This is a genomic window from Streptomyces sp. NPDC044719, assembly GCF_056433405.1.
The window spans coordinates 676,180-731,602 of record NZ_JBWKHE010000002.1; the positions used below are offsets into that span (position 1 = coordinate 676,180).

The 55,423-nt window shown below is 71.5% G+C and carries 46 protein-coding genes, 1 pseudogene and 1 riboswitch (1 of these 48 cut by a window edge); of the genes and pseudogenes, 21 read left to right on the forward strand and 26 right to left on the reverse strand.

Translation table 11 applies throughout. The features are described from left to right. Both AC07DF_RS09835 and AC07DF_RS09840 read right to left on the reverse strand, forming a co-directional pair. Positions 1-1,319, reverse strand: the 5' portion of a protein-coding gene (locus AC07DF_RS09835; protein WP_478968796.1) for an FAD-dependent oxidoreductase. The gene continues 43 nt to the left of window position 1, outside the view; the window shows 1,319 of its 1,362 coding nt (coding positions 1-1,319); it begins with the start codon at positions 1,317-1,319; the stop codon falls past the left edge of the window. A gap of 18 nt (positions 1,320-1,337) precedes the next feature. Beyond that, positions 1,338-2,492, reverse strand: a complete 1,155-nt coding sequence (locus tag AC07DF_RS09840; protein ID WP_478968799.1) for an NADP-dependent oxidoreductase — start codon at positions 2,490-2,492, stop codon at positions 1,338-1,340. Positions 2,493-2,664: 172 nt separating this feature from the next. On the opposite strand from AC07DF_RS09840, the gene AC07DF_RS09845 reads away from it, so the two are divergent. After that, positions 2,665-2,787, forward strand: coding sequence for a hypothetical protein (locus AC07DF_RS09845; RefSeq protein WP_478968801.1), 123 nt, complete (start codon positions 2,665-2,667; stop codon positions 2,785-2,787). Positions 2,788-2,796: 9 nt separating this feature from the next. After that, positions 2,797-5,931 carry an ATP-binding protein gene (locus tag AC07DF_RS09850; RefSeq protein WP_478968803.1) on the forward strand — a complete coding sequence of 1,045 codons (3,135 nt, stop codon included), beginning with the start codon at positions 2,797-2,799 and terminating at the stop codon, positions 5,929-5,931. Here the strand turns inward: AC07DF_RS09850 and AC07DF_RS09855 are convergent. Beyond that, positions 5,912-6,703 (reverse strand): ABC transporter permease, encoded by a 792-nt coding sequence (locus AC07DF_RS09855; RefSeq protein ID WP_478968805.1) that lies wholly within the window; start codon positions 6,701-6,703, stop codon positions 5,912-5,914. The two genes, AC07DF_RS09850 and AC07DF_RS09855, sit on opposite strands and share 20 nt — an antisense overlap. Continuing rightward, positions 6,700-7,680 (reverse strand): ATP-binding cassette domain-containing protein, encoded by a 981-nt coding sequence (locus AC07DF_RS09860; RefSeq protein WP_478968807.1) that lies wholly within the window; start codon positions 7,678-7,680, stop codon positions 6,700-6,702. Before AC07DF_RS09860 ends, AC07DF_RS09855 begins: the two co-directional genes overlap by 4 nt. A gap of 174 nt (positions 7,681-7,854) precedes the next feature. Between AC07DF_RS09860 and AC07DF_RS09865 the strand changes: the two genes are divergently transcribed. Continuing rightward, entirely contained in the window at positions 7,855-8,601 is a 747-nt protein-coding gene (locus tag AC07DF_RS09865) for a TSUP family transporter (RefSeq protein ID WP_478969482.1), read from the forward strand. 255 nt (positions 8,602-8,856) lie between these two features. Further along, positions 8,857-10,746 carry an ATP-binding cassette domain-containing protein gene (locus AC07DF_RS09870; protein ID WP_478968809.1) on the forward strand — a complete coding sequence of 630 codons (1,890 nt, stop codon included), beginning with the start codon at positions 8,857-8,859 and terminating at the stop codon, positions 10,744-10,746. Positions 10,747-10,782: 36 nt separating this feature from the next. Here AC07DF_RS09870 and AC07DF_RS09875 read toward each other — a convergent pair whose 3' ends face one another. Together AC07DF_RS09875 and AC07DF_RS09880 are read right to left on the reverse strand one after the other, a co-directional pair. Then, the gene (locus AC07DF_RS09875; protein ID WP_478968811.1) at positions 10,783-12,000 is read right to left on the reverse strand and encodes an MFS transporter; all 1,218 of its coding nucleotides are present in this window, start codon (positions 11,998-12,000) and stop codon (positions 10,783-10,785) included. Positions 12,001-12,037: 37 nt separating this feature from the next. Beyond that, a complete protein-coding gene (locus tag AC07DF_RS09880; protein WP_478968814.1) occupies positions 12,038-13,000 on the reverse strand; it encodes an LLM class flavin-dependent oxidoreductase in 963 nt (320 codons plus the stop codon). Between the two features lie 236 nt (positions 13,001-13,236). On the opposite strand from AC07DF_RS09880, the gene AC07DF_RS09885 reads away from it, so the two are divergent. The 5 genes from AC07DF_RS09885 to AC07DF_RS09905 are packed head-to-tail and all read left to right on the forward strand — an operon-like array spanning position 13,237 to position 17,874. Beyond that, complete coding sequence (locus tag AC07DF_RS09885) at positions 13,237-13,605, forward strand: PhlB family protein (protein ID WP_478968817.1); 369 nt, start codon at positions 13,237-13,239, stop codon at positions 13,603-13,605. A gap of 57 nt (positions 13,606-13,662) precedes the next feature. Further along, on the forward strand, positions 13,663-14,841 hold the full coding sequence (locus AC07DF_RS09890) for a CaiB/BaiF CoA transferase family protein (RefSeq protein ID WP_478968819.1): 1,179 nt from the start codon (positions 13,663-13,665) through the stop codon (positions 14,839-14,841). Positions 14,842-14,897: 56 nt separating this feature from the next. Continuing rightward, positions 14,898-16,076, forward strand: coding sequence for an acyl-CoA dehydrogenase family protein (locus AC07DF_RS09895; RefSeq protein ID WP_478969484.1), 1,179 nt, complete (start codon positions 14,898-14,900; stop codon positions 16,074-16,076). A 26-nt stretch (positions 16,077-16,102) separates the two neighbouring features. Beyond that, the gene (locus AC07DF_RS09900) at positions 16,103-16,882 is read left to right on the forward strand and encodes an electron transfer flavoprotein subunit beta/FixA family protein (RefSeq protein WP_478968821.1); all 780 of its coding nucleotides are present in this window, start codon (positions 16,103-16,105) and stop codon (positions 16,880-16,882) included. Positions 16,883-16,908: 26 nt separating this feature from the next. Beyond that, the gene (locus AC07DF_RS09905) at positions 16,909-17,874 is read left to right on the forward strand and encodes an electron transfer flavoprotein subunit alpha/FixB family protein (RefSeq protein WP_478968824.1); all 966 of its coding nucleotides are present in this window, start codon (positions 16,909-16,911) and stop codon (positions 17,872-17,874) included. Positions 17,875-17,997: 123 nt separating this feature from the next. Here AC07DF_RS09905 and AC07DF_RS09910 read toward each other — a convergent pair whose 3' ends face one another. The 7 genes from AC07DF_RS09910 to AC07DF_RS09940 all read right to left on the reverse strand — a co-directional run bounded on the left by AC07DF_RS09910 (position 17,998) and on the right by AC07DF_RS09940 (position 25,733). Continuing rightward, entirely contained in the window at positions 17,998-18,864 is an 867-nt protein-coding gene (locus tag AC07DF_RS09910) for a 3-hydroxybutyryl-CoA dehydrogenase (RefSeq protein WP_478968828.1), read from the reverse strand. 159 nt (positions 18,865-19,023) lie between these two features. Further along, positions 19,024-19,929 (reverse strand): LysR substrate-binding domain-containing protein, encoded by a 906-nt coding sequence (locus AC07DF_RS09915; protein WP_478968832.1) that lies wholly within the window; start codon positions 19,927-19,929, stop codon positions 19,024-19,026. Positions 19,930-20,017: 88 nt separating this feature from the next. Further along, positions 20,018-21,127 carry an alcohol dehydrogenase catalytic domain-containing protein gene (locus tag AC07DF_RS09920; RefSeq protein WP_478968835.1) on the reverse strand — a complete coding sequence of 370 codons (1,110 nt, stop codon included), beginning with the start codon at positions 21,125-21,127 and terminating at the stop codon, positions 20,018-20,020. Positions 21,128-21,165: 38 nt separating this feature from the next. Further along, the gene (locus AC07DF_RS09925) at positions 21,166-21,720 is read right to left on the reverse strand and encodes a carboxymuconolactone decarboxylase family protein (RefSeq protein ID WP_478968839.1); all 555 of its coding nucleotides are present in this window, start codon (positions 21,718-21,720) and stop codon (positions 21,166-21,168) included. Between the two features lie 25 nt (positions 21,721-21,745). Further along, positions 21,746-22,750 (reverse strand): VOC family protein, encoded by a 1,005-nt coding sequence (locus AC07DF_RS09930; protein ID WP_478968841.1) that lies wholly within the window; start codon positions 22,748-22,750, stop codon positions 21,746-21,748. Positions 22,751-22,810: 60 nt separating this feature from the next. Next, the gene (gene eno, locus AC07DF_RS09935; protein WP_478968843.1) at positions 22,811-24,121 is read right to left on the reverse strand and encodes a phosphopyruvate hydratase; all 1,311 of its coding nucleotides are present in this window, start codon (positions 24,119-24,121) and stop codon (positions 22,811-22,813) included. A gap of 577 nt (positions 24,122-24,698) precedes the next feature. Continuing rightward, a complete protein-coding gene (locus AC07DF_RS09940) occupies positions 24,699-25,733 on the reverse strand; it encodes a LacI family DNA-binding transcriptional regulator (RefSeq protein ID WP_478968845.1) in 1,035 nt (344 codons plus the stop codon). Positions 25,734-25,872: 139 nt separating this feature from the next. Here AC07DF_RS09940 and AC07DF_RS09945 point away from each other — a divergent pair, with 139 nt between their 5' ends. Beyond that, on the forward strand, positions 25,873-26,652 hold the full coding sequence (locus AC07DF_RS09945) for a fumarylacetoacetate hydrolase family protein (protein WP_478968847.1): 780 nt from the start codon (positions 25,873-25,875) through the stop codon (positions 26,650-26,652). Positions 26,653-26,748: 96 nt separating this feature from the next. Here AC07DF_RS09945 and AC07DF_RS09950 read toward each other — a convergent pair whose 3' ends face one another. Continuing rightward, positions 26,749-28,017: an MFS transporter gene (locus AC07DF_RS09950; protein ID WP_478968849.1), complete on the reverse strand. Its 1,269-nt coding sequence runs from the start codon at positions 28,015-28,017 to the stop codon at positions 26,749-26,751. A 589-nt stretch (positions 28,018-28,606) separates the two neighbouring features. Between AC07DF_RS09950 and AC07DF_RS09955 the strand changes: the two genes are divergently transcribed. From AC07DF_RS09955 to AC07DF_RS09965, 3 genes are all read left to right on the forward strand, one after another. Further along, positions 28,607-29,611, forward strand: coding sequence for a C-terminal binding protein (locus AC07DF_RS09955; protein ID WP_478968852.1), 1,005 nt, complete (start codon positions 28,607-28,609; stop codon positions 29,609-29,611). Continuing rightward, positions 29,608-30,669, forward strand: coding sequence for a phosphotransferase family protein (locus AC07DF_RS09960; RefSeq protein ID WP_478968856.1), 1,062 nt, complete (start codon positions 29,608-29,610; stop codon positions 30,667-30,669). The genes AC07DF_RS09955 and AC07DF_RS09960 overlap by 4 nt, the downstream gene beginning before the upstream one ends. A 62-nt stretch (positions 30,670-30,731) precedes the next feature. Then, positions 30,732-31,262, forward strand: a complete 531-nt coding sequence (locus AC07DF_RS09965; protein ID WP_478968858.1) for a cupin domain-containing protein — start codon at positions 30,732-30,734, stop codon at positions 31,260-31,262. Between the two features lie 38 nt (positions 31,263-31,300). Here the strand turns inward: AC07DF_RS09965 and AC07DF_RS09970 are convergent, their stop codons facing one another. From AC07DF_RS09970 to ltnD, 7 genes are read right to left on the reverse strand one after another with little or no spacing between them, the layout of a single operon-like run. Continuing rightward, positions 31,301-32,047 carry a FadR/GntR family transcriptional regulator gene (locus AC07DF_RS09970; protein ID WP_478968860.1) on the reverse strand — a complete coding sequence of 249 codons (747 nt, stop codon included), beginning with the start codon at positions 32,045-32,047 and terminating at the stop codon, positions 31,301-31,303. A gap of 57 nt (positions 32,048-32,104) precedes the next feature. Continuing rightward, positions 32,105-33,118, reverse strand: coding sequence for a D-erythronate dehydrogenase (denD, locus tag AC07DF_RS09975; protein ID WP_478968862.1), 1,014 nt, complete (start codon positions 33,116-33,118; stop codon positions 32,105-32,107). After that, the gene (gene otnI / locus AC07DF_RS09980; protein ID WP_478968864.1) at positions 33,115-33,918 is read right to left on the reverse strand and encodes a 2-oxo-tetronate isomerase; all 804 of its coding nucleotides are present in this window, start codon (positions 33,916-33,918) and stop codon (positions 33,115-33,117) included. The genes denD and otnI overlap by 4 nt, the downstream gene beginning before the upstream one ends. 32 nt (positions 33,919-33,950) lie before the next feature. Continuing rightward, positions 33,951-35,252: an MFS transporter gene (locus AC07DF_RS09985; RefSeq protein WP_478968868.1), complete on the reverse strand. Its 1,302-nt coding sequence runs from the start codon at positions 35,250-35,252 to the stop codon at positions 33,951-33,953. 56 nt (positions 35,253-35,308) lie between these two features. Further along, on the reverse strand, positions 35,309-35,992 hold the full coding sequence (locus tag AC07DF_RS09990) for a class II aldolase/adducin family protein (RefSeq protein WP_478968872.1): 684 nt from the start codon (positions 35,990-35,992) through the stop codon (positions 35,309-35,311). Continuing rightward, positions 35,989-37,269 (reverse strand): 3-oxo-tetronate kinase, encoded by a 1,281-nt coding sequence (gene otnK, locus AC07DF_RS09995; RefSeq protein ID WP_478968876.1) that lies wholly within the window; start codon positions 37,267-37,269, stop codon positions 35,989-35,991. Before otnK ends, AC07DF_RS09990 begins: the two co-directional genes overlap by 4 nt. A 1-nt stretch (position 37,270) precedes the next feature. Further along, a complete protein-coding gene (gene ltnD / locus AC07DF_RS10000; RefSeq protein ID WP_478968880.1) occupies positions 37,271-38,188 on the reverse strand; it encodes an L-threonate dehydrogenase in 918 nt (305 codons plus the stop codon). Between the two features lie 115 nt (positions 38,189-38,303). On the opposite strand from ltnD, the pseudogene AC07DF_RS10005 reads away from it, so the two are divergent. The 4 genes and pseudogenes from AC07DF_RS10005 to cobM all read left to right on the forward strand — a co-directional run. Next, positions 38,304-38,447, forward strand: a pseudogene (locus tag AC07DF_RS10005) (acyl-CoA dehydrogenase); the annotation flags it as partial. Next, a complete protein-coding gene (locus tag AC07DF_RS10010) occupies positions 38,444-39,487 on the forward strand; it encodes an enoyl-CoA hydratase/isomerase family protein (protein ID WP_478968884.1) in 1,044 nt (347 codons plus the stop codon). The pseudogene AC07DF_RS10005 and the gene AC07DF_RS10010, both read left to right, overlap by 4 nt. 150 nt (positions 39,488-39,637) lie before the next feature. Next, the gene (gene cbiE / locus AC07DF_RS10015) at positions 39,638-40,909 is read left to right on the forward strand and encodes a precorrin-6y C5,15-methyltransferase (decarboxylating) subunit CbiE (RefSeq protein ID WP_478968886.1); all 1,272 of its coding nucleotides are present in this window, start codon (positions 39,638-39,640) and stop codon (positions 40,907-40,909) included. Next, positions 40,906-41,655 carry a precorrin-4 C(11)-methyltransferase gene (gene cobM / locus AC07DF_RS10020; protein WP_478968889.1) on the forward strand — a complete coding sequence of 250 codons (750 nt, stop codon included), beginning with the start codon at positions 40,906-40,908 and terminating at the stop codon, positions 41,653-41,655. Before cbiE ends, cobM begins: the two co-directional genes overlap by 4 nt. A 97-nt stretch (positions 41,656-41,752) precedes the next feature. Here the strand turns inward: cobM and AC07DF_RS10025 are convergent, their stop codons facing one another. Further along, the gene (locus AC07DF_RS10025; protein WP_478968892.1) at positions 41,753-42,871 is read right to left on the reverse strand and encodes a cobalt-precorrin-5B (C(1))-methyltransferase; all 1,119 of its coding nucleotides are present in this window, start codon (positions 42,869-42,871) and stop codon (positions 41,753-41,755) included. 18 nt (positions 42,872-42,889) lie between these two features. On the opposite strand from AC07DF_RS10025, the gene AC07DF_RS10030 reads away from it, so the two are divergent. Then, positions 42,890-43,645 (forward strand): cobalt-precorrin-6A reductase, encoded by a 756-nt coding sequence (locus AC07DF_RS10030; RefSeq protein WP_478968896.1) that lies wholly within the window; start codon positions 42,890-42,892, stop codon positions 43,643-43,645. A 110-nt stretch (positions 43,646-43,755) separates the two neighbouring features. Continuing rightward, on the forward strand, positions 43,756-44,901 hold the full coding sequence (gene nicT, locus AC07DF_RS10035) for a Nickel transporter NicT (protein WP_478968900.1): 1,146 nt from the start codon (positions 43,756-43,758) through the stop codon (positions 44,899-44,901). A gap of 22 nt (positions 44,902-44,923) precedes the next feature. Here the strand turns inward: nicT and AC07DF_RS10040 are convergent, their stop codons facing one another. From AC07DF_RS10040 to cobG, 3 genes are read right to left on the reverse strand one after another with little or no spacing between them, the layout of a single operon-like run. Next, a complete protein-coding gene (locus AC07DF_RS10040; RefSeq protein WP_478968904.1) occupies positions 44,924-46,414 on the reverse strand; it encodes a precorrin-2 C(20)-methyltransferase in 1,491 nt (496 codons plus the stop codon). Beyond that, the gene (locus tag AC07DF_RS10045; RefSeq protein WP_478968906.1) at positions 46,411-47,082 is read right to left on the reverse strand and encodes a precorrin-8X methylmutase; all 672 of its coding nucleotides are present in this window, start codon (positions 47,080-47,082) and stop codon (positions 46,411-46,413) included. Before AC07DF_RS10045 ends, AC07DF_RS10040 begins: the two co-directional genes overlap by 4 nt. A 13-nt stretch (positions 47,083-47,095) precedes the next feature. Next, positions 47,096-48,382 (reverse strand): precorrin-3B synthase, encoded by a 1,287-nt coding sequence (cobG, locus tag AC07DF_RS10050; protein ID WP_478969486.1) that lies wholly within the window; start codon positions 48,380-48,382, stop codon positions 47,096-47,098. A gap of 44 nt (positions 48,383-48,426) precedes the next feature. Further along, a riboswitch (cobalamin riboswitch) is annotated at positions 48,427-48,578 on the forward strand. Positions 48,579-48,648: 70 nt separating this feature from the next. Here cobG and cobN point away from each other — a divergent pair. Further along, positions 48,649-52,278: a cobaltochelatase subunit CobN gene (cobN, locus tag AC07DF_RS10055; RefSeq protein ID WP_478968908.1), complete on the forward strand. Its 3,630-nt coding sequence runs from the start codon at positions 48,649-48,651 to the stop codon at positions 52,276-52,278. Positions 52,279-52,330: 52 nt separating this feature from the next. On the opposite strand, the gene AC07DF_RS10060 is transcribed toward cobN, so the two are convergent. Then, positions 52,331-54,301: a potassium transporter Kup gene (locus AC07DF_RS10060; RefSeq protein WP_478968909.1), complete on the reverse strand. Its 1,971-nt coding sequence runs from the start codon at positions 54,299-54,301 to the stop codon at positions 52,331-52,333. A gap of 342 nt (positions 54,302-54,643) precedes the next feature. Between AC07DF_RS10060 and AC07DF_RS10065 the strand changes: the two genes are divergently transcribed. Further along, positions 54,644-55,423 (forward strand): HAMP domain-containing protein (locus tag AC07DF_RS10065; protein ID WP_478968912.1); only part of this gene is annotated, 780 nt, incomplete at its 3' end.

Sequence of the window (55,423 nt, forward strand, 5' to 3'; positions counted from 1 at the left end):
GCGGTGTGCGCCGCGGTGAGTCCGAACACGAGGGCCGACGCGATGCCACCCGCGTAGGCCCGGTACCACAGGCCCCCGGTGTCCGAACCGGCCGCGAGGAGCCCGTCCAGGGGCTCGCCGTCCTCTCCCAGCACCCGCGCCCGGTCGTCGATGCGCACCCCGTGGAAGGGGAAGGTGAGGGCGGGCACCGCCTCTACGACGTAGTACGGCGGTTCGTCGAGCGGCGCCCGGTCGAGCCGGCGGCCCGGCACCGGCTCCTCGCCGGCCGCCGTCCGGGCGTTGAACCGCTCGACGGCCGCGCGGACGGACGGCCCGTCGTACCCCCACTCCTCGGGAAGGCAGGCGAGCTCGTCGAGGTTCTCGGCGAAACCGGCCCGGCCGCCCCTGCGGGCGGCCAGCGCGAACTTGTCCACGGCGACGGCCCCCTTCACGTACGAGCCCACCACCCAGTCGCGGAACACGCGGGCGTCGGCGATGAGGAGCCCGCGGTTCTCGGGCTGCTCCATCAGCGCCATCGCCGTCAGGTGGTCCCCGAGCGTTTCATCGGTGAACCGCTCGTTGTCCACGTTGAACAGCAGCGCGTGTTCGCTGTAGTACAGCGACAGATCCACGAAATCGGAGGGGTCCCTGAACGGGACGCCGCTCGGGATCAGATGTCCGTAGAAGCCGGCCCCGGGCAGCCCGGTCGACGCCCCGGCGGCGGTCGCCAGGCGGTAGCCGGCTCCCCTGCTGTGAGGGTTGGAGCGCAGTTCCAGCCGGCCGGCGCGAGGGTGCACGAGCTTCTTCCGGAGCTCCGCGTCGCCCTGGAAGCCGCCCGTGGCCAGGAGGGTCGAGGTGGCGCGCACCTGCCGGCGCGTGCCCTCGCCCGTGACGAGTACCGCTCCGGTCACGGCGCCGTCCTCCAGGACGAGCTGCTCGGTATCGGTATCGAGCAGCAGCTCACCGCCCGCCTCGGCGATGATGCGGCGGCAGGTGTCGGCATAGTGATTCGTGTCGAACTGGTGCCCCTGCCCGAAACCGAGGATGGGCTGGGGGTCCTTGGCCTCGACCCCGGTGCTCCGGATCCACGCGATGCCCTCCTGGAACCGGTCCACGAGCGCCCGTTTGAGCGAGGCGTCCCCGCCCGGGTTGTGCCGGTCCATCGCCTCGTGGCTCGGGGCGGTCCAGGCGTACCCCGCGTAGCGCGCGGATCCGCCGACGTCGCCGCTGATCTCGACGACGGTGACGGACAGTCCCTCGCGGACGGCTCTCGCGCCCGCGGTCAGTCCGGCCATGCCCGCCCCGATGACGAGCAGGTCGACGTTTCGGTGGTCCGGCATGCGCACCCAGTCCTCGTGTCAGTTCGTGCTGTCGGTACTCCCGGCGCCCTCGGGGCCGCCTCGGCCGGCGGCGCGCTCGGGCACCCCGTCGATCCGTACGAGCGTCTTTCCGGTGTTGTCGCCGCGCAGCAGTCCCGCGAGCGCCGCCGGCGCCCGCGTCAGCCCGTCGACGATCGTCTCGCGCCATCGCAGGCGGCCCTCGCCGATCCACGCGCCCATCCGCCGCTTCATCTCGGGCAGCATGTGGGTGTGTTCGCTGCCGCGGAAGCCGCGGATCGTCAGGCTCTTCGTCACGGCCAGCATGAGGTTGTCGGGGCCGTGCGGCGGCTCGTCCGCCGCGTACTGCGAGATCATGCCGCAGACGGCGACGCGGCCCGACCTGCGCAGCGCTCCGAGGGCGGCCTGGAGGTGGTCGCCGCCGACGTTGTCGAAGTACACGTCCACGCCGTCCGGAGCCGCCGCGCGCAGCAGGTCGGGGAGGCTGCCGCTGCGGTGGTCGAACGCGGCGTCCAGGCCCAGCTCCTCCAGGAGATAGCGCACCTTCTCCCCGGAACCGGCGCTGCCGATGACGCGATGGCCGCGGATCTTCGCCAGCTGTGCGACGAGGCTGCCGACGGCTCCGGCCGCGGCGGAGACCCAGACGACGTCGCCGTCGCGCAGCTGCGCCACGTGGAAGAGGCCGGCGTAGGCGGTGAGGCCGGTGGCGCCGAGCACACCGAGGTGTGCCTGGGGCGGTGCGACGCGTACGTCGAGCTTGGTGAGGGTGCCGACTCCGCCGAGCGCCCGCTTCCCCGCCTCGATGACCGCGTAGTCGCGCCAGCCGGAGGCGTGCGACACCGTGTCACCGGGAGCGAACCCGGCGGCCCGCGACTCGACGACCTCCCCGACGGTCATGATCCCGTCCATGGCCTGTTCGAGGGGGAAGGCCGGAAAGTATCCGGGTGGGGCCGTCTTCCTGAGTCGCAGCCGGAGGGCGGCGTCGACGGACGTCCATGTGTTCCGGACCAGCACCTCGCCCGGTCCCGGCCGCCGCACCGCGGCTTCGGCAATGCGGAAGTCGGTCGCCTGGATCTCGCCGCGGGGGTAGGCGATCGGCCGGACTTCACGGCCGATCGTCACCGCGCCGGGGCGGGGCGCCTGATCCGCCTCATTCCGGGCGGGTGTCTGGTCCATGAACTGAACTTGTATCACGACGATGTTAACTCGTCTACCGCTTGCGGTGAGGGGTGCATGTCGCATGTTCGCCGGTGAACTTGAAGTGAGTTCACTTATTCGGCTGCCAGGCAAGTCAACCGCAGCGGCCGCATCCTGATCACCGGAACACGGCGTCGGCGTCACCACGCTCATGCCCGGCGCCACCGACGTCGCCCGCCAGGGCTTCCCGGCGATGATGGCCGGCCGGGCCCAGGTCGTCGGAGGCGACCCCGCGACCCGGCGCAGGGAGTTCCCTTGGCCGGACCACGGCTAATCTGCCCGGGTGACCACCGACCTGACCCTGCTGCCGCGTGTCGCCTACCGCGGACAGGAGGTCACCGCGCCCCGGCTCCGCAACCTCCTCGCGCTGCTCGCGGGCGACTTGCGCACCGGCTGCAGCACCGACCGGCTCGTGGCGGGGCTGTGGCCGGACGAGCTGCCGGAGCGGCCGGGAAAGGCGCTGCAAGTCCTCGTCTCCAGGGCGCGGGGGCAGCTGGGCGCCGACGTCATCGCCAGCACGCCGACGGGATACCGGCTCACCCTCGCCGAGGACCAGGTCGACAGCGCCGCCCTGCTGCGGCACGCCGCCGCCGGCGCGGACCGGGCCAGGGCCGGAGACCACGCCGGATCGCTGGCGGCCGCCGAGGCCGGACTCGCGCTCTGGGAGGGCACCCCTGGCGAGGCCGAGGACACCGACGACCCCCTGGCAGCGCTGCGCGTCGAACGCGCACCCGTGCGTGGTGCGCTCGTCCGCGCGCGGGCCCTCGCGCTCGCCCGCCTCGGACGCCACGCGGAGGCGGCCGGACCGCTGGCCGCGGCCGCCGCGGAGCATCCCCGCGACGAGGAAGTGCTCGCCGAACTGCTGCGCGCCGAGGCCGCGACGGCCGGCCCCTCCGCCGCGCTGACGCGGTACGAGGCCTACCGCCGCGAGCTGCGCGACGAGCTCGGCACCGATCCCGGCGCCGGGCTCAAGACCGTACAGCGGGAGCTGCTGCGCGGCGAGGCCCCGGCGGTCAGACACGGCGTGCCGCACGAGCCGAACCCGCTCCTCGGCCGGGACGAGGACATCGCGGCGGTGGAACGGCTGCTGCGCGCCTCCCGCGCCGTCACCGTCGCCGGACCCGGCGGCCTCGGCAAGACCCGGCTCGCGCACGCCGTCAGCCGCCGGGCCGAGCAGCGCGTGGTGTATTTCGTGCCGCTCGCCGGCGTCACCGCGGACGCGGACGTGACCGCGGAGGTGGCCTCCGCGCTCGGCGCGGGTGAGGGGCGGCCCGGTGCCGCCATGAGCGGCCACGACCCCGTGTCCGGCATCCTCGGCGTGCTCGGCCCCGGGCCCGCTCTGCTGGTGCTGGACAACTGCGAGCAGATCGTCCGGGGCGCCGCCGACCTGGTCCGGGCACTGGTCTCCGCGTCGAAGGACCTGCGGGTGCTCGCCACGAGCCGAGCGCCCCTCGGCCTCACGTCGGAGGCGGTGTACGCGCTGCCGGAGCTGGAACTGGCCACCTCCATCGAGCTGTTCACCCAGCGGGCCCGGGCCGCCCGGCCCGGCGTGCGGCTGCCGACGGACGAGGTGGCCGGACTGTGCCGCCACCTCGACGGGCTGCCGCTCGCCGTGGAACTGGCGGCGGCGCGGGTACGGGTGCTGTCGGTGCCGGAGATCGCCCGCCGCCTCGGCGACCGGTTCGCGCTCCTGCGCGGCGGGGCGCGGGACGCGCCGGAACGTCACCGCACCCTGCACGCGGTCGTGGACTGGAGCTGGAACCTCCTCGACGAGGAGGCCAGGGCGGCGCTGCGCCTGCTGTCCGTCTTCCCGGGCGGCTTCACCGGTGAGACGGCGGAGCATGTGCTGGGCGACGACGCGCTGTCCCTGCTGGAGCAGCTGGCCGACCAGTCGCTGCTCACCGTCGCCGACGCCCCGGCCGGTGTGCGGTTCCGGATGCTGGAGACCGTACGGGAGTTCAGCGCGGCCCGGCGCACGGAGGCGGGCGAGGACGAGGAGGCCGTCGACCGGTTCCTCGCCTGGGCGCGGGACTTCGGCGTCGCGCACCACGACTGGTTCTTCGGCTCGGGGCCACTGTCCGCCTGGGAGCGGGTCAGGGCCGAGCAGGACAACCTCGTGCCGGCCCTGCGGCACGCCCTGGCCCGTACGGACGGCCCCGCCATCGCCGCCCTCACCGCGGTCCTCACCGCCCTGTGGTCCATCGGCTCCAAGTTCACCCGCCTCACCACCCTCGCCGCGGAGACCGGCCCGCCCCTGTCGCACTACCACCCCGAGCCCGAGTACGTCGAAGTCGCCCGCGCCGCCGCGGTGTTGTCCACGGCGACCCTCTTCATGGGCTACGGCCCGCACGTCGTACGCCAGCTCGTCACCCTCCGGCGGCTGCCCCCGGCCCCGCCGGACACCCTGGTGCGCGCCATCGCGATCGTGCTGGGCGCGGTTCCCGAGATGCTGCCGCCCGACTACGAGGTGCTGCGCGAACTCTGCGACAGCGAGCAGCCGCTGCTCGCCGGCATCGCCGAGTGCGTCGCCACCTACGTCTGGGAGTACGAGCACGACATCGACCGCGCGTACGCCTCGGCCCGGCGGATCATCGCCGCACTCGCGCCGGTCGACAATCCCTTCCTGCAGGTCATGGGTCACGCCCGGCTGGGCGAGCTGTGCCTGAGGACGGAGCAGGGCGAGGCCGCGTACGAGCATCTCAAGGCGGCGCTGGAGGCGCTGCCGCGGCTCGGTGACGAGCACGACTCCATCGGCATACGCAGTGGCCTCGTCCTCGCCTGCCTGCACCGCGGCGACCCCGACGAGGCCGAGTACTGGCTGCGGCAGGCGGAGGGCCACAACGCCCCGCTGCAGGACGACGTCCACAGCCCCGGCCTCGGCGGGCGCGCCGAGATCGCGCTCGCCCGCGGGCTGACGGAGGTCGGACTCGGCCTGTGGCGCAGCGCCGTGGAGGGGATGGCCGAGGCCGCTCCGGTGGACGGCGGTGATCCCTTCTACGACCGGTGGGTGCTGCAGATCCAGTCGGCGGCGGTGACGGCGCACGCGCATGTCGGCCGTCTCGAGCTGGTCGCGGACGTGGTCGACCGGCTGCGGCAGGAGCTGCGGACCATGCTCGACGGTCCGGCCGGCTCGCCCATGGAGTTCCGGTACGGGACGGCGCTGCACGCCCTCGGCATGGCGGGGCTCGCCTCCGGCGACTCCTCGGCCGTACGGATGATCGCGCTGGCCGAACGGCTGCGGGTGCTGCGCGACTATCAGCCGACGATGTCGGCGGCCCGGGCCCGGCGGGCGGCCGAGAAAGCCGACAGGGCGGCCTACGCCGACGCGGTGTCGGAGTACGCCGCCCTGGAGCGGAGCGAGTTGCGGGATGCGGCCCGCGCCGTCATGGCGGTCGCCGCTACTTCGGGTCGCGGTTGAACTGTGCCGTGGACCAGCGGTAGCCGAGCGCGCTCAGGCCGACGCACCAGGCGACGGCGATCCAGCCGTTGCCGCCGATCTCGGTCCCCAGGAGCAGACCGCGCAGGGTCTCGATGGCGGGGGTGAAGGGCTGGTACTCGGCGATCGGCTGGAACCAGCCCGGCATGGTGTCGGCGGGGATGAAGGCGCTGGAGATGAGCGGGAGAAGGATCAGCGGCATGGCCATGTTGCTGGCCGCCTCGGGATTCGGGCTGGCCATCCCCATGCCGACGGCGATCCAGGTGAGGGCGAGGGAGAACAGGGCGAGCAGGCCGAACGCCGCGAGCCATTCCAGCGGGGTTGCGTCGGTGGAGCGGAAGCCCATCGCGACGGCGACGGCACTGACCAGGACCAGGCTGGCGAGCACCTGCAGCACGCTGCCGACGACGTGCCCGATGAGCAGAGAGCCCCGGTAGATCGCCATTGTCCGGAAGCGGGCGATGAGGCCTTCGGTCATGTCCATGGAGACGGCGATCGCGGCCCCGATCACCGTGCTGCCGATGGTCATCATCAGCAGGCCCGGGACGATGTAGGCGATGTAGTCGGAGCGGTCGGCGCCGCTGCCGCCGATGCCCGCGCTCATCACGTCGCCGAAGATGTAGACGAAGAGCAGCAGCAGCATGATCGGCGTGAGCAGCAGGTTCAGCGTCATCGACGGATAGCGGCGGGCGTGCAGCAGGTTGCGGCGCAGCATCGTGGACGAGTCGCGGACGGCGAGGGAGAGGGCGCTCATCGGACGTTCTCCTTGGGCTGGCTGGGCTGGCTGGGGACGTTGGTGGGGCCGGTCAGGGCGAAGAACACGTCGTCGAGGTCGGGGGTGTGCACGGTCAGCTCGTCCGCCTCGACGCCGGCCGTGTCGAGCCAGTCGAGGATGGAGCGCAGCTCGCGCTGGCTGCCGTCGCTCGGGATCTGCAGCGCCAGTGCCTCGTCGTCGCCGGTGACCTCGCGCAGCGCGGAGGCGGCCGAGCGGTAGGCGTCCGGGTCGGTGAAGCGCAGCCGCACATGCCCGCCGGGGATGAGCCGCTTGAGTTCCTCGGCGCTGCCCTCGGCGGCGATCCCGCCGTCGTTCAGCACCGCGATGCGGTCGGCGAGTTCGTCGGCCTCCTCCAGGTACTGGGTGGTGAGGAAGACGGTCGCCCCGTCGGAGACCAGTTCGCGGATGATGCCCCACATGGTGTGACGGGAGCGGGGGTCGAGGCCGGTGGTGGGCTCGTCGAGGAAGATGATCCGCGGGTTCCCGACCAGGGTCATGGCGATGTCGAGGCGGCGCTTCATGCCGCCTGAGTAGGTGGAGGCGGGCTTCTTCGCCGCCTCGGTGAGGTCGAACCGTTCCAGCAGTTCGGCGGCCACCCGCCGCCCCTCCTGCCTGGGCAGGTGGTGCAGGTCCGCCATGAGGAGCATGTTCTCCTCGCCGGTGATCAGCCCGTCGACGGCGGAGAACTGGCCGGTGACACCGATCGCCGCACGCACGGCCTGCGGGTCGGCGGCCAGGTCGTGGCCGCCCACCCGTAGTTCGCCGGCGTCGGCGGTGATGAGGGTGGAGAGGATCTTGACGGCGGTGGTCTTGCCGGCGCCGTTCGGACCGAGCAGGGAGAAGACCGTGCCGGCCGGCACCGCCAGGTCGATGCCGTCGAGGACCGTCTTGTCCCCGTAGGCCTTGCGCAGCCCCTTGGCCGCGATGGCGAGAGAGTGCGATGTCGTTGTGGTCATGCGGCAGAGCTTGCGGCAGGGCGCATTCAGCGTGGTTTCACGATGGTTTCAGCGCCCTGGAACCGGGCGGTGACGGGCCACGATCTACGCTGGCGCCGGAAAGCCGGGCGGGACAAGGGAGCGCGGGGGCATCGGGTGGAGTGGGAACTGGGGGCGGCCGGCCTCGCGGTCGGCATGCTCATAGCCGTGGTGACCGCGCCGGTCGGGGTCTCCGGGGCGGTGTTCCTGCTCCCGGTGCAGCTCAGCGTCTTCGCCGTGCCCAACCCGGCTGTCACGCCCACGAACCTGCTCTACAACGTGGTGGCGGGGCCCGGCGCCCTGCTGCGCTACCGGCGCGACGGCGCCCTGGCGGGACCGCTCGTCCGCCGCCTGGTGCTGGGCACTCTGCCCGGTGTCGTGCTGGGGGCGGTCATCCGCGTGTTCGCCCTTCCGGGGCCGGGCGTCTTCCGCCTCCTGGTCGCCGCGCTGATGCTGCCGCTCGGCGGCTGGCTCATCGCCCGGACCCTGCGCCCCGCACCCCCGGAGATCCGGCGCCCCGAGCCCGCGCCCCGGACGGTGACCCGCCTGGCGCTCGCGGTCGGCGTGGTGGGCGGTGTCTACGGCATCGGCGGCGGCTCGATCCTCGGCCCCGTCCTGGTCGGACGCGGCGTCCCCGTCACCAGGGTCGCCCCGGCCGCACTCGCCTCCACCTTCGCCACCTCCGTGGTCGGCGCCGCCACCTACGCCCTGCTGTCCCTGGCCCACAGCGGCAGCATCGCCCCCGACTGGTTCCTCGGCCTGTCCTGCGGCCTCGGGGGTCTCATCGGCGGCTACCTCGGAGCCCGCCTCCAGCCCCACCTGCCCGAGCCCCTCCTCCGTCTCGTGCTCGGGACCCTGGCGACGGCGCTCGGCGCCCTGTACGCGGTCAGCGCGCTTCGCTGATCCGCGCGAGGGAGCCCGGAGACACGCGGCGGGAATCTTCGAACCTCACCCGTCACTCGCGTTTCGGACCTCGGTGTTTCGGACAACTCCTGCCGTCCGACGGCGGCTTCAACGCGGCGTTCCCGCCTTCGATCCCTTGCTGTGTCCGGGGCCGCACGCGTCCGGAATCGCTCGCGTTCGATTCCCGTGCCGGGTCGTTAGGCCGTGCACCGCCGAGCCACCCAGGCGCGGCATCGTCCCTGAGGAGGGATGCAGGTGACTGTGACTGACACCTCGACCGACAACGCGAAGACGCCGCCCCCTCCACCGCCGGCCACCATCAGCTTCGAGGGCAAGTTCGGCAAGAACCCGCTGGCGGACGCCGGGTTCGGCGCGATGTGCCGCCGGCTGCCCTCCGTGCTCGCACACACCGCCCGGATGGCCTGGGCCGTCGACAGGCCCGGCGTCGTTCTGCTCCTCGTCTGCCAGTTGCTCACCGGCACCGCGGCCGCCGTCGTCCTGGCCTTCACCGCACTGGCGATGACCCACGTCCTCGGGACCGGCACGGTGTCCGAACGCCTGCACGCGGCGCTGCCCGCCCTGATCGTCGTGACGGCGGCCGCCGCCATCGGTCGCGTCAGCAGTGCCCTGTCCTCGTACGCCGACGGGAGGATCACCCCGCTTCTGATGACCGAGGCGGACATCGCGCTCGTGACCGCCGTGTGCCGCGTGGAGTCGAGCGCCTACGGCGAGGACGGGTTCGCCGACCGGCAGGAGGCCGCCGAGATCGGCGTCACCCGCACCCGGCTGATGGTCCAGGACGCCCAGCGTTTCCTGTCCGCCCTGATCCGGATGATCGCCGCGAGCGGCGTGGTCACGACGCTGCACCCGCTGCTGCTCCCCCTCCTCCTGCTGGCAGTCCTCCCTGCCGGCGCCGGAGCCGTGCTGTCCGCGCGCGTCGACTACGAGACCCACTACCTCAACCTCGGTGACCGCAACGTGCGCTCCATGATGCGCTGGTGGGCCACCTACTCCCGCTTCGGCGACGAGGTCCGCGCCAACGGCATGACCGGCTACCTCACCTACTGGTACCGCGCCCTGTCCGACCGGATCGACCGGCGCACCCTGACCGCCGCGCCGCGCATGCTGCACATCTCCCTGGGGGCCGGAGCCCTGGGCGGGACCTTCCTGCTGTGCACCTGGTCCGCCCTCGCCTGGCTGGCCGCCACCGGCCGTATCGCGCTGCCCGTCGCGGCCACCGCGGTGATCGCCGTCCAGACCACACTGGCCGCCCTGTCCCAGTTCGTCATCCACGGTGCCGCCCTGTTCCACACCTCGCTCTACCTCGCCGACATGCGCTCCTTCCTCGACATGGCACAGGAACGCGCCCCCAGGCGCGGGAAATCGACCATCCCGGAACGCGTGGACCAGATCCGTCTCGACGAGGTCGTGTTCCGGTACCCGGGCAAGGAGGAACCCGCCGTCGCGGGAGTGTCGCTCACGCTGCGCCGCGGCGAGATCCTGGCCGTCGTCGGCGAGAACGGCTCGGGCAAGTCGACCCTGACGAAACTCATCACCGGCATCCTGCTCGCCGACAAGGGCCGTGTCCTGTGGGACGACATCGACCTCGCCGGGGCCGATCCCGAAGCCGTGTGGAACCGCACCGCGCTCGTCCCCCAGAACTTCGCCTGCTGGCCCCTGCGCGCCCGCGAGAACATCACCCTGGGCCAGCCACGGACGAACGACGACGGACCGGTGTGGGATGTCGTCGACGCCGTCGGCATGCGCGAGGCGATCGAGAAACTGCCCCGGCGACTCGACACCCTTCTCGCCAAAGAACTGTGGGGCGGCGCCGAGTTGTCCGGCGGGCAGTGGCAGCGCCTCGCGTGCGGCCGCGTGCTCTACCGGCGGACCCCGCTGCTGATCCTGGACGAACCGACCTCGCAGATGGACGCCCGCGGCGAGCACGCCATCTTCCTGGAGATCAAGCGCATCGCCGCCGAGCGCATGACGATCGTGGTCACCCACCAACTCGAGAACACCAGGCTCGCCGACCGCATCCTCGTCATGGACCAGGGCCGGGTCATCGAACAGGGCACGTACGAGGAGTTGGCGAACGCCCAAGGACTCTTCGCTGAGCTCGTCGCCCTGTCGCAGGACCGGTGAGGCACTCCGCCCTCACTCCCTCACGGCCTCACTCCCTCACGGCCGGGGGGCCGGCTCGGTGGCCGGTGAGGCCGCGGCGGGTCGCCTGCCGACGGCGGGAGCGAGGACGATCGCCACGGCGGTGAAGGCGAGGACGACGATCATGGCGACGCGCAGCCCGTAGTGCTCGCCGAGGAAACCGAGACACGGGGGCCCGACGAGGAACGCGACGTAGCCGATCATCGCCACAAGGCTGACGCGCGCGGCCGAGTCGGGCCCCGAGTCACCGGCCGCCGAGAGGGTGACCGGGAAACCGAGCGAAGCTCCCAGGCCCCAGAGGAGAACGGCGGCCCCCGCGAGGAGGGCCGAGTCGGCGAAGACCACGACGGCGATACCCAGAGTCGCGCAGACGGCGCTGGCCCGGACGACGGGAGCGCGGCCGAGCCGGTCGATGAGGAGCCCGCCGCCGAAACGGCCGATGGTCATGGCGGCGGCGAAGCCCGTGTAGACGGCTGACCCCAGGGCCGGGTCCATGCCGTGGCCGTCGACCATGAGCAGGGGCAGCCAGTCGTTGGCGGACCCCTCGGCCAGCGCCATGGCCAGGATGACACCGCCGATCAGCAGCAGCCGCGGGTCCTTCCAGACCCGCGCCTCGGCCCGCGCCGCGTCGGCGTCAGGCCGTGAGCCGCCGTCGGCCCGGGTCCGGCCGACCGCGTGGGGAATGGCACGGAAGGCATGGGCGAACATGACCGCCGTGACGGCCGCCATGCCGGTCAGGTGCCACTGCACCGGCCAGGAGACAGCGGTGCACAGAATGCCGAACCCGGCCCCCACGACGGTGCCCAGGCTGAAGAACCCGTGGAGCGTGGGCAGGACCGTCCGCCCCGTGATCCGCTCGACGTCGGCGCCGTCGATGTTGATGGCCACCTCCCCACCACCCATTCCGGCCCCGAAGAGGAACAGCCCGGCGGTGGTCGCGGGGGCGGAGGACAGCATCGTCCCGCCGCCGATGACCGCCATGCTCAGAATGACCAGCAGCGTCGCGACGCCCATGACGGGCCGGGTGCCGAACCTGGCCACGAGCGTTCCTGAGCTGAGAATGCCGATCATCGAGCCGACCGAAAGACCGAACAGCACGATGCCCATCTGCGCCGTCGAAACGTCGAGTTGGTCCCGGATGTCCGGCGTCCGGGTCACCCACGAGGAGATCGACAGGCCGGGTATGAGGAAGAAGACGAACAGCGCCGCTCGGCGGCGGCGGGTGGCCGGGTCCATCAAGAAGCTTGCTCTTTCACGCGTGCCGGAGGACTGCTCACAGGATCGCCGCGAGCGCATCCAGTGACGCCAGGTAGTCGTCGCCCACCGGGGTGAGGACGGCACTGCTGACGCCCGCGGCGAACAGATCCGTCACCCTGGACCTGGCCTGCCCCGGCGTGCCGGCCACGGCGAGCTGCGCCACCCAGTCGTCCGGCAGGGCGCGGGCGAAGTCCTGGGGGCTGTCGCAGCGGGAGCGCAAGGCGACGAGTTCGTCGTAGAAGGGCAGCGGAGTGATGTGGGGCCGCCAGTCCGGTTCTCCCACCACTTCGAGGGCGGGGCGGACCGCTGTCAGGGCGACGGCGGGGTCCTCGTCGACCGCCGCGATGTTGTAGGCGACCACACGGTGCGGGCGGGTCGGGGCGATGTGCTTGAGGGCCTCGCGAACATAGGCGGGGGTGACCGGCTCCGCGAGGAGGGTGCCGTCGGCCACGTCGCCGGAGACGGCCAGGGACTTGGGGCCGCGCACGCCGGCCAGGACGGCGGGGGCGGTGACCGGTGTCGCGGTCTCGTGCAGGTGCGTGCCGTCGATGCGGACGTACTGCCCGTCGTGGTGCACGGGCCGGCCGCTCAGTACCGATTTCAGGACGGTGATGTATTCGCTCAGGAGCGTGAGGGGGCTCTTGGGCCATGCCCCGACGCTGCGCATCCACGCGGGCATGCCGTGGCCGACGGCGATGTCCACGCGATCGGGATGCAGTTGCACGAGACTCGCTATCTCCATCGCGGCGAAGGCGACATTGCGGGCGGCGGCCGGCAGCAGCCCGACGCCGACGCGGATCCGCGTCGTGGCGGCGAGGACGGTGGCCGCCTGCACCAGCCCGCCCCGGTATCCGAGATCCTCCACCACCCACAGCTCGTCGAAGCCGTGCTCCTCCGCCCGCCTGGCGAAGGTGATGATGTCCCGCGCGGGAATGTCACGGGGCAGGAGAGCGCCGATCGCGCCGTCCCGATTCGTCATGGTGATCTCATCCTCCGCGGGTTCACATCGTCATCGTCCAGCGGCCGGCCAGGGACATGCCGGGAGTCCGATCGTAGTCATTGGTGGATACACCGGGTGCGCGGACGGATCGCTTTCCACGCACAAAGATGCGCCAGGTCGTCGTTGACCGGCGCTCGGGGCCAGGGCCAGGGTGAAAGGGACATCGGATTCCGGTCACCTTTTTCCGGTCACCGAATTGCGTGCGGGAGGCCGCGATGCTCCAGACGGAAACCCGGGACGACACCGGGCTCGGGAAAAGCCTCTTCTTCCAGCGCTGCCTCTGGTGCGGCACTCCCGCCTACCGGCGCTCGTACTGCCGTGCGTGCGGCGCCGTGGCCTTCGGCCGGGAACGCAGTGCGGGTGCCGGAGTCGTGGTCCGCCGTAACGGCCAGGTCCAGCAGAACACCTGGTTCGTCGCGATGGACGAGGGCTTCAACCTGCTCTGCCAGGTCACCGGAACGGCACCGGTCGTCGTGGCGGTGGGCGCCCGGGTGACGGTCGCACGGGCCGTCGCTGCCCACGACCAGGGCCTGCCGGTGGTCGAACTCGTCCACCCGGAAACGCCTGTGCGCCTTGGCTGGTGACAGGTACACCGCTCCCGCGGAGCCACCGGCGAGCGGGACGATCTGAGAGGAGGGTGCGTGAGCACCCAGGACAACACGCCGGACGGACGGGGCGCACTGGGCGGGGTGCGCGTCGCCGACTTCTCCCGGGTTCTCGCGGGGCCGTACGCCACCATGCTCCTCGCCGACCTGGGCGCCGACGTGGTCAAGATCGAGCGGCCGGGCATCGGGGACGACACCCGGGCCTGGCAGCCGCCGGCGGACCACGACGGTACGTCGACCTATTTCCTGAGCGTGAACCGGAACAAGAGGTCGGTCGTCCTGGACCTGGCCACGGACGCCGGTCGTGAACAGGCGCGCTCCCTGGTCGCCGAGTGCGACGTGGTCGTGGAGAACTTCCGGCCCGGCACGATGGAACGGCTCGGGCTGGGCCACCGCGAACTCCGCGCCCGGCACCCGGGGTTGGTCTACTGCTCGATCAGCGGCTTCGGCGGCGGCGCCGGCGCGGCGATCCCCGGCTACGACCTGCTCGTGCAGGCCGTCGGCGGTCTGATGAGCGTGACCGGGGAGGCGTCGGGGGAGCCGGTGAAGGCGGGCGTGGCCCTGGTCGACGTGATCACCGGACTGCACGCCTCGCTCGGCATCCTCGCGGCCCTCCGGCACCGGGACGCCACCGGGCAGGGCCAGCACGTGGAGGTGAATCTCCTCAGTTCGCTGCTGTCGGCCATGGTCAACCAGGCATCGGCTTTCGCGGTCGCCGGTGTGGTTCCGGGCCGCATGGGCAACGCGCACCCGAGCATCGCCCCGTACGAGACCTTCTCGACCGCCGATCGCCCGATCGCGATCGCGGTGGGCAACGACAAGCAGTTCGCGGCCCTCGCCGACGTCGTAGGGGCTCCGGGTCTCGCGCTCGACGAACGCTTCCGCGCCAACGCCGACCGCGTCGCCCACCGCAGCGAACTGCGGGTCGTCCTGACGGAACGACTGGGCGCCGCCGGCGCGGACCACTGGTCGGCGGTCCTGCTGGCCGCGGGAGTGCCCGCAGGCCCCGTCAACACGCTCGACGAGGCATTCGCCTTCGCCCGGAAGCTCGGCCTCCCCGGCATCGTCGACCTCCCGGCCGCATCCGCCGATGAAGCAAGCGGCCCCTTCCCGCAGGTCGCGAACCCTGTCGCGATGAGCGCCACACCCGCGCGGTACCGCCTGCCGCCACCGAGCCTGGGTCAGCACACGACGGAGCTTCTCCCCCCGTGCTGACCATCCCTGTCACCCCTCACCCCCGAACCCACCACCGCTACCACCAGGAGCACACGATGAGCGGCGCCAAGCCGATGAAGGACCCCCTCGACCTGCTCGACATCGCCTCCGTCCTCACCGACGAGGAACGTGAGATCCAGTCCACCGTCGCCAGGTTCCTCGCCGACCGGGTGCGCCCGCACCTCGGCGAGTGGTTCGAGAACGCGCACTTCGCCCGTGAACTCGCTCCTGAACTGGGCAAGCTGGGCGTGCTCGGCATGCATCTCGAAGGGTACGGCTGCGCCGGGACGAACGCCGTCAGCTACGGCCTGGCCTGTCTGGAACTGGAGGCGGCCGACTCCGGCTTCCGCAGCTTCGTCTCCGTGCAGGGCTCGCTGTCGATGTTCTCCATCTGGAAGTGGGGTTCGCAGGAGCAGAAGCAGGAGTGGCTGCCCCGGCTGGCCGCCGGTGAGGCGATCGGCTGCTTCGGCCTCACCGAGCCCGACTTCGGCAGCAACCCGGCCGGCATGCGCACCCGGGCCGTCCGCGACGGCGACGACTGGGTCCTGAACGGCTCCAAGATGTGGATCACCAACGGCGGCATCGCCGATGTGGCCACCGTCTGGGCACAGACCGAGGACGGCGTGCGCGGCTTCCTCGTACCGCGCGGCACCCCCGGCTTCACCACGCAGGACATCAAGCAGAAGATGTCGCTGCGCGCCTCGATCACCTCGGAGCTGTACTTCGACCACGTACGGCTGCCCGACTCCGCGCGGCTGCCGCTTGCTGAGGGCCTGCGCGGACCGCTGTCCTGCCTGAACGAGGCCCGCTTCGGCATCCTCTTCGGCGCGGTCGGCGCGGCCCGTGACTCGATCCAGACGGCCATCGACTACGCCGACTCCCGGGTGCAGTTCGACAAGCCGATCAGCGCCTTCCAGCTCACCCAGAGGAAGCTCGCCGACATGAGTGTGTCCCTGGGCAACGCCGCGCTGCTCGCCCTGCATCTGGGCCGGCTCAAGGACCAGGGCCGTATCCGCCCGGAGCAGATCAGCGTGGGCAAGCTCAACAACGTCCGGGAAGCCATCGCCATCGCGCGGGAGTGCCGCACCGTACTCGGCGCCAATGGCATCTCCCTGGAGTACTCGCCGCTGCGCCACGCCAACAACCTCGAGTCCGTCCTCACCTACGAAGGCACCAGCGAGATGCACACGCTCGTCGTGGGTCAGGCGATCACCGGCTATCCGGCGTTCCGCTGACCACCGCAGACCGAAGGAAGACGACCGTGAACATCGTCGTACTCGTCAAGCAGGTCCCGGACACCGCCGCCGAGCGCACCCTGTCCGGGACCGGCCACCTCCTCGACCGGGAGAGCCCCGATCTCGTCCTGGACGAGATCAACGAGCGTGCCGCGGAGGCGGCCTTGACGCTGAAGGAGACGGTCGGTGCCGAGGTCACCGTCGTGTCCATGGGACCCGACTCGGCGCTGGACGCCCTCCGCAAGGTCCTGGCGATGGGTGCCGACCGAGGGATCCACATCCGCGACGACAGGCTGGCCGGCGCCGACGTCGTGACCACCGCGAAGGTCCTGGCAGCCGCCGTACGGACGGTGGGGGACGTCGACCTGGTGCTCGCCGGCAATGCGACGACCGACGGACAGGCGAGCGCGGTCCCGGCCATCGTGGCGGATCTGCTCGGCCTGCCGCAGCTGACCCATGCACGGGAGCTGAGCGTGGAGCCGGGGCGGGTGCGAGCCGAGCGCGAGACCGAGTACGGCGAGGCGACGCTCGACGCACCGCTGCCCGCCCTGGTCAGCGTCACCGAGAAGATCAACGAACCGCGCTACCCCTCCTTCAAGGGGATCATGGCCGCCAAGAAGAAGCCCGTGAGGACGGTCGGCCTCGACGACCTGTTCCCCGACGCGGACCCCGGTTTCCTCGTGACCCGCACCCGGGTGGTGGACGCCGTCCCGCGTCCCGCCCGGGCCGCCGGAGTACGCATCACCGACGACGGCACGGCCGGCCGGCAACTGGCCGGCTACCTCATCGCCCAGAAGCTCGTCTGAACCGCCCGACCAAGGAGCAGCCACCCATGCCCGATGTCCTCGTCCTCGTCGACCACGACGGGGCACGTGTCCACCGAACCACGTACGAACTCCTCACCGCCGCACGGCGGTTGGGCGAGCCGGCCGCGGTGGTCGTGGGCACCCCCGGCACCGCGGCACGCCTCCGGAAGGACCTCGCCCAGCACGGCGCCACCAGGGTCTACGCGGCCGAATCCACCGAAGCCGACCGGTTTCTCGCCACACCGGCCGTCGACGCCCTGGAACTCGCGGCCGTGGACGCCTCCCCGGCCGCCGTTCTGGTCTCCGCGACGACGGAGGGCAAGGAGGTGGCCGGGCGCCTCGCCGCGCGGCTCGACGCCGGGCTGCTGATCGACGTGGCCGACATCGACCCGTCCGGCGTGGTGACCCAGGTCGTCTTCGGCGGGTCGTACACCGTGCGCGCACAGGTCACTCACGGCATGCCGGTGATGGCCCTGCGGCCGGGCTCCTTCGAACCGGAAGAGCATCCCGTCCGGGCGGAGGAGCGTGAGCTCGCTCTGCCACCTGTCGACCCGGGGGCATCCGCCCGCGTCACCGCTCGGCGTGCCGCGCCCGGGGGCGACCGCCCGGCCCTCACCGAGGCGAACGTCGTCGTCTCCGGCGGACGCGGGGTCGCAGGCGCGGACGGCTTCAAGGTGGTGGAGGAACTGGCCGACGCCCTGGGAGGAGCGGTGGGTGCCTCACGGGCCGCGGTGGACGCCGGCTACTACCCCCACCAGTACCAAGTGGGACAGACCGGCAAGTCCGTCTCGCCTCGGTTGTACATAGCCCTGGGCATCTCCGGGGCCATCCAGCACCTCGCGGGGATGCAGACCTCCAAGACGATCGTCGCGGTCAACAAGGACCCCGAGGCCCCGATTCTGGGCTTGGCCGACTACAGCGTGGTGGGCGATCTGTTCGCGGTCGCTCCCGTGCTGGCCGAGGAGATGGCCGCCCGCCGCGCGGGCCGTTGAGGTCCCTGGAACTCAACGGCTGAAGCTCCCGGCCCCCTCCGTTCATGTGACGGAGGGGGCCGGGAGCTTCTCGCGTGTCTCGCGTGTCGGAACTCGGACCGCCAGTGGGCCTCTGATGTTTCGTCACGCGGCTCGGTAGCTGAAGAAACCCTGCCCCGACTTGCGGCCCAGCAGACCCGACTCGACCATGCGGCGCAGCAGCGGGGGAGGGGCGTACAGCGGCTCCCGGTACTCCTCGTACAGGGCCTCGCCTATCGCCGCCACGGTGTCCAGTCCGATGAGGTCGGCCAGGCGCAGCGGGCCCATAGGGTGGGCACAGCCGGCGGTCATCCCGGTGTCGATGTCCTCCGCCGTCGCCGTACCGGAGCCGACCATCCGCACGGCCGCCAGCAGGTAGGGAATCAAGAGTGAGTTGACCACGAAACCGGCCCGGTCCTGCGCGACGATCGTCCGCTTGCCCAGGATCTCGCACGCGAAGGCACGTACACGCAACTCGGTGTCCTTCGAGGTGTGCAGTGAGGGAACGACCTCGACCAGGGGCATGACCGGGACCGGGTTGAAGAAGTGCAGGCCGACCACCGTCCCAGGACGTCCGGCCGCCGCCGCGAGCCGGGCGATGGGGATCGAGGAGGTGTTACTGGCCAGGACGGCCGCCGGGTCCCTGACCACCTCGCCCAGCCGCCGGAACAGTTCCGTCTTCGCCCGCTCGTCCTCGACGGCGGCCTCGATGACCAGCTCCGCACCGCCCAGGAGGGAGAGGTCGTCGGTGACCGAGATCCCGGCCAGGGCGTGTGCGCGGTCCTCGGGCGCGAGGGCACCGCGCTGCTCCGCCTTCAGCAGGGAGTCCGCCACGCCCGCCAGGCCGGCGCGGGCTCTGTCCTCGGTCAGGTCGCACAACGTGACGTGCAGCCCGGCCCGGGCACACACCTCGGTGATCCCCTGGCCCATCTGGCCCGCGCCCACCACGCCCACGTGCTTGATCGCTGTCATCTCATTCTCCGCCTGTCCTCCGTCGTTGGGCGGCCGATCGACGCCGCCACGGCGTGTGCCGCGGTGTCGAGCGTAGGCCGGGTAGACCCCCTCTGACCTGCTCGAACAGTGCGTCATCCACGTACAAACGTGCGCCGGTTCGAGGGCGGGATCGGCGTGTCAGGCGGCGGCCGTCGCGGCAGCCGCCTCCCTCAGCCGGCGGATCACGCCGCGCACCGCGGGCGAGGTCTCCCTCTTGCGGTAGGCCCCTACCAGCCGGGTGGTCAGCGCCACGTCGGCCAGCGGCCGGTACGCCACGCCGGGGATCTGTACACGACGCAGCGAATCGGGGACCAGGGCCACCGCGAGACCGCCGCCCACCAGCGTCAGAGCCGCGATGTAGTCGCGCACCGGGGGAGCACACCGCGGGCCGAACCCGCCTTGCTCCGCGACGTCGAGGATCTGGTCACGGCAGCCGTACTCCTCGTCGAAGTGCGGGGCCACGAAGCACTCGTCGCGCAGCTTCGCCGCCGGTACCGCGTCGTAGGCCGCCAACGGCGCGGCGGCCGGCAGTGCCAGGACCACCTGTTCCGTGAGCAGGCAGGTGGCCGTGACGTCGGGTGGGTACTCCGGCCGCCAGCGCAGAAAGCCGACGTCGATGTCCCCGCAGGCCAGTGCCTCGAGCTGGGCAGGCGTCTCCAACTCGCGTACCTGCACGGTCAGTTCGGTGCCGGGGGCCGCGCAGCGGGTGAGGACGTCGGTCAGTACCCCGGAGAACGCGGCCGAGGCGACGTAGGCGATCTGCGCGTGCCCCAGCTCCCCGCGGCCGGCGCGCCGGCCCACCGCCTCGGCCCGGGCCGCCTGGGCGAGGGTCGACCGGGCTTCTTCGAGGAAGAGCCGCCCGGCGCTGGTCAGGGCCGGGCGGGTGCGCCGTCCGCGGTCGATGAGCCGCACGCCCAGGTGCGACTCCAGCGCTCTGATCTGGGCGCTGAGCGCCGACGGCGCGAGGTGCAGCCGGTCCGAGGCCCGCGCGAAGTGCAGTTCCTCCGCGACGACGACGAACGATTCCAGCCAGCGCAGTTCCACCGGTACCTCCTCCGCCCTGCCGGGACACCCCGCGGCGGCGTCAGGGCAGAACAGGTCCGCCGCGGGGTGAGTATGGGGGATCGGCGCCTCAGGGGATCACCACGTAGTTGCTGAACCCGCCGTCGAAGTCCGCGGCGCGCCCCGAGATCGCCTCGTTGACCTCGGACAGCGAGAAGGGCTTGGTGATCAGGTAGGACAGGTCGAGTGCTCCGGTCGCCACCATGTCGGCGACCTCCTGGCCCTGCGCGGTGGTGAACCAGTTGGAGCCGATCAGCTGCACCTGCTCGTCCATCAGCCACTTCACGTCCACGGGCAGCCGGTCGGCCACACCGCCGACGTTGACCACCCTGCCGCCGCGGCGGACGCCCTGCATGGAGTCGAGCATCGTCTCCACGGGGGCCTTGGCGCCGAGTGCGCTGATGACGAAGTCGGCCCCCTCGCCGCCGGTGCGGGACCTGGCCCACTCGCCGGTGGAGCCCTCGCCCAGCCGCATGACCTCGATCCGGTCCGGGGCCAGCTCCACGACCCGCTTGAGGAGTTCCTCGTTGCGGCCGGTGCCGAGGACCCGGGAGACACCGGAGGCCAGCGCGAGAAGGGTGGAGGCGACGCCGAGGGTGCCGGTGATCCCGTCGATCAGCGCGACCTGACCGGGGCCGGCGGCGGCGTGCCTCAGAGCGCCGTAGGAGGTGCCGATGTAGCCGAGCTTGCCGGCCTGCTCGAACGTCATGGTGTCGGGGATGTTGACGATCGAGTACTGCGGAGCCGTCATGTATTGGGCGAAGCCGCCGTACGGGTAGAGGTCGAAGATCCGCTGGCCGTCGCGGGACGTGCTGAAGTAGCCGTTCAGAGTGAAGTAGCGGCACCGGCTGAGCTCGCCGCCGCGGCACACCTGACAGCTGCCGCAGGACCGCAGCGGACTCACATAGACCCGGTCCCCGGGCTTGGTGTTGAGGACGGCCTCACCGACCGCCTCGACCACACCCGCGGGATCCAGGCCGAAGATCGCGGGCAGCTGGGGCAGCGGCTGGTGCGGATACCAGGTGGGCCAGTTGTTGATCACGTTGGCCATGTTCGGCACGATTCCGCATGCCTTGACCCGCACCAGCACATCGGTCGGCCTCGGGGTGGGCACGTCGAGCGTGTCCACTCTCATCGGTTCACCGAGCCGGTGCAGTCGTGCGGCGAGCATTTTCGCCATTGAAATACTCCTGAGAAGACGGGCCGTACGGTGCCGAATTACTGGGAACCGGAGAACGGATTCGGGTAATTGTCCTCGAGGTCGATGTCCAGCAGACCCATGATGCGGACGCCGGAGTTGTACCAGGCGATGGACAGCGAGAGTTCGACCAGCTGCTGGTCGGTCAGCTGAGCGGCCGCCGCGCGCCAGGTCTCCTCCGAGACGTCGACCTGGAGCGTGGACTCCCTGGCGAGCCGCATGACCGCACGTTCCGTCTCGTCGAACAGGCCGGACGATTCGAAGTCGGCCACCGCCGCGAGCTGTTCGCCGGTCAGCCCGGCCTTGAGCCCGTGCGACTGGTGGTGGGCGACCTCGTACGCGGACCGGGTCGCGTGGCCCACGGTCAGAATGGCCAGCTCGCGCAGCCTGGGGCTGAGGCCCGCGGCGCGCAGCGAGTTGGCGTAGGTCAGGAAGGCGTCCAGCTGAGCCGGCGCATGGGTCAGGGCGAGGAAGATGTTCGCCGTCGGTACCTTGCGTTCGGCTTCCAGCCGGTCGTACAGGGGCTTCTGCGACTCGTCCGCGTCCTCGCGGCGCAGGTAGGGGACTCGTGCCATGTCGTCTCCTCGGGGGACGGGAAGGTCAGTGCGGGGACTGCTCGAGCAGGAACCGCTCGAGCGTCATCGGGTTCGGGGGCTCGGCGGGCGGCGTCTGCGGCACCCCCGCGAAGGGCGACGCCTCGAAGTACCACTTCTCCAGCGCCGGGAATCCCCATCGGACGTTCGTGCTGAGCGATCCGGCGTCCCAGCGCACGGGCTCGATCTCGGTGTCGATCGTCTGGTAGTGGGCGTTGAAGACCTCCACCCGGTGCCCGTCGGGGTCACGGAGGTAGGTGAAGAGCATCCCGCCCGGACCGTGCCGCCCCGGGCCCCGCTCGACGCCCTCGCCGTAGCCGAGGATGCCCGCCCAGTCGCAGGCCGTGAAGATGTCCCGGCTCTCGGAGACGGTGTAGGCGAAGTGATGGAGCGCGGGGCCGGTGTTCTCCACGAGCGCCAGGTCCAGGGTGGTCCCCTTGCGGTACATGAACGAGCTGAGCAGCTTGTCGCCGTGTGCCAGGTACTCGGAGTTCCGGAATCCGAGCTCGCCGTAGAACGCGGTCAGCTCGTAGGTGTCCGGCGCGAAGGTCTGGAAGTGGTCCAGCCGCTGCGCGTGGGCCCCTCGGTAGTGCTCGAAGCCGATGTGCAGCCTCGGCCGGGTCTCCATGTGCGCGCAGAGTTCGAGCGGCGTGCCGACGGGGTCGGCGACCCGCAGCGTGCGGCCCTGGTGGGGGAGGTCGGCCCATTCCGCGGGCAGCCCCCGGTCGCGGAACCACGCGTAGGCGACGTCGAGATCCTCGTCGAAGAAGACGCGGAAACCGATCCGCCGGCAGGCGCCGGCCCCCTCCTCGTCCAGCTCCAGTACGAGGCTGTGGTGGCATGCCTCGGCGAGGCCGCGGAGGTAGCAGGTGCGCTCGTCCTCGTCGCTGACGACGAGCCCGAGGGCCTTCACGTAGAAATTCCGGCTCTCGGCGAGGTCGGCCACGGTGAGACGCACATGGGAGGCGCGGGTGATGTTGAAACTCGGGCGCAGATTGACGGGTGGCAGCATGCTGGTCTCCGTGCTCCGATCAGCTTTTTATTTCGATGACTGTAATACTTCTGGAGGGTTTTACGGCTGGGTCGTGGATGGCCCGGAATCGGCGAATGTGAACGACGACCAACCGCTGAATTCCGCGGATTCACCGAGGGACTCCTCGATGCGCAATACCTCGTTCCACTTGGCCATGCGCTCGGAGCGGGTGAACGAGCCCACCTTGAGCTGGCCCGCGTTCCACCCGACGCTCAGATGCGCGATGGTGACGTCCTCGGTCTCTCCGGACCGGGCCGAGACGATGGTGCCGAATCCGGCGTCCTTTCCGGCGCGCAGCGCCTGGAACGCCTCCGTGACCGTGCCGGCCTGGTTCGGCTTGACGAGAACGGCGTTCGCCGCCCCGCTGGTGGCCGCCGCCTCCACCCGCTTGGCGTTCGTGACCAGGTAGTCGTCACCGATCACCTGGCAGCGGTGGCCGTGGCGCCGGGTGAACTCCACCATGCCGTCGGTGTCGTCCTCGCCCACCGGATCCTCGACGGACAGGATCGGATACTGCTCGATCCAGTCGCCCAGCATGTCGATCAGCGCCGCGGTGTCCAGCGTGCGGTCGTCCAGAGCCAGCGTGTACCGCCCGCCGCTGCCGAACTGCGAGGCCGCGACGTCCAGCGAGATGCCGACCTGCGCCAGGGGTTCGAACCCCGCCGCCTCGATCGCCCGGGTGAGCGTCTCGAGTGCTTCCTCGTTGGAGTCGAACGCGGGCCAGTGACCGCCTTCGTCGGCGACGCCCTGGGCCTTCCCGGCGCCGCGCATGAGGCTGCCGGCCGTCCGGTAGATCTCCGCGGTCCAGTCCAGGGCCTCGGCGAAACTCCGAGCCGCGGGGCACATCACCATGAAGTCCTGGACGTCGACGCGGCGGTCGGCATGGGCGCCGCCGCCGAAGATCTGGATCTCCGGCAGCGGGATGCGGACCGGCCGTTCGCCCGCCAGGTGCCGCCACAGCGGTACGTCCGCCGACGCGGCGGCGGCATGCAGCACCGCCATGGAGGTGGCGACGATCGCGTTGCCGCCCAGGCGAGAGCGGTCGGGGGTTCCGTCGAGGTCCACCAGCAGCCGGTCGACGGCCTCCTGATCGGTCGCGTCGCGGCCCAGAAGGGCGGGCGCGATCTCGCCGTTCACCGAACCGACCGCGCGACGCACATCGAGGCCGCCGAAGCGGCTGCCGCCGTCCCGCAGGTCGAGCGCCTCGCCCTGGCCCGTCGACGCGCCTGCCGGTGCGATGGCACGGCCGGTCGCGCCGTCCGCCAGACACGCTTCGACCTCCACGGTGGGGCGTCCGCGGGAATCCCACACCCTGCGGCCGTGGAGCTTGGCGATGCGCGCGTCTGTCATGGCGGTGCAACCTTTCGAAGATCGGACGATCAGCGCACCGGTCCGTGCCCGGGCCTGCCGTCAGGGGAGGGGCGCGCGCCGCAGCCGGGGGCGTACGGAATGTCCACGCGCAGGAGAACGGGCGTGGTCCGAGGCCAGGGGCCGGTCTCCGAAGAGGTGCTCCCCGGCCGCGAGTGACCAGGGGACGGGGAGTGCTCATCCACTGCGGCTCTGATCGTGCTAACGATAGCGCAATCGTGCGCAGCGCCGAGAGTTCTGTCAAGAGGGGGCGTCGCCCTAATCTGCGGGCAGGGTGCTCCACATCCTCCCCTTGGGGTGGCGGCCCCTCGGTTGGGGTGGCGGCCTCTAAGTGCTATCGTTCGCATAACCCGCTGGCGTGACTGTCGCGCTGCGGCAGAACTCCGGCGAGCCCGGGCTGTCCTGGACGGACGGACAGCACAGGCGGCGTGGGCTCGCCGGGCTCGATCGTGGCCGCCACCGAGCGCGTCGAAGGCGCCCGGAGCCGATCGCTCCGAGCGCCTTTCGTCACGAGGTCCCGCCCGTGGCGCGGTGTGACGACGAAGAGCCGTCCCCGAACTCAGGCGGCTCCGGACGGAGCCTTCCCGCCAGGGGGTGGTGCCGTGCTGCCGCGCAGTACGAGCGAGCCGGGGGAGACCGAGGTGTACGGGCCGTCGTTGCTCGGCTTGGTCTTGAGGCGGCGCATCATCCACAGTGCGCAGCCGGTGGCCATCTCCTGGATGGGCAGGCCGATGGTGGTGAGTCCGGGGCCCCACCAGGAGAATCCGGGCTCGTCTCCGAATCCGACCACGGACAGCTCCTCGGGCACCTTCACGCCCTGCCGGGACAGTTCCTCGAGGACGCCGAGGGTGAGCTGGATCGACCCCAGCACGAGCGCTGTGGGCGCGTCCGGGTCTCGGAGCAGCCGGCGTACCGTTTCGCGGCCGTGTTCGATCGACGACGGCGGTCCCAGGGCCGCGCGGCCCGCGTCGTCCGGCAGGCCCCCTTCGCGCAGGGCGCTGCGGAAGCCGCGCAGACGCTCCGTGCCCGTGGGCAGCTCTTCCGGGCCGCCGAGGTAGGCGATGCGGGTGTGGCCCTGTGTCACCAGGTGGGCCGTGGCCCGGCGCAGCGCCTCGTGGTCGTCCACGCCGAACCACTGCGAACCGAGGGACGGGTGCCGGCGCAGGAGCTGCAAGTGCGGCAGGGCGCGCAGGAGTTTGACGGACTCGCTGTGCGGGCGGGCGGTGGGCACGATGATGACGCCGGCCACGCGGTTCGCGGACAGCTCCCGCAGATGGCGCAGCTCCGCCGTCCGGTCGTCGTCGGTCTCCGAGAGCATCAGCTGGAAGCCCTCGGCCTCCATGTTCTTGGACAGCTCGTGCGCGATGGTCGAGTAGAAGCTGTTGCGGATGTCCGGGATCACCAGTGCCACCACGTTGCTGGACGCTCCGCGCATCATCCGGGCCGCGCGGTTGCCGACGTAACCCATGTCGGAAGCGGCTTGCCTGACGCGGAACTTGGTCTCCTCGCTGATGCGCGGATCGTCGGCGAGCGCCCGCCCCACCGTCGACACGGAGACTCCGAGGCGCTCGGCGATGTCCCTGGTCGTGATCACGTTAGGTGTCCCCTCGAATGACCGATCCCGTGTCGTCACTGTGCGTGTGCCAACGATAGCAGTGACACGGTCGTGCTAACGTTAGCACTGCTGAATGGGCCGTGCAGCCGCCCTCGGCTGCCCAGTTGCGGAGGTGTCCGTGCGGATCGTCAGATATGCCGTCGGTGGTGTGCATTACTACGGAGAACTCGAATCCGGCGACCTCGCCATCGCCAGATATGAGGGCGATCCCTTCACCGGGCTTTCCCCCGCGGGGTGCGTCGACCGGGCCGCCGAGGTCGTCATTCTCCCGCCGGTCGAGCGACCCCGGATTTTCGGGTTCGCCTACAACTACGCCTCACATGTCGACGAGACCGACCGTGAGATTCCCGAGGTTCCGGTGTGCTTCATGAAGCCGAGCACGGCGGTGGTGGGGCCGGGGGAGGCGATCGTGTATCCGGCGGATGGTGAACTGATCCATTTCGAAGGCGAGTTGGTCGTCGTCATCGGAAGGGAAGCACGCCATGTCAAACCCTCCGAAGCGCAGGATTACATCCTCGGCTATACCTGCGGCAATGACGTCAGTGACCGTGTCGTCCAGCGCAAGGAGAGCGCATTCGGAACGCTGCTGATCGGCAAGGGCCAGGACACCTTCGCTCCTCTCGGGCCCGTCATCGCGACCGGACTGGACCCTTCAGCACTCTCCCTGACCACCCGGGTGAACGGCGCCGTCACGCAGTCCGCGAGCACGGCCGACCTGCTGCTGCCGGTTCCGGAGATCGTCAGTTACCTCAGCCGGTACCTGACGCTGCTGCCAGGAGACGTGATCATGACCGGCACGCCTTCCGGTGTCGGTCCGATACGCCCCGGGGACGAGGTCGAGGTCGAGGTCGAGGGCATCGGCGTCCTGCGCAATCCGGTCGTGGCCGAGAGTCGTTGACGGACGGACTGACTGACGGCCGCCGCCGTCGGACGTGACAGGGCCTGCCCACCGCTCGGCGGTGGGCAGGCCCTCGGTGTGCCGGCGGGCGTGCCGCTAGCGGATCGCGTTGTTGAACCGCGCGGGCCGGACGAAGGCCAGGGCGGCGACGCCCGCCAACGGGAGGAGTGTGACCTGGAGCAGCCCTGCCCGGCTCCACCCGAAGGTCTCCACCAGGGCGGCGAAGAGCAGGCCCGAGAACGCCGCCGGGCCGTAGTAGCTGCTGACGAAGAGCCCCGAGGCGCGTCCGATCTGCGAAGGGCGCACGGCCCGCTGCATCGCGCTGTTGGTATTGGGATAGACGAAGCCCAGTCCGAAGGCGCCCATGAGGAAGGCGAGCACGCACTGCGGCCCCACGGCGGCCCGCGTCCCGTAGATGCACGCGCTGATGACCGAGACGGCCAGCAGGCTGAGGATCAGCAGGTTGCGCTGGTTCACGCGGTCGCCGAGCCAGCCGCCGAGCACGGCCGTCATGCCCCCGAAGCCGAGGCAGCTCATGGCCAGCGCGGCCTGCCCGGCGGAGTAGTGCAGCGAGCTGATGAGGTAGGTCGGATACAGGCCGAGGAACCCGTAGACGGCCACGCCGCTGACGACGGAGTGGACGGTCAGGGCGATCGTGTTGCGGTTGTAGGCGGAGACCGGCATGAACTCGTAGGTCTTGGCCGAGGCGACCCGCTCGACGGAGCGCTCGGTCAGTCCGGCCTTGACGAGGAACAGGGAGGCGGCGGCGATCAGCAGCCCGGCCGTGCCGAACAGATAGAAGGGCGCGTGCCAGGTGCCGTGCATGCTCATCAGTTCGACGCCGATCAGCGGGGCGATGAACACGCCGACGGAGTAGCCGACGCCGACGACACCGAAGACGAGGCCGCGCCGGTGGGCGAAGAAGGCGCCCATCGCCGCGAAGATGGCCGCGGACTGCATGCCCTCACCGAAGCCCGAGACGACCCGGTACAGGGTCATGTCGGCGAGCCCGGTCGCCAGGGGCGTGGCCATCGTGCCCAGGGAGTAGATCACGATGCTGACCAGCAAGACCGTTTTGCGGCGGAAGCGGTCCAGGAGGTAGCCCGCGGGCAGTCCGGCCAGGGCCATGCCGAGGGTGAAGTTCGTCGCCAGCAGTCCGCCCTGCTCCAGGGAGAACCCGTACTCGGCACGGATGTCGGGCAGCAGGGGAGGAAAGACCTGGCGGTCCATCGCGTTGACCATGTAGGAGAGGACGATCAGCAGAAAGCCGACCCCGATCATGGTCCGGGAAATGGGGGGACGGCTGCCTTCTTGTGCGCTGTCGGCGGGGACCGCGCCGATGTCGACTTGCGCTGCGTGAGTCATGGCGGCTCCTGAGGAGGAATGGCCGCGGCAGGGCGCGGCGGACGCATCGCCGGTACGGGTCCGTACGGGCGGCGACGGGATGTGGTGAGGCGAGGAGCGGAGAAGCGGTGAGCTGAACACGGACTGCGTCGGGCCGGGCGTCGGTGAGCGGCCGCCGGCCGGCGGCAAGGGGCGATGGGCTGCCGTGCGGGTCGGATACCGCATGCGGAATTCAGCCGTATTTCGCCCGTCGGGGACGTCCGTGGCTATGGCGTCTTCGACAGCCGTACTTCGTGCGGACTCTTATGGGGTCACACGGTCGGCATTGGCAGAACCATGAAGGCAAGTCCGTTGCGCGTCAAGGTGTCGGCGTCGGAATTCTTCAACCTTCTCCGCTCCTCGTGCTCTTGACGCGTGGAAGTGTGCCAGTGCTATCGTTAGCACCACGTGGCTATGACAGAGTGATGCGATGTGCCCCGGCATCTCGCGACCCCGGGTGCGGCGCCCGAGACCGACCAGAAGTCGAGGGGCGCCGGCATCCCACCCCAGCCCGGCGAACCTCTCCACCACTCCACCTCACCCGCGCACGACTCTGCGAGGACGACCTTCCATGAACCCACCGAGCCGCCCCGGCACCGTGCTGCTCACCGACCACGCCTGGCCAGACGACTCCGTCGAGCGGTCCGTCGTCGAGGGGGCGGGCCACACCCTGGTGACCGGCCCCGCCGAACCCGCCTCCGCCGAGGTGATCGAGGAGCTGGTCGCCGAGCACCGTCCGGCCGGCATCCTGACCTGCTGGGCGCCCGTCTCCGCCACCGCGATCGGCACCGCGCCGGAACTGCGGGTCGTCGCCAGGCTCGGCGTGGGGCTGGACAACATCGCCGTGTCCACGGCCACCGAGCGCGGGGTGTGGGTCACCAACGTGCCGGACTACTGCGTGGAGGAGGTTTCCGACCACGCCGTCGGCATGGTGCTGGCCTGGACCCGTGGACTGGCCGCGTTCGACCGGGAGGTCCGCGCCGGCCGCTGGCACCCCGCGAGTGCCCGGCTGCGCCGGCTGGCCACGCTGACCTGCGGCGTCGTCGGCTACGGGAGGATCGGACGCGCCACGGCACGCAAGCTCGGCGCCTTCGGCTGCCGGATCCTGGCCCATGACCCGCACGCGCCGAAGGACGTCCCCGGTGTGGAGCTGGTGGCGTTGGACGAGCTGCTGCGCCGCAGTGACGTGGTGATCCTCCATCTGCCGCTCACGCCGGAAACGCTTCACGTCATCGGGGCCGAACAACTCGAGCTGATGCGGCCGGGCGGTCTGTTGGTCAACGTCAGCCGGGGCGGCCTGGTCGACACGGACGCGGTGATCAAGGCGCTCGACAGCGGACACCTGGACGGTGCCGCTTTGGACGTCCTGGAGACCGAGCCGCACGTCCCCGCGGGACTGTCGGCCCAGCCCGGGGCGCTGCTCACCCCGCACGTCGCCTTCTCCTCCGACGCCTCGGTGACGGAACTGCGCCGCCGCGCCGCGGAGGAGGTCGTGCGGATCTTGGCGGACCAAGCGCCGGCTCACCCCTGCAACACCCCTCATGGCCTGCCCGCCGGTCCGGGTGAACGGCGATGAGCGCGGCTTCCGCAGAGGTCGGGCCGGGCCCCGTGCCCGACAACGTGCTGACGGACTTCCTGAGGGCCGAGGGCCTCGCCGCGCCCGGTGAGACCGCGACCTGGACGCCACTGGCCGGCGGCGTCTCCTCCGACCTGTGGCGCGTGGAACTGCCGGGACGTTCCCTCTGCGTCAAACGCGCTCTGGCGAGGCTGAAGGTCGCGGCCGACTGGGAGGCACCGGTGTCGCGCAACGCCTGCGAATGGGCGTGGATGCGGTTCGCGTCCCGGCACCACCCGGACAGCGTGCCGGACTTGCTGGCCCACGACCCCGGAGCGGGCCTCTTCGCCATGGCCTATCTGCCTCCCGAGCGGTATCCGATGTGGAAGGCGCAGTTGCTGTACGGCGAGGTGCGGGTGGCGACCGCCGCGGCGGTCGGGAAGCTGCTCGGCAGCCTGCACGCGGCGAGCGCGGGCGATGCCGCCCTCGCCGAGGAGTTCGCGACCGACGACAACTTCCACGCCCTGCGCATCGAGCCGTACCTGCTGGCCACCGCCGCCGCACACCCCGGCCTCGGTGACGTCCTCCGGGGCCTGGCCGACCGTACCGCCGGCACGCGCCTGGCCCTGGTGCACGGAGACGTCAGCCCCAAGAACATCCTCGTCGGCCCGTCGGGGCCCGTGCTGCTGGACGCCGAGTGCGCCTGGTACGGGGACCCCGCCTTCGACCTCGCCTTCTGCGTCAACCACTTGCTCCTCAAGAGCCTGGTGGTGCCGGGGGGCCGCGACGACCTCCTGCGGTCGGCTCGCGTGCTGGCCGCGGAGTACGTCGAGCGCGTCGGCTGGGAGCCCCGTGCCGCCCTTCAGCAGCGGGCCGCGACCCTGTTGCCGGCGCTGCTGCTCGCGCGCGTGGACGGCAAGTCCCCCGTGGAGTACCTCACCCACGAGGGCCATCGGAGGCACGTGCGCACGGTCGCGTCGACGCTGCTGCGGGCGCCCGTCTCCACGGTCGCGGACGTCGTGGCCGCCTGGGAAACGGCCCTCGCGGCTCAGGCCGAACCGGGCACGCGGCCCCACTGACAACGGGTGCGACGGTCCGCGACGGGCTCGACGGTCCGTCGGACGTCAGCAAGGAGAGACGTATGCGCAGAGTCGTCACCGGCCACGACGAGAACGGCAGGTCGGTCGTCGTCAGCGACGGCCCGATACCGCGCAGCCGGGAGTTCACCAGTCTGCCGGGCTGGGTGTCCCGGCTGCCCTGGGCCACCGAACCCGGCCGGCGGCTCAGCAGGACCGGGGAGGACCCCACTCCCGAAGTCACCAGTCTGCTCCCGGCGCCCGGCGGCACGCGGTTCATCGTGCTGACCTTCCCGCCGGAATCGGCGCTGGCCGACCCGGCGTTCGACCCGGCGGCCTTCGACCAGGAGCAGCGGGCCGACTCGCCCGGCATCGCCGAACTCATCGAACCCGACGGCATGCACGCCACTCCGACCGTGGACTACGGCATCGTCCTGACGGGCGAGATCGTCCTCGAACTCGACGACGGCCGGTGCACGCCGCTCTCGGCCGGGGACATCGTGATCCAGAACGGCACCCGTCACGCCTGGCGCAACCGCGGCCGGCTGGCGGCCACCGTGGCCTTCGTCCTCATCGGAGCGGAGCACGACGACTGACGGACCGAGAGGGGCCGGCCGGCGGCCGGCCCGCCTCGTCAGGGAGCGGCGTCGAGATCCACCTCGATGTCCTCGGCGTCGGTCCAGAATCCGTCGTCCGCGTCCTGGAGGCGGGCGGCGGCGTGATTCATGTGGAGGCGTGCGGCCCCGCGTGCCGCCTCGGCGTCGCGCGCCTCGATGGCGGCGAGGATGGCGTGGTGCTCCGCCCGGACCGCTTCGATGAAGTCGTTCCGGCGCGCCTCATTGGCACGCGTGACGCGGATACCGCTGCGCGACACATCGCCCAGGTACCGCAGGGTCGAGACCAGCACCGTGTTCCCGGTCGACTCGGCGATGGACCGGTGGAAGGCGAGGTCCTCGTCCACGCCGTCGCCGCCGGCCGCGACCGCCGAGTCGATCGCGTCCAGAGCCTGACGCATCCGCGCCAGGTCGAGGGGCGTGGCCCGGGTGGCCGCGAGATGGGCCGCCTCACCCTCCATGGCGCGGCGCACCTCCACGATCTGCAGCACCTTCGCCTTGGTGTCGGCGGCCTCCAGGTCGAGCGGGCGGGTGCGCCGCGGCAGGACGAATACGCCGATGCCCTGGCGCGGTTCGATCAGGCCCGCGTTGCGGAGCCGCGACAGCGCCTCGCGCACCACCGTGCGGCTGACGCCCAACTGCCTGACCAGCTCGACCTCGGTCGGCAGTCGGTCGCCCTCGGCCAGCCGCCCCGACTCGATCTCCTCCGAGAGGGTCGCGGCGACCTGATCCGCGAGCCGGACGGGACCGCTCACCTTAGAAAACATGGTTTTCAGTCTATAGGTCCGGGTCTCGAGGCCCGGGTGTCGGCGTTCCGCTTCCCGCTATGCCTTGACCAGGACCGCGTCGGGGTGGTCGGCGAGGTAGTCCCGCACCACCGATTCGAAGCTCGGGTCGGGCTCAAGCCCGAGTGCGGCGGCGCGTGTGTTGTCGAAGACGGAGGGCCACGATCCCACGACGGCCTCGACATTACGATCGGGCGCGATGGTCACCAGATCGGCCGCCGCGTCGCCCGCCACGCGCCGCAGCGTGGCCAGCATCTCGGCGACCGAGACCGTGAGCGCGGGGAGGTTGACGGGCAGTCCGCCGTCGAGCCGGCCCCGCCCGCTGCCGCGCCCGGCTTCCGCGATGCGGAGGATCCCCTCGACCGTGCGCCGTGGTGACGCCAGGGCCACCCGCAGGTCGGGGCGTACGGGGCAGATCGCGGGGAGGCCGGCGAGGGGCTCGCGGACGATGCCCGACAGGAAGCCGGAGGCGGCGGCGTTCGGCTTGCCGGGACGTACGGACACGGTCATCAGCCGGGCGACGCGCCCGTCGATGAAGCCCCGGCGCGTGTAGTCCGCGACCAGCTGCTCGCAGACGAGCTTCTGGATTCCGTAGCTCGACCGGGGAGTGGGCAGCGTCGACTCGCTGACCACCGGCGGGAGCGGCAGTGCCGGGTCGGAGCCGTAGACCGCGACGCTGCTGGAGAACACCAGGCGCGGCGTCGGCCCGCCGGAGGCCGGCTGGGCGCGGGCGGCTTCGAGGAGGGCGCGGGTGGTGTCCAGGTTGGCGCTCATCCCGAGGTCGAAGTCGGCCTCGCACTCGGCGGAGACGGCGGCGGCGAGGTGGATCAGCACGTCCACCGGCTCCGCGAACACCTCGTCGAGACACTCGACCAGGTCTCCCCGCACGATCTCCACCAGGGGATCGGCCGCCTGCGGTGCTCCGGGCGGGACGAGGCGGTCGGTGAGCACCAGGTGATCGATCGGCGAACCATCGAATGTCCGGGTCCTCAGCAGGGTGTCGGTGATCTCGCGTCCCAGAAAGCCGAAGCCGCCCGTGATGACGATCCTCATGCGCTGTCTCCTCGGTAGTCGTGTCGCCAGCCGAGGCCCTCGCTCGTGCCGGCCCGGGGGATGTACTCGCAGCCGATCCACCCGTCGTAGCCCAGGTCGTCGACGACGCCGAACAGATGCCGGACGTCGAGCTCGCCGCTGTCCGGCTCGTGGCGGTCCGGCACGCCGGCGATCTGCAGATGACCGACCCGGCCGGTCGGCAGGTCGCGGCGCAGCGTCGTCGTGAGATCGCCTTCGACGATCTGGCAGTGGTACAGGTCGAGTTGCACCTTGAGATTCGGGGCGCCCACCTCCCGTACCACCGCGTGGGCCTCGGCCTGCCTGGACAGGAAGTAGCCCGGCATGTCGCGGCCGTTGATCGGCTCGACCAGGATGTCGACCGCCGACTCGGCGGCTCGCTCCGCCGCCCACTCCAGGTTGGCCAGGTAGGTGTCGCGGTGCTCGGCCCGTTCCTTGGGAGTCACATCCGGCGGCAGGAGACCGGCCATCACATGCAGCCGCGGGCAGTCCAGTACGGCGGCGTACTCGAGAGCCCGGGCGATCCCGGAGCGAACCTCCGCCTCGCGGCCGGGCAGCGCCGCGATCCCGCGTTCTCCGGACTCCCATGCCCCGGGAGGAGCGTTGAAGAGCACCTGCTCGAGGCCGTGGTCGTCGAGCCGGCGCCGCAACTCCGTGCTGTCGTAGGCGTAGGGGAAGAGGTATTCGACGGCGGTGAAGCCGTCCGCCGAGGCCGCGGCGAAGCGGTCGGGGAAGTCGTGCTCGGCATACATCATGGACAGGTTCGCTGCGAACCTCGGCATGCTGGCTCCTGTGCGGGGACCGGAGGGGCCGGTCAGCGGTTGACGGTCTGCTTGTCGGTGGTGAGCACCGCGGCGGCGCCGACGATGAGGCTGAGTGCCAGGACGTACATCGGGAGCGATGTCGAGCCGGTGGCGTCCTTCAGCGCGCCGATCATGTAGGGGCTGACGAAGCCGGCGAGGTTGCCGACCGAGTTGATCACGGCGAGGCCGACCGCGGCGGCGGTGCCTCCGAGGAACGCGGTGGGGAGCGACCAGAAAAGCGGCGAGCAGGTCAGCACACCGGCCGCGGCGACGGACAACGCGACCAGGGACAGCGCGGTGGACCCGGACCAGCCGGCCGCGAGCGAGAAGCCGACGGCGCCCATGAGGCTCGGGACGACCAGGTGCCAGCGGCGCTCGCGGCGCTTGTCCGCCGAACGCCCGAACAGGTTCATCGTGACGAGTGCGGCCAGGAACGGCACCGCGCTGAGCACGCCGATCGCGAGGTTGCCCTCGATGCCGGTGGACTCGATGAACGTGGGCATCCAGAACGTCAGCGCGTACTGACCCATCACGAAGCAGAAGTAGATGAAGCACATCAGCCACACCTTCGGCTCGCGGAAGGCGTCCCAGACCCGGCCGTGCACGGTCTGGTGCGCGGCGTCCTCGGCGATCGCCCGCTCGACGACGTCCTTCTCCTCGTCGGTGAGCCACTTCGCGGCGCGCACGCTGTTGTCGAGGTAGAACAGCGTGGCCACACCGATCAGGACGGCGGGGATCGCCTCCAGCAGGAACATCCACTGCCAGCCCTGCCAGCCGTTCACCCCCTGGAACCGGTCCATGATCCAGCCGGAGAGCGGGTTGCCGAAGATGCCGGCCACCGGGATGGCGGACATGAAGAGCGCGATCACCCGGGCCCGGCGGTGCGAGGGGAACCAGTAGGTGCAGTACAGGATCACCCCCGGGTAGAACCCCGCCTCGGCGGCACCGAGGAGGAACCTCAGGACGTAGAACATCGCCTCGTTGTGGACGAACATGAACGCCGCCGAGACGACGCCCCAGCTGATCATGATCCGGGCGATCCAGGTGCGGGCGCCGACGCGCTGCAGCATCAGGTTCGACGGCACCTCGAAGAGGAAGTAGCCGATGAAGAACAGACCGGCGCCGAGGCCGTACGCCGCCTCGCTGAATCCGAGGTCGTCGGACATCTGGAGCTTCGCGAAGCCGACGTTGACCCGGTCCAGGTAGGAGACGACGTAACAGAGGACGAGGAAGGGGACGATACGCCGTACGACCTTGCGGAAGACGGCGTTCTCACGGGCGGCGTCGGGGGCGGTGGATGCCGATATGGGCATGGACATGGCGATCCTTTGAGCGGCTCAGGGGAATTCTCCGGCAGGGGAGGGGCGGTTCACCACGCGGCGTTGAACGTGGACCTCAGTTCGTCGAGCGCGTGATCGGGGAGCGGCTCGGGGCGACGGTCGGTCAGGAGCCAGAGACGTGCCGTCTCCTCGAGTTCTTCGAGGACGGCGAGAGCGGTGGCCGCGTCGGGGCCCCAGACCACGGGGCCCAGCCGGTCCAGCAGCACCGCCCTGACGGGCGTACGGCTCGCTGCGTGGCCGGCGATGTGGGCGGTCACCAGGTCGGCCACGCGCGGGTCGCCGGGCCGGTGGTAGGGGATGAGCGGGACGTGCCCGACCTTCATCACGTAGTACGGCGTGATGGGCGGAAGGACGTCCTCGGCGCTCCACACACCGGCCAGCGTGAGCGCGACCAGGTGCGTGGAGTGCGTGTGGACGACGAAGCGGGCCGTGGGGTCGGCGGCACAGATGCGCCGGTGGAGCGTCAGGGTCTTGCTGGCACGGTCGCCCGCGATCTGCTCACCGGCGGCGTCGACCAGCGCCAGGCGGCCGGGTTCGAGGAACCCCAGGGCCGCGTCGGTGGGCGTGATCAGATGGTGGTCGCCGACCTTGGCACTGATGTTGCCCGCGCTGGCGTGTACGTAGCCCCGGGTGAACAGGCTGGTGCCCACGCGGACGATCTCGCCGCGGGCCTGCTCGACGCCCTCGTCGAGTGCTGTCGGCTGCGGGTTCATACGGCCTCCTCGTCCAGGAGCGCGAAGGAGCGGGTGAAGAAGTCGGGGCCGCCGAAATTGCCGGACTTGAGCGTGATGTGGAGCGTCTCTCCGCCCGGAAGAGCCGCGGCGCACCAGGGCACACCGGGGTCGATCTGCGGCCCGATCCGCAGTCCGGTGACTCCGAGCGCCTGGACGACCGCCCCCGAGGTCTCACCGCCCGCGACGACCAGCCGGCGCACGCCACGCTCCACGAGCCCCTGTGCGATGCGGGCGAGCGTCCGCTCCACAAGCTCACCGGCCTCGGCGGCACCGAGCCGGCCCTGGACGGTACGGACCGTGTCGGCGGACTCGGTGGAGTAGACGAGCACGGGGCCGTCGTCCAGGTGCGACTCGGCGAAGGCCAGGGCCTGTCCGACGACGTCCTCGCCGGCGGCCACGCGCAGCGGGTCCACGCTGAAGGCGGGCCGGCCGGTGCGCAGGTACTCGAGGACCTGGCGGTTGGTGGCCGTGGAGACCGAGCCCGAGACGACGGCCCGGTGACCGGCGGGAGGCGGCAGTTCCGCGGCGGCGCGGGACGGCTTGAACCCCCAGTTCGCGGGCAGGCCGATCGCCAGCCCCGACCCGGCGGTCACCAGCGGGAACCCCTGGACAGCCGCGCCCAGGCGCACCAGGTCGTCGTTGGAGACGGCGTCGACGACGGCGATCCCGACACCGTCCGTGCGCAGGGCGTCGACGCGGGCCCGGATCGCCTCGACGCCGTCGGCGACGGCCGTGTGGTCGATGAGGCCGACCTCCCGGGTGGTCTGCGCGCCGAGGACGGAGACCAGATTGGAGTCGGTCATCGGGGTGAGCGGGTGGTGGCGCATGCCGCTGTCGCTGAGCAGCACGTCGCCGACGAAGAGATGACCCTTGAAGATCGTGCGCCCGTTGTCGGGGAACGCCGGCGTCGCGACCGTGAAGCCGGTGCCCAGGGCGTCCATCAGGGCCTCGGTCACCGGCCCGATGTTGCCGGCGGGAGTCGAGTCGAAGGTGGAGCAGTACTTGAAGTAGATCTGCTCGGCGCCCATGGACCGCAGCCAGGCCAGTGCCCGCAGCGACGCCTCGACGGCGTCGGCCGCCGGGACGGTCCGCGACTTGAGGGCGATGACCACGGCGTCCGCGTCCACCGTCTGCTCGGCGCCGGCCGGTGGTGTGCCGATCAGCTGGACCACGCGCATGCCCGCGCGCACCAGGTTGTTGGCGAGGTCCGTGGCGCCGGTGAAGTCGTCGGCGATGCATCCGAGACGGATTCCCATGTCAGGCCTCCACCGGCTTCGGCAGGTCGACGCCCGGGAAGATCTTGATGACCGCGCTGTCGTCCTCGGCCCCCAGTCCGGAAGCCGACGCCTGGAGGAACATCTGGTGGGCGGTCGCGGCTAGGGGGAGCGGGAACCGCTCCGGCCGGGCGGCGTCCAGCACGAGCCCGAGGTCCTTGACGAAGATGTCGACGGCCGAGAGGGGCGTGTAGTCACCGTCGAGCACATGGGCCATGCGGTTCTCGAACATCCAGGAGTTGCCGGCGCTGTGCGTGATGACCTCGTAGAGCGCCTCGGCGGGAACGCCCGCCTTGATGCCGAGGGCCATCGCCTCGGCCGCGGCTGCGATGTGCACGCCCGCGAGCAGCTGGTTGACGATCTTGACCTTCGAGCCCAGCCCGGCGCGCTCTCCCAGGCGGTAGACGGTGCTGCTCATGGCCTCGAGCACCGGGTCGGCGAGGGCGTACGCCTCGGTGGAGCCCGACGTCATCATGGTGAGTTCACCGGCCGCGGCGCGAGCGGCGCCGCCGGAGATGGGAGCGTCCAGGTACAGCACGCCCTTCTCGGCCAGGCGGCCCTCGAGCGCGGCGGACCAGCCCGGATCGACCGTGGAGCACATGACGAAGACGGAGCCGGGGCGGAGCCGGCCGGCCGCGCCCCCGGCACCGAACAGCACGGTCTCGACCTGCGCGGCGTTCACCACCACGCCGACCAGGACGTCCACCGCGGCCGCCAGCTCGCCACAGGTCCCGAACGCCGTCCCGCCGTCGCGGGCGAAGTCCGCGGCCGTCTCAGGACGCAGGTCGTGAACGCCGACGTCGTACCCCGCCGCCCGCAGGCTCCGGGCCATCCCGAGGCCCATGGCTCCTAGGCCCACCACGCCCACGCGCGGTCGTTCGGGCTTGTTCTGGTCGCTCATGCCCATCCTCGCCTTGCTGTGCCGTCCGGAAGGCGGTCGCACTCAACCGCCCGCCGCGAGATCAGGTCATATGATGACCTGAGGACAGCGAAATGCGCGGTGTGATGTCCATCACGCACTCTCTACGCGGGGGGGGGCGCCTTACCCCAGTGCCTACGGCATCGAGAAGATCGACGTGCGAGTCCACCAGCTTCTGGAAGGAACCAGCGAGATCATGCGCGTCATCACGGCCCGAGGCCTGACGGAGGCACTCGGATGACCGACGTCCAGTTCCGTACGGCGGGCCGGGCCGCCCACATCATCCTCAACCGACCCAAGGCGCTCAACGCACTCACCCACGCCATGGTGCGCAGCATCGACGAGGCCTTGACCGGCTGGGAGCGGGACCCGGCCGTCGAGACCGTCGTCATCACCGGTGCGGGGGAGCGCGGCCTGTGCGCGGGCGGCGACATCCGCGGCATCCACGACGACGCCCGCGACGGGGACGGCACCGCCTCGGCCGCGTTCTGGCGCGACGAGTACCACCTCAACGCCCGCATCGCCCGCTACCCCAAGCCCTACGTCGCCGTCATGGACGGCATCGTCATGGGCGGCGGCGTCGGCGTCTCCGCGCACGGCAGCGTCCGGATCGTCACCGAGCGGTCGAGGATCGCCATGCCCGAGACCGGCATCGGCTTCGTCCCGGACGTCGGCGGCACCTACCTGCTCGGCATCGCCCCGGGCGAACTCGGCACCCACCTCGCGCTGACGGGCGCTCAGGTCGGCGCCGGTGACGCACTGCTGTGCGGCCTCGCCGACCACTACGTACCGTCCGAGGCGCTGGGGCGGTTCGTCGACGACCTCGCCGGCATGCCCGTAGAGGAAGCCCTGGACCGGCATGCGGAGCCCGCACCGGTAGGGGAACTCGCGGGACAGCGGGAGTGGATCGACTCCTGCTTCGTCGCCGGCACGGTCGAGGAAATCGTCGAGCGGCTGCTCGCGCACGGCGACCCGGCGGCCAAGGAGACCGCCGAGACCCTGCTGGCCAAGTCGCCCACTTCGCTCAAGGTCACCCTCACCGCCCTGCGCCGCGCCCGCCGGCTCGGCCCACTGGAGCGGGTGCTGGAGCAGGAGTACCGGATCTCCTGCGCGTCCCTGAGCACGCCAGACCTGGTCGAGGGGATCCGCGCCCAGGTCATCGACAAGGACCGCACCCCCCGCTGGTCACCGGCGACGCTCGGCGAGGTCACCGACGCCGACGTGGAGCGTTTCTTCGCACCCCTCGGCGAGCGCGAACTCGGCCTCGCCGGATCCGGGTGAAAGCCGGACACCGGCCGCGGGCTGTTGCTCCGTGGTGTGCGACAAGGGCCCGAGAAACGCGTACCCGAGCAAAGCCGCGCTGGTGGGCGCCCAGTAAAGTGCCCCTCTGTCGCCCACGACAGCTGCCCCCGAATCCCGAGGTACCGCGCAGTGAACCCCGCACGTCCCGCACCGACCGCCGCCGTGACCGTCGTCGGGATCGGGGCCGACGGCTGGGAGGGTCTGACGGACGCCTCTCGTGCCGCGCTGAGCGAGGCCGAGGTCCTGATCGGCGGCCCGCGTCAGCTGGAGCTGCTGCCCCCGCGCTGCGCCGGGGAGCGGATCGCCTGGCCCTCGCCCCTGCGCCCCGCGGTCCCCGGCCTGCTCGCGGCACACGCAGGCCGCCGGATCGCCGTACTGGCCAGCGGGGACCCCATGTTCTACGGCATCGGACGCGCCCTCGCGGAGGAAGCCGGGGAAGCGGGCGCCCTGCGCGTCCTGCCCCACCCCTCCTCCGTCTCCTACGCCGCCGCCCGCCTCGGCTGGCCGCTGGAGGACGTCGAGGTCGTCACGCTCGTCGGCAGGCCCGCCGCCCGTCTCGCCGCCGCCCTGCACGACGGCCGGCGGATCCTCGTCCTCAGCGCGGGCGCCGGCACGCCCGGCGAGGTCGCCGCCCTGCTGCGGGACCGGGGATTCGGGGCGAGCCGGATACGGATCCTTGAGCAACTCGGCGGCGCGCGGGAGCGCATGACCGCCGAGACCACCGCGGACGACTGGCCGGACGCGCAGCCACCCGGCGACCCCCTCAACATCGTCGCCCTCACCTGCCGCCGAGCCCCGGACGCCCCACGCCTCGGCGCCGTGCCCGGCCTCCCGGACGACGCGTACGAGCACGACGGGCAGCTCACCAAGCGGCACATCCGCGCCGTCACGCTCGGCACGCTCGCCCCCGCCCCCGGGGAGTTGCTGTGGGACATCGGAGGCGGCTCGGGCTCGATCGCCATCGAGTGGATGCGCACCCACCCCTCGTGCCGCGCGATCACCGTCGAGCGGGACCCGGTACGCGCCGCACGCATCACCCGCAACGCCGACCGCCTCGGCGTGCCCGGCCTGCGGGTCGTCACGGGCGCCGCGCCCGCCGCCCTGGCCGAACTGCCCCCGCCCGACGCCGTGTTCGTCGGCGGCGGCCTCACCGCGCCCGGCCTCATCGACGCCTGCTGGGAGGCCCTGCCGGCCCGGGGGCGGCTGGTCGCCAACACCGTGACCCTGGAGTCCGAGGCGCTTCTCGCCGGCGCCCACCGGCGTCACGGCGGCGAGCTGGTGCGGCTCGCGGTGGCGCACGCCGTGCCCGTGGGCGGCTTCACCGGGTGGCGGCAGGCGATGCCGGTGACCCAGTGGGCCGCGCAGAAGACCCTCGACACCCCTTCGGGAGCCAACAGATGACCGTGTACTTCATCGGCGCCGGCCCCGGTGCCGCCGATCTGATCACCGTGCGCGGGGCCCGCACCCTCGGGGCCTGCCGGGTCTGTCTCTACGCGGGCAGCCTGGTCCCGCGCGAGCTGCTGGCCGAATGTCCGCCGGACGCGCGGCTCGTGGACACCGCGCAGCTCACCCTGGACGAGATCACCGCCGAACTGGTCCGCGCCCACGAGGAGGGGCACGACGTGGCGCGGCTGCACTCCGGGGACCCGTCGGTGTTCAGCGCGGTGGCCGAGCAGATGCGACGGCTGGACGCGGCCGACGTGCCCTACGAGGTGGTCCCCGGCGTTCCGGCCTTCGCCGCCGCGGCGGCGGCCCTGAAACGGGAGCTGACCGTGCCCACCGTCGGTCAGACCGTGATCCTCACCCGCGTCGCCCAGCGCGCCACCGCCATGCCCGACGGGGAGGACCTGGCCACCCTCGGCCGCAGCGGCGCGCTGATCGTGCTGCACCTGGCCGCCGGCTATGTGGACCGCGTGGTCGACGAACTCCTCCCGCACTACGGCGCCGACTGCCCGGCCGCCGTCGTCGCCTACGCCTCCCGCCCGGACGAGGTGATCATTCGCGGCACCCTCGACGAGATCGCCGGGAAGACGAAGGAGGCCGGTGTGCTGCGCACGGCCGTGATCATGGTCGGGCGGACGCTGGGGGCGCGGGAGTTCAGGGACAGCCACCTCTACTCGGCGGAGCGTGAGCGTCACGTGTGCTGAGCGGCTCGGGGAGGCACCGCCGGCGCCCGGGCCCTCAGGCCACGGAGCCGCGCCCTCAGGCCACGGAGCCGCGCCCTCAGGCCGCGGAGCTGCGCCCTCAGGCCACCGAGCTGCGCCCCACCACCGTGCCCGCCCGGTCGACGCAGATCACGTCGACCGCCACCGGCGCACCGCGCAGCACGGCCAGCGCCTCGTCACGAGCGGTCCTGGCGACCAGGTCACCGAGCGGCACACCGGCGGCCATGCACGACTGCAGGGCGGCGAGCCCGGTGTTGGCCTCGGCCACCTCGGCCCGCAGCGCCTCGTCCGCTCCGCCCTGCCGGGCCAGTTCGGCGAGGAAGGCCTTGTCGACCTGGGATCGGCCGGAGTGCAGGTCGAGATGGCCGGCGGCGAGCTTGGACAGCTTCGCGAAGCCACCGCAGATCGTCAGACGCTCCACGGGATGGCGGCGGATGTACTTCAGCACGGCGCCCGCGAAGTCGCCCATGTCGAGCAGGGCGTCCTCGGGCAGCCCGTATTCCGCGACGACCGTCTTCTCCGACGTCGAACCGGTGCACCCGGCGACATGCGTACGGCCCGCGGCCCGTGCCACGTCGACACCCCTGCGGATGGAGTCGATCCACGCCGAGCAGGAGTACGGCACCACGATCCCGGTGGTGCCGAGGATGGACAGGCCGCCCAGGATGCCCAGCCGCGGGTTCCAGGTGGAGCGGGCGATCTCCTCGCCGTGGTCGACGGAGACGGTGATCTCGAGATCGCCCGTGCCACCGTGCCGGGCGGCGACCTCGGCCACGTGCTCGCGCATCATCCGGCGGGGGACGGGGTTCACGGCAGGTTCGCCGACGGGCAAGGGCAGGCCGGGGCGGGTGATCGTCCCGACCCCGGGCCCCGCCCTGAAGACCACCCCGGCCCCGGCGGGCAGCCGCCGCACCGTGGCCCGGACCAGTGCGCCGTGCGTGACATCCGGGTCGTCGCCCGCGTCTTTCACGATGCCCGCCATCGCGTATCCGTCGCCCAGCTCCTCGGCCGCCAGCGCGAACGACGGTGTCTGCCCCTTGGGCAGGGTGATCGTCACCGGGTCGGGGTACTCCCCGGTCAGCAGCGCCGTGTACGCGGCCGTCGCGGCCGCCGTCGCACAGGCGCCGGTGGTCCACCCGTGCCGCAGGCCGGTGTGCTCCAGCTGGGCCCTGCGGCCCCCCTTCACTTCGCTGCTCATGAACGGACCTGTACTCCCATGCACGTACTGATACTCGGCGGGACCACGGAAGCTCGCCGCCTCGCCGAACTGCTCCATGGCACACCCGGTCTGACCGTGACCAGCTCCCTGGCCGGGCGGGTGGCCGGCCCCCGGCTCCCCCCGGGCGAGGTCAGGATCGGCGGCTTCGGCGGGGTGGAGGGGCTGACCGCGTGGCTCGCCGAGCACCGGGTGGACGCACTCATCGACGCCACCCACCCTTTCGCCGGGACGATCAGTTTCCACGCGGCACGTGCCGCCGCCACCGCCCATGTTCCCCTGCTCGCGGTGCGGCGCCCCGGCTGGGTCCCGGTAGCCGGTGACGACTGGCGCGAGGCCGGCTCCCTGGAGGAGGCCGCGACGCTGCTGCCCTCGCTCGGCCGCCGCGTGTTCCTCACCACCGGACGCATGGGCCTGGCCGCGTTCGCCGCCCTGGACGACCTTTGGTTCCTCGTCCGTTCCGTCGACGCGCCCGAGGCCCCCCACCCGCTGCGCATGGAGGTGCTGCTCGACCGTGGCCCCTTCACCCTCGACGGCGAACGCGAGCTGCTGCGCCGGCATCGCGTCGACGTCGTCGTGACGAAGGACAGCGGGGGAGCCGCCACGGCACCGAAGCTCACGGCGGCTCGGGAGGCCGGGCTGCCGGTGGTCGTGGTCCGCCGGCCGCCGGTTCCCGAAGAGGTGGAGGTGGTGGGGGAGCCGGAAGAAGCGGTCCGGTGGATCAGGAGCCGGCGCACTTTCCCGGCTGCTGGCTGAAACCTGACGGGGGCTTTGCCGCCCGGGCCTTGTACCTGCAAAGAGTGCGCAGAAGTCTGGAGGGCGCGGCTGAGAACAGCCGATCGCCGACCAGTAAGGCCCACGCCTCCATGACCACCGCTCACGCATCCGCCCGCCCCACGATGACCCGCAAGGAGTGGATGAGCCTCGGCGGAATGGCCGCGTTCATCCTCGCGCTGCACGTCATCGGCTGGTTCACGCTCGTGGTGATCGTCGCCCCGGAGCACTACAGCCTGGGCGAGCGGACCTTCGGCATCGGGATCGGCGTCACGGCCTACACCCTGGGCATGCGGCACGCTTTCGACGCCGATCACATCGCCGCCATCGACAACACGACCCGCAAGCTGATGAGCGAGGGCCAGCGCCCGCTGTCGGTCGGCTTCTGGTTCTCCCTCGGGCACTCCTCGATCGTCTTCGTGCTCGCCTTCCTGCTCTCCCTCGGCGTGAAGGCACTGGCCGGACCGGTCGCGAACGACGACTCCACCCTGCACGGTCTCGCCGGCTGGATCGGCACCACCGTCTCCGGGGCGTTCCTGTACGTCATCGCGATCATCAACCTGGTGATCATGGCGGGGATCTGGAAGGTCTTCCGGCAGATGCGCTCGGGCCACTTCGACGAGGCGGCACTGGAGGAGCAGCTCGCCAACCGGGGCTTCATGAACCGTGTCCTCGGCCGGCTGATGAAGTCGATCACCAAGCCGTGGCAGATGTACCCCCTGGGCCTGCTCTTCGGCCTGGGCTTCGACACGGCGACCGAGATCGCCCTGCTGGTGCTGGCCGGTTCGGGCGCGGCGTCCGGACTGCCCTGGTACGCGATCCTGTGCCTGCCCGTCCTCTTCGCCGCCGGCATGTCGCTGCTCGACACCATCGACGGCTCGTTCATGAACTTCGCCTACGGCTGGGCGTTCTCCAAGCCGGTCCGCAAGGTCTACTACAACCTCACCATCACCGGCCTGTCGGTCGCCGTCGCCCTCCTCATCGGCACGGTCGAACTGCTCGGCCTGATCGCGGAGAAGGCGGATCTGCACGGACCGTTCTGGGACTGGGTGTCCGGTCTGGACCTGAACGTCATCGGCTACGTCATCGTCGGACTGTTCTTCGCCACCTGGGCCGTGGCCCTGGTGGTGTGGAAGGCCGCCCGCATCGAGGAGAAGTGGACGGCGGGCCTGGCACAGACCACCCCGGCCCCCGTAGCGGCCCCGGCCTCGGCCGCTGTTCCGGCCGAGGAGGGCTGACCCGCGGCGCCGCCGCCCGCGCTCACGCCTCCGGATACCGCCGAGGGGTCCAGACGATCTCCTCGCCGTCCCCGCGCCGTACGGCCCGCGTCTGCGAGGACCCGACCAGCAGGATCGTGCGCATGTCGACCTCGGCCGGGTCCAGGTCGGCCAGCCGCACGATCCGGACCCGCTCACCGGATCCGCCCACGTCCCGTGCCACCACCACCGGGGTGTCCGGTGCCCGGTGCTCCAGCAGCAGCTCACGGGCCTTGCCCACCTGCCAGGTGCGGCTGCGGGAACCGGGGTTGTACAGCGCCAGCACCAGGTCGGCCGAGGCGGCCGCGCTCAGCCGCTCGGCGATGACCTCCCACGGCTTGAGCCGGTCCGAGAGCGAGAGGACGGCGTAGTCGTGCCCGAGCGGGGCGCCCGCGCGGGCCGCCGCCGCGTTGGCGGCCGTCACACCCGGAAGCACCCGCACCGGGACGTCCGCGTACTGCTTCTGCGACGCGACCTCCAGAACGGCCGTCGCCATGGCGAAGACGCCCGGGTCGCCGCCCGAGACGACCGCGACCCGCCGCCCGCGCCGGGCCAGATCGAGGGCGAACTCGGCGCGCTCCGACTCGACCCGGTTGTCCGAGCCGTGCCGGACCTGTCCGGGGCGCCGCGGCACCCGGTCGAGGTAGGTCGTGTAGCCGACCAGGTCGTCGGCGGCGGCCAGCGCGCCCCGGGTCTCGGGCGTCAGCCACAGCGGACCGGCCGGCCCGGTCCCGACCACCACGACCTCGCCCCGCTCCCGGGCCTCGGGCCGCTCGGCGTCGACCTGGCTGGGCAGCACGGCCACCGAGAAGTACGGCACCGACTCCGGGTCCACGTCCGCCAGTTCGGCGAGCCGCTCCCCGGCCATGGTGGCCCGCTCGACATAGCGGGCCTCGCCGAGCCGCCCCGAACTCTCCAGCGCGCCACGCACCTTGGTGAAGGTCCGCCCCAGCTTCATCACCACGGCCACGTCCGTCGCGGCGAGCCGTGCGGTCAGCTCCTCCTCGGGCAGCGTGCCCGGCAGGATGGTCAGCACCTCCTCGCCCTCGGCGAGCGGGGTGCCCAGCCGGGCGGCGGCGGCGGACACGGACGTGACGCCGGGGACGACCTCGGTGTCGTAGCGGTCGACCAGCCGCTTGTGCATGTGCATGTAGGAGCCGTAGAAGAGCGGATCGCCCTCGGCGAGGACCGCGACCGTCCGTCCCGCGTCCAGGTGCGCGGCGAGCCGGGCCGACGCCTCGGCGTAGAACTCCTCCATCGCGCCCTTGTAGCCGCCGGGGTGGTCGGTGGTCTCGGTCGTGACCGGGTAGACCAGCCGCTCCTCGATGTGGTCGGCGCGGATGTGCTTCGCCGCGATCGAGCGCGCGATGGAACGACCGTGCCGCGCGCTGTGGTACGCGATCACGTCCGCCTCGGCGATGGCCTCCACGGCCCGCACGGTCATCAGGGACGGGTCACCGGGGCCGAGCCCCACCCCGTACAGCTTGCCGCTCACTCTTCCTCACTCGCGATCGCGTTGAGCGCGGCGGCCGCGATGGCACTGCCCCCGCGGCGGCCGCGCACGACCAGGTGCTCCAGGCCCGACGGGTGTGCGGCCAGGGCGTCCTTGGACTCGGCGGCTCCGACGAAACCGACCGGGACACCGATGACGGCGGCCGGGCGAGGTGCCCCCTCGTCGATCATCTCCAGCAGCCGGAACAGGGCGGTGGGCGCGTTGCCCACGGCCACCACCGAGCCCTCCAGCCGGTCCCGCCACAGCTCCATCGCGGCGGCGCTGCGCGTGGTGCCCAGCTTCGCCGCGAGCTCCGGCACGGACGGGTCGGAGAGGGTGCACAGCACGTCGTTGTCGGCGGGCAGCCGCTTGCGCGTCACGCCGCTGGCCACCATCTGCACATCGGTGAAGATGGGCGCGCCGGCGCGCAGAGCCTCACGGGCGCGGGCCACGACGGCCGGGCTGTAGGCCAGGTCCCGTACGAGGTCGACCATCCCGCAGGCGTGGATCATCCGGACCGTGACCTGGCTGACGTCGGCGGGCAGGGACGCGAGGTCCGCCTCCGCGCGGATGGTGGCGAAGGACTGGCGGTAGATGGCCGGGCCGTCCTTCTCGTAGTCGTACGTGGTCACAGTGTCCTTCTCGCTGCCTTCGGTCGTCGTGGCGGTCATGTCGTCGCAGGGGTCATGAGGCGATCGCCGCCAGGGCGGCGGCGAGCCGGGCAGGGTCGTCCAGGGAGGTGGTCCGGGTTTTCCGGCTGCTCACGGCGGTGGAGAGCAGGTAGCCGCCTTCCGGAGCGGCGACCACGTCGACGCGGTCGCCCGGTGGGTGTCCGCAGCGGCGTTCACAGCCGGACCAGTACAAGGGGAGGCCACCCGGCTCGATCGCGTCGAGAGCCTCGGCCGCGTCGGTCCGTACGTCCGCCCGTGACTTGGCACATCCGGGCCTGCCGATACAGGCGCCGACGCGCAGCCAGGGGGACCCGGGGTCGGTGACGAGGCCGGTGGCGGCGAGTCTGGCGAGGGATTCGTCCGGGTCCGTTCCGTGTGTGGGAAGAACCACACCGCGCCACGGGGTGAGACGCAGCTCACCGGCGGCGACGTACGTCAATTCCCGCCACTGACGCGCCGAGAGCCGTCCCAGGGGAACGTGCACGGAGAGGCCGGCACCGAGGGGTCCCGGGGGCGGACCGGATGTGCGGCCGGTCTCCCGGTTCCGCCGCTCGTGCCGGACCCCCTCGGCCCGCAGTCGTTCACCGACCGCGTCGAGCAACTCCTCGCCGGAGAGGGACAGTTCCTCCACGCGCCAGACGCGGCCCCCGCTCGTCCGCGCCGCCTCCAGGAAGGCCTCCGCGGCCATCAACGCGGCCCGGGCCGCTTCCTCGGCACCGACGTGCAGCGCCTCTCCGGCTTTTCCGAGCGCGAGTTCCGCGCCACCGTCCGCCGTCGCCCGTACCGTCACATCGGCATCGAGTCCGGCCACGTCCCCGCGTCCGTCGTCCAGCGCGAACAGAAAACGCCCCGACAGGTCCCGCGCCGCCTCGCTCGCGCACAACGCCGCGTCCAGGGCCGTCAGCCAGGGGCGTACGTCCAGCACGCCCCGCCCGTCGAGACCGGACAGCGGCGAGGCCACGATGTTGCGCACCCGCTCGTGCCCGCGCGAGGGCAGCAGACCGGCCGCGTCCAGCGACTCGGCCAGCTCCCCGGCGCAGCCCTCGGGCAGACCCCGCAGTTGCGCGTTGCCGCGCGAGGTCAGATGCAGGTCTCCGTCGCCCAGCCGTTCGGCCACGTCCCCGAGCGTCTGCGCCTGCGCAACGGTCAGCACACCACCGGGAATCCGGACGCGAGCGAGTGCTCCGTCGTCCGCCGCGTGCAGCCGCAGCGTCCCCGGACAGGCATCACCGCGGTCGCGTGGGACCGCTGTGGCCTGGGTCGATGAGCGCTGGGCAGCCGTGGACATGGCGGCGAGCATACCTACCATCACACCTGGTGTATGCCGTGCCCTCTTCCCCTGGCACTTACTATGATCGCGGCGGATCATCCGGTCCGCCATCGCCACGACGGCGACAGGGGAGGAAGCCCGGTGCGAGTCCGGCGCGGTCCCGCCACTGTGAGTCCGGCCCATGCGGCCGGGCGAGTCAGGAACTCCCTTCCCCAGGCTCGGCCTCGTCCGAGCAGGGGAGACCCCATTTCGACACCACCCGGGGCGCGGACACCCCGAGGAAGGCCCGACGCCGCATGCTGCATTCATCCGGGGGACGACCCCCGCACCCCCGAATCTTGCTCCTGTCGACGTCCGACACTGACCTGCTGAGCGCCCGCGCGGCCGCCGGCCCGGTGTCCTACCGTTTCGCGAACCCCTCCCGGCTCGCCCTCGACGACCTCCCCGGCCTCCTCGACGGGGTCGACCTGGTCGTCGTACGCCTCCTCGGCGGTATCCGGGCCTGGCAGGACGGCCTCGACCTGCTCCTGGCCGACGGCCGCCCGGTGGTCGTCCTCACCGGCGAACAGGCTCCGGACGCCCAGCTGATGGAAACCTCCACCGTCCCCGTCGGCATCGCCGCCGAGGCGCACGCCTACCTCGCCCACGGCGGCCCGGCCAACCTGGAGCAACTCGCCCGCTTCCTCTCCGACACGGTCCTGCTCACCGGCCACGGCTTCGAGGCACCGGCGGCGGCACCCACCTGGGGACCGCTGGAGCGCACGCCCCGCGACGGCGCCGACGGTCCGACCGTCGCTGTGCTCTACTACCGGGCCCACCACATGAGCGGCAACACCGCCTTCGTGGCCGCCCTGTGCGACGCGATCGAGGACGGGGGCGGCCGGGCCCTGCCCCTGTACGTCGCCTCGCTGCGCGCCCCCGAGCCCGAGCTGATCGAGGAACTCCGCGCCGCCGACGTGATCATCACCACGGTCCTCGCCGCGGGCGGCACCAAGCCCGCCCAGGCATCGGCCGGCGGTGACGACGAGTCCTGGGACGCCGGTGCGCTCACCGAGCTGGACGTCCCGATCCTCCAGGCCCTGTGCCTCACGGGTTCGCGTGCCGCCTGGGAGGCGAACGACGAGGGCGTCTCCCCGCTCGACGCGGCCAGCCAGATCGCCGTCCCCGAGTTCGACGGCCGCCTCATCACCGTCCCGTTCTCCTTCAAGGAGATCGACGAGGACGGCCTCCCGGCCTACGTCGCCGACCCCGAGCGCGCGGCCCGCGTCGCCGGAATCGCCGTACGCCACGCCCGGCTCCGACACATCCGCCCCGCCGACAAGCGCCTCGCGCTGGTCCTCTCCGCCTACCCGACCAAGCACTCCCGCATCGGCAACGCGGTCGGCCTCGACACCCCCGCCAGCGCGGTGGCCCTGCTGCGGCGCCTGCGCGAGGAGGGCTACGACTTCGGCACGGACGCCGAGGTGCCGGGCCTGGCCTCCGGCGACGGCGACGAGCTGATCCGCGCGCTGATCGAGGCGGGCGGCCACGACCAGGACTGGCTCACCGAGGAGCAGCTCGCCCGCAACCCGGTGCGCATCCCGGCCGCCGACTACCGCCGCTGGTACGCCACGCTCCCCGAGGAACTGCGCACGGCGGTGGAGGAGCACTGGGGTCCCGCGCCCGGCGAGATGTTCGTCGACCGCAGCCGCAACCCGGAGGGCGACATCGTCCTCGCGGCCCTCCGCTTCGGCAACCTGCTGATCCTCATCCAGCCCCCGCGCGGCTTCGGCGAGAACCCGATCGCGATCTACCACGACCCGGACCTGCCGCCCTCCCACCACTACCTGGCCGCCTACCGCTGGATCGCCGCCCGCGCCGAGGACGGCGGCTTCGGCGCCGACGCGATGATCCACCTCGGCAAGCACGGCAACCTCGAGTGGCTGCCCGGCAAGAACGCCGGCCTGTCCGCCGCCTGCGGCCCCGACGCCGCCCTCGGCGACCTTCCCCTGATCTACCCGTTCCTGGTCAACGACCCCGGCGAGGGCACCCAGGCCAAGCGCCGCGTCCACGCCACCCTCGTCGACCACCTCGTCCCGCCCATGGCCCGCGCCGACTCCTACGGTGACATCGCGCGCCTGGAGCAACTCCTCGACGAGTACGCCCAGATCTCCTCCATGGACCCCGCCAAGCTGCCGGCGATCCGCGCCCAGATCTGGACCCTCATCCAGGCCGCCAAGCTCGACCACGACCTCGGCATGGACGACCGCCCCGACGACGACGGCTTCGACGACTTCCTCCTCCACGTCGACGGCTGGCTGTGCGAGGTCAAGGACGCCCAGATCCGCGACGGTCTGCACGTCCTCGGCAACCCGCCCACCGGTGACGACCACGTCAACCTGGTCCTCGCCGTGCTCCGCGCCCGCCAGATCTGGGGCGGCACCACCGCCCTGCCCGGCCTGCGCGAGGCCCTCGGACTCGACGAGTCCGCCGCCACCCGCACGACCGCCGACGCGGCGGAGGAGAAGGCCCGCGCCCTGGTCCAGGCGATGGAGGACGCGGGCTGGGACCCGGCCGCCGTCCCCACCGAGCACGGCGAACAGGTCGCCGCGATCCTGGAGTTCGCAGCCCGTGAGGTCGTGCCCCGCCTCGCCGGGACCACCGCCGAGATCGACCACATGGTCCACGCGCTGGCCGGCGGCTTCGTCCCGGCGGGCCCGTCCGGCTCCCCGCTGCGCGGACTGGTCAACGTCCTGCCGACCGGCCGCAACTTCTACTCCGTCGACCCCAAGGCCGTCCCCTCCCGCCTCGCCTGGGAGACCGGGCAGGCACTCGCGGACTCCCTGCTGGAGCGCTACCGCACCGACAACGGCGAATGGCCCACCTCCGTCGGCCTGTCCCTGTGGGGCACCAGCGCCATGCGCACGGCGGGCGACGACGTGGCCGAGGCCCTCGCCCTGCTCGGCATCCGCCCCGTCTGGGACGACGCCTCCCGCCGCGTGACCGGGCTGGAGCCCGTCCCCGCCGAGGAACTGGGCCGCCCCCGTATCGACGTCACCCTGCGGATCTCGGGCTTCTTCCGGGACGCCTTCCCGCACACGATCGGACTGCTGGACGACGCCGTACGCCTCGCGGCGTCACTGGACGAGCCGGCCTCGGTGAACCACGTCCGGGCCCATGTGCAGGCGGACGTGGCGGAACACGGCGACGAACGGCGCGCCACCACCCGTATCTTCGGCTCCCGCCCCGGCACCTACGGCGCGGGCCTGCTCCAGCTCATCGACTCCCGCGACTGGCGCACCGACGCCGACCTGGCCGAGGTCTACACGGTCTGGGGCGGCTACGCCTACGGCCGCGAACTCGACGGCCGCCCGGCCCGCGAGGAGATGGAGACGGCCTACAAGCGCATCGAGGTCGCCGCCAAGAACACGGACACGCGCGAGCACGACATCGCCGACTCCGACGACTACTTCCAGTACCACGGCGGCATGGTCGCCACGGTCCGCGCCCTGCGCGGCACGGCGCCCGAGGCGTACATCGGCGACTCCACCCGCCCCGAGACGGTCCGCACCCGCACCCTCGTGGAGGAGACCTCGCGCGTCTTCCGTGCCCGCGTGGTCAACCCCAAGTGGATCGAGGCGATGCGCCGCCACGGCTACAAGGGCGCCTTCGAACTCGCCGCCACGGTGGACTACCTGTTCGGCTACGACGCCACCACCGGCGTGATCGCCGACTGGATGTACGACAAGCTCACCGAGACGTACGTCCTGGACGAGACCAACCGCGAGTTCCTCCAGCAGGCCAACCCCTGGGCCCTGCACGGCATCGCCGAGCGGCTGCTGGAGGCCGAGTCGCGCGGGATGTGGGAGAAGCCCGATCCTGCGGTGCTGGAGGGGCTGCGGCAGGTGTACCTGGAGACGGAGGGAAACCTCGAGGGCGAGGACTGACGACCTGGGCCGGGTGCCTGACCGAAAGGTGGTCAGGCACCGTCGACCACACCTACACCTCGATCTGCGAGCCCATGATGACCGTACGCTCGCGGGGCAAGCCGAAGTACTCGGCGGCGTCTGCCGTGATGTAGGAGGTGGCGATGAACAGCCGCTTGCGCCAGGGCGCCATCGTCGGGGCCTTCCCGCGCCGGATCTCGATCTTCGACAGGAAGTAGGACGCCTGGTCGAGTTGCAGCGGCCCCTCGGTGTCGGCCGGGTCGAGCAGGGCCAGGGCGCCGGGCACGTCCGGTGTCTCCATGTAGCCGAACCGGGCGGTGACGTGGATGATCCCGTCGTCGGCGTACCCGAGGTCGTCGACGGCGATCCGCTGGTCGGCCTGGACACGCGGCACGGGCTCGGTCTTGATGGACAGGATCACGACATGGTCGTGCCGCACGTGGTTGTGCTCGACGTTGGCCACCATCGCCAGGGGCGCGGTCTCCTTCCCCCGGTTCAGGAAGACGGCCGTGCCGGGCGCCCGGACCGTCGGCTCATCGCCCGCACGGAGGTCTTCGATGAACTCGGGCAGCGGGCCTTCCTGGCGCGCCCGTTCCGCCGTGACGAGTGCCCGGCCGCGTTGCCAGGTCGTCATGACGGTGAACGCGGTGAGGCCGATCAGCAGCGGCAGCCACGCGCCGTGGACGAGCTTGGTCATGTTGGCCGCCACGAACAGCAGGTCCACGAAGAGGAGCACACCCGCCCCGGTGAAGAGCAGCCACCGGGGTGTACCCCACTTGGCGCGGGCGACGTAGAAGAACAGCAGGGTGGTGATGGTGATGGTGCCGGTGACGGCCATGCCGAACGCGTAGGCCAGCGCTTCGGAGGCGCGGAAGGCGAAGACCAGGGTGAGGACCGAGACCATCAGGAGCCAGTTGATCCACGGGACGTAGATCTGGCCGATGGTGGATTCGGAGGTGTGCGCGATGCGCAGCCTCGGCAGATAACCCAGCTGGGCCGCCTGGGAGGCGACCGAGTACGCCCCGGTGATCACCGCCTGGGAGGCGATCACGGTCGCCGCCGTGGCGAGCAGGACCATCGGCCAGCGCCCCCAGCCGGGCACCAGCAGGAAGAACGGGCTCCTGATGTTGTCCGGATCGTCGAGGATCAGCGCGCCCTGGCCCAGGTAGCTCAGAACGCAGGCGGGCAGGACGAGGAACAGCCAGCCCCGGGTGATCGCCCGGCGGCCGAAGTGCCCCATGTCGGCGTAGAGCGCCTCGGCACCGGTGACCGCGAGGACGATCGCGGCCAGGGCGAAGAAGGCGGTGCCCCAGTGGCCGAACAGGAAGCCCAGCGCGTACGTCGGTGACAGCGCCTTGAGGATGTCCGGGTGGTCGGCGATGCCGACGACGCCGCACGCGCCGATGGCCACGAACCAGGCGATCATGATCGGGCCGAACACCCGGCCCACCGCCGCGGTTCCCCTGCGCTGCACCAGGAACAGGAGCACGATGATCACCGCGGTGATGGGAACGACCGCGTCCTCCAGCGACGGCTGGACGACCTTGAGTCCCTCGACCGCGGACAGCACCGAGATCGCCGGTGTGATCATGCTGTCGCCGAAGAACAGCGACGCACCGAAGATGCCCAGGGCGGCGAGTGCGGCGGCGGCCCGGCGCCCACGCTGTGAACTCCACCGTCGCAGCAGCGTGATCAGCGCCATGATGCCGCCCTCGCCGTCGTTGTCGGCGCGCATCGCCAGCAGCACGTAGGTGACCGTGACGATGATCATCACCGACCAGAACACCAGGGACACCACCCCGTACACATTGTCCGTGCTGACCGGAACCGGGTGCGGGTCGCTCGGGTTGAACACCGTCTGGAGGGTGTAGATCGGGCTGGTCCCGATGTCGCCGAAGACCACGCCGAGAGCACCGATGACCACCGCGAGCCGCACCGTGTCGTGCGTGTCCCTCCGATGGGCCTCGGGTGCCGGCGCCGCGGACCCGTCGTCCGACGCGTGTCCCTGCCCGCGCTCGGCCATGGTGCTCCTCCTCGTGCGGGCCGCTGTGGCGTGGACCCGGGACGTCGGGGCGGACGATACCGATCTCAAGCGAATCGGCGAAGACGCCGAGTCGACACCATATTTGATTCTTTCCGTTGCTCATGCGAACGGGTGATTGCGGCCCGGCCGATTACCGGGAGGATTGCCGGTCGACCTTCGGCCGTTGTCGCGTGACAATACTTGCCGGAATCAAGCCGGGGGCCGGCCGGGCCATACGATAAGAGCGTTCGTAGCGGCCGGTGGGGGCGAGAATTCCGACAGTTGACGGCACGTCTGAATGTCGGAGCGAATGCCGTGGGGCGTTCGGGGAGAGGGAAGAGCATGGACAAGGCGGGGACCGCGATCCAGGATCCGGGCGTAGTGCCGGGGGAACCGGAGCTGCGGCGGTTGCTGGCCGGGCTGACGGCGGTGCGCGACGGCGACTTCGGCACCCGGCTGCCGGAGGAGGCCGGCGGCCTGCTCGGCGAGATCGCGTCCGTGTTCAACGGCATGGTCGACCAGCTGTCGCTGTTCACCTCGGAGGTGACCCGCGTGGCACGCGAGGTCGGTACCGAGGGCACGCTGGGCGGTCAGGCCCAGGTACCGGGGGTTTCCGGAACGTGGGCCGATCTGACCGACTCGGTCAACGCCATGGCCGGTAACCTGACCACCCAGGTGCGTGACATCGCCCAGGTGGCCACCGCGGTCGCCAAGGGTGACCTGTCGCAGAAGATCGACGTCGACGCGCGTGGCGAGATCCTGGAGTTGAAGAACACCATCAACACGATGGTCGATCAGCTCTCGGCGTTCGCGGACGAGGTCACGCGGGTGGCGCGGGAGGTGGGTACGGAGGGCCGGCTCGGCGGGCAGGCGGACGTCAAGGGTGTGCGGGGCACCTGGCGGGATCTGACCGACTCGGTGAACTTCATGGCGGGGAACCTGACCGGTCAGGTGCGCTCCATCGCCCAGGTGGCCACCGCGGTCGCCAAGGGTGACCTGTCGCAGAAGATCACCGTCGACGCCCGGGGCGAGATCCTGGAGTTGAAGAACACCATCAACACGATGGTCGATCAGCTCTCGGCGTTCGCGGACGAGGTCACGCGGGTGGCGCGGGAGGTGGGT

Coding starts and splice junctions, on each gene's coding strand:
- AC07DF_RS09840 (WP_478968799.1), bottom strand. CDS start 2,492: ATGGACCAGACACCCGCCCGGAATGAGGCGGATCAGGCGCCCCGCCCC.
- AC07DF_RS09845 (WP_478968801.1), top strand. CDS start 2,665: ATGCCCGGCGCCACCGACGTCGCCCGCCAGGGCTTCCCGGCGATGATG.
- AC07DF_RS09855 (WP_478968805.1), bottom strand. CDS start 6,703: ATGAGCGCCCTCTCCCTCGCCGTCCGCGACTCGTCCACGATGCTGCGC.
- AC07DF_RS09860 (WP_478968807.1), bottom strand. CDS start 7,680: ATGACCACAACGACATCGCACTCTCTCGCCATCGCGGCCAAGGGGCTG.
- AC07DF_RS09865 (WP_478969482.1), top strand. CDS start 7,855: ATGCTCATAGCCGTGGTGACCGCGCCGGTCGGGGTCTCCGGGGCGGTG.
- AC07DF_RS09875 (WP_478968811.1), bottom strand. CDS start 12,000: ATGGACCCGGCCACCCGCCGCCGCCGAGCGGCGCTGTTCGTCTTCTTC.
- AC07DF_RS09880 (WP_478968814.1), bottom strand. CDS start 13,000: ATGACGAATCGGGACGGCGCGATCGGCGCTCTCCTGCCCCGTGACATT.
- AC07DF_RS09885 (WP_478968817.1), top strand. CDS start 13,237: ATGCTCCAGACGGAAACCCGGGACGACACCGGGCTCGGGAAAAGCCTC.
- AC07DF_RS09895 (WP_478969484.1), top strand. CDS start 14,898: ATGAGCGGCGCCAAGCCGATGAAGGACCCCCTCGACCTGCTCGACATC.
- AC07DF_RS09905 (WP_478968824.1), top strand. CDS start 16,909: ATGCCCGATGTCCTCGTCCTCGTCGACCACGACGGGGCACGTGTCCAC.
- AC07DF_RS09910 (WP_478968828.1), bottom strand. CDS start 18,864: ATGACAGCGATCAAGCACGTGGGCGTGGTGGGCGCGGGCCAGATGGGC.
- AC07DF_RS09920 (WP_478968835.1), bottom strand. CDS start 21,127: ATGGCGAAAATGCTCGCCGCACGACTGCACCGGCTCGGTGAACCGATG.
- AC07DF_RS09925 (WP_478968839.1), bottom strand. CDS start 21,720: ATGGCACGAGTCCCCTACCTGCGCCGCGAGGACGCGGACGAGTCGCAG.
- AC07DF_RS09930 (WP_478968841.1), bottom strand. CDS start 22,750: ATGCTGCCACCCGTCAATCTGCGCCCGAGTTTCAACATCACCCGCGCC.
- eno (WP_478968843.1), bottom strand. CDS start 24,121: ATGACAGACGCGCGCATCGCCAAGCTCCACGGCCGCAGGGTGTGGGAT.
- AC07DF_RS09950 (WP_478968849.1), bottom strand. CDS start 28,017: ATGACTCACGCAGCGCAAGTCGACATCGGCGCGGTCCCCGCCGACAGC.
- AC07DF_RS09955 (WP_478968852.1), top strand. CDS start 28,607: ATGAACCCACCGAGCCGCCCCGGCACCGTGCTGCTCACCGACCACGCC.
- AC07DF_RS09960 (WP_478968856.1), top strand. CDS start 29,608: ATGAGCGCGGCTTCCGCAGAGGTCGGGCCGGGCCCCGTGCCCGACAAC.
- AC07DF_RS09965 (WP_478968858.1), top strand. CDS start 30,732: ATGCGCAGAGTCGTCACCGGCCACGACGAGAACGGCAGGTCGGTCGTC.
- AC07DF_RS09970 (WP_478968860.1), bottom strand. CDS start 32,047: ATGTTTTCTAAGGTGAGCGGTCCCGTCCGGCTCGCGGATCAGGTCGCC.
- denD (WP_478968862.1), bottom strand. CDS start 33,118: ATGAGGATCGTCATCACGGGCGGCTTCGGCTTTCTGGGACGCGAGATC.
- otnI (WP_478968864.1), bottom strand. CDS start 33,918: ATGCCGAGGTTCGCAGCGAACCTGTCCATGATGTATGCCGAGCACGAC.
- AC07DF_RS09985 (WP_478968868.1), bottom strand. CDS start 35,252: ATGCCCATATCGGCATCCACCGCCCCCGACGCCGCCCGTGAGAACGCC.
- AC07DF_RS09990 (WP_478968872.1), bottom strand. CDS start 35,992: ATGAACCCGCAGCCGACAGCACTCGACGAGGGCGTCGAGCAGGCCCGC.
- otnK (WP_478968876.1), bottom strand. CDS start 37,269: ATGGGAATCCGTCTCGGATGCATCGCCGACGACTTCACCGGCGCCACG.
- ltnD (WP_478968880.1), bottom strand. CDS start 38,188: ATGAGCGACCAGAACAAGCCCGAACGACCGCGCGTGGGCGTGGTGGGC.
- AC07DF_RS10010 (WP_478968884.1), top strand. CDS start 38,444: ATGACCGACGTCCAGTTCCGTACGGCGGGCCGGGCCGCCCACATCATC.
- cobM (WP_478968889.1), top strand. CDS start 40,906: ATGACCGTGTACTTCATCGGCGCCGGCCCCGGTGCCGCCGATCTGATC.
- AC07DF_RS10025 (WP_478968892.1), bottom strand. CDS start 42,871: ATGAGCAGCGAAGTGAAGGGGGGCCGCAGGGCCCAGCTGGAGCACACC.
- AC07DF_RS10030 (WP_478968896.1), top strand. CDS start 42,890: ATGCACGTACTGATACTCGGCGGGACCACGGAAGCTCGCCGCCTCGCC.
- nicT (WP_478968900.1), top strand. CDS start 43,756: ATGACCACCGCTCACGCATCCGCCCGCCCCACGATGACCCGCAAGGAG.
- AC07DF_RS10045 (WP_478968906.1), bottom strand. CDS start 47,082: ATGACCGCCACGACGACCGAAGGCAGCGAGAAGGACACTGTGACCACG.
- cobG (WP_478969486.1), bottom strand. CDS start 48,382: ATGCTCGCCGCCATGTCCACGGCTGCCCAGCGCTCATCGACCCAGGCC.
- cobN (WP_478968908.1), top strand. CDS start 48,649: ATGCTGCATTCATCCGGGGGACGACCCCCGCACCCCCGAATCTTGCTC.
- AC07DF_RS10060 (WP_478968909.1), bottom strand. CDS start 54,301: ATGGCCGAGCGCGGGCAGGGACACGCGTCGGACGACGGGTCCGCGGCG.